We start from the raw sequence: 56,948 nt of genomic DNA, 5'->3' as shown, positions 1-56,948 counted from the left end.
GCTCGTCGGCATGGCGTTGCACGACCGGGTGTGGAGCAAACCGGCGTGACCTATTCGATCGTTTCCGCGGTCGGTTCGGGCAGCCTCGTCGGCTTCATGCTCGGGCTGCTTGGCGGAGGCGGGTCGATCCTCGCCACGCCGCTGCTTCTTTATGTCGTTGGCGTTGCCGAGCCGCATGTCGCCATCGGGACCGGAGCGCTGGCTGCTTCGGTCAATGCCTTCGCAAACTTCGGTATACACGCTGCCAGGCGCCATGTCTGGTGGCGCTGCGCCATCGTCTTCTCAGCTCTGGGCATGGTGGGCGCCCTCGCCGGATCGACGCTCGGCAAGTCCATGGACGGGGACAGACTGATGCTGCTTTTTGGCGGCGTCATGGTGGTGATCGGTGCACTGATGCTCCGGCCCAGGAAGCTGAACACGGAGACGCCGCGACCTGTCGATGCCAGGATGTGCCTGATGACGGCAGGCGTGGCCTTGGTCTCGGGACTGGCGTCCGGCTTCTTCGGGATCGGCGGTGGTTTCCTGATCGTTCCCGGGCTTATGCTCGCCACAGGCATGCCGATGATCAATGCGGTCGGATCATCGCTTCTGTCGGTAGGCGCCTTCGGACTGGCGACAGCCATCAACTACGCGGCATCCGGCTTGGTCGACTGGAGGCTTGCATCCGAATTTGTCGGCGGCGGAATAATCGGCGGCGTCTTCGGCATGCTGCTATCGACGCGGCTAAGCGTTTACAAAAGCCTGCTCAACCGTATGTTCGCTCTGCTGATCTTCGTCGTCGCCGGGTACGTGCTGTATCGGAGCATGCCGGGGCTGACGAGCCGATAGCACCGGCGGGCGCCGATATGGTACCCGATACACTGATCCCTACGTCCAGCGACGCACCACAAGACGAGCACTTGCATCAGCCACCATTCCGCAGGAAAACGGTTTGCATGAGCGTTCCGACAACTTACCCCTTCGACTTCGACCCCACCTACGGCATGCGGCTCGACGACTTGCTGGCGATCAGGCCACCGCCATCGCCGCCCGGTTTCGACGCGTTCTGGAAAGCCCGCTATCGCCGCGCCATCGCTGCCGATCCAAAGCCGATATTGCTGCGGAGCAAGGCGGCGCATCCGGACTGGCATGTCCTCGATATCACCTACACCTCGACAGGCGGCTTTCCGATCGGCGGCTGGCTGCTATTGCCTCGGACCGGACCGGTTCGCCGTGGCCTTGTCGTCGGCCATGGCTATGGCGGGCGCGACCAGCCGGACTACGACCTGCCGGTCGAGGAGACCGCCCTGTTGTTTCCCTGCTTTCGCGGCCTTTCGCGGAGTTCACGGGCTCCCATTCCGGCCGATGCTGCGGGCCATGTGCTCTACAATATCGACAGCCCCGATCACTACATCATCGGCGGCTGCGTCGACGATCTGTGGCTGGGGGTCTCGACCCTGCTGGCCCTCTACCCGTGGCTTTCGGGCCATATCGGCTATAGCGGCATCAGCCTTGGCGGCGGCGTCGGCGCGCTCGCGATCCCTTTCGACACGCGCATCGCCCGTGGTCATCTGGTGGTGCCGACATTCGGCGACAGGCGGGCATGGCTGACACTTCCGACCGTCGGCAGCGCCCATTCTGTGCAGGCTTACGCAACCAGCCATCCGCATGTGCTGGAAACGCTGACCGTCTTCGATGCAGCCGTGGCAGCCTCCAGGATCACCGTGCCGATGCTGACAGCCGTCGCGCTTTTCGACCCGGCGGTGGCTCCGCCCTGCCAGTTTGCAATCGCCAATGCGCTGCCAAAATATAATGAAACTTTCATCCTCGATGCTGGCCATTTCGACTATGATGGCAGCGAGGCTCAGGAAGCCGTCCTGCGCGATAAGGTGAGACAGTTCTTCAAGGACCTATGAACCGCGAATATTTGCGCTGGTATAGCCCGCGCCTGCATCGAGACATGGAGTTGCTGGTGTTCGGGCACGCCGGCGCCAAGGTCCTGATGTTTCCAACGCGCGACGGACGGTTCTGGGAATACGAAGCGCTTGGGCTCGTTGCCAGCCTTGCGGACAAGCTTGAGGCCGGCCAGTTGCAGCTTTACTGCATCGAGGGGCTCGCGAGCGAAAGCTTCTACAACGCCCACCGACGGCCAGCCGAGCGCATCGGCCGCCACGCCGCCTTCGAAGACTATATCCTGCATGAAGTGCTGCCACTGATGGCCGCGAAAAATCAGGATGGCTGCACGATCGTCCACGGCTGCAGCCTCGGCGCCTTCCAGGCAGCCAACCTCGTCTTCCGCCACCCGCACCTGTTCCGCAAGCTGGTCGCATTCTCGGGCCGCTACGATCTCACCATGAAAGTCGATTCTTTCGGCGATCTGCTGGACGGCTATTACGACGACCGGGTCTACTTCAACACGCCGCTGCATTTTCTTCCGGGGATGACCAACGACTGGCGCCTGGACAAGCTACGTCAGGTCGAGATCGTGCTGACCATCGGCAAGGATGATCCGTTTCTCGACAATAACCGTCTGCTCAGCCATGTCCTGGCAGACAAGCAGGTCGGCCACCAGCTTCACCTCTGGGATGGCCGCGCCCACCGGGGAAGCGCCTGGCGAAAGATGGCGGCGCTCTATATTTGAGCGACAGTCGGCGCCGCTGCAGCAGTCAAGCCACGTGAGGAAGCGCATTTCTGCGCCACCGCACCGGCAACGACATCGCCGACCTGTTCAACCTCTGGGCTATCCTCAGAGCTTGATCCAGGCGCCGTTTCGCTTCGACGAGGCAACGCAGGCATCGACGAAGGCCACGCCTTTCACGCCGTCGTCAACAGTCGGATAGACGACATTCTCGTCGACAGCCTTGCCGGCCTTGGCGGCATTGATGGCGTGGGCCGCCTCGGTGTAGATCGTCGCAAAGGCCTCGAGATAGCCCTCGGGATGGCCGGCCGGAATGCGCGAGACACGGGCGGCGGCCGGACCGGAGCCGGCACCGTTGCGGGTGATCAGCCGCTTGGGCTCGCCGAACGGCGTGAACCAGAGATAGTTCGGGTCCGCCTGCACCCATTCCAGCCCGCCCTTGGTGCCGTAGACCCGGATCTTCAGCCCATTCTCATGGCCCGGCGCCACCTGGCTGCACCACAGCATGCCCTTGGCCGGCTTTTCCGTGCCCCTGGCCTTGAAGCGCAGCATGACATGGGCGTTGTCGTCGAGCGGACGGCCGTCGACGAAGCTGTCGAGATCGGCAGCCAGGCTGTCGAGTTCCAGCCCCGAGACGAAGCAGGCGAGATTATAGGCGTGGGTGCCGATATCGCCGGTCGAGCCGCCGGCGCCGGACTGTGTCGGATCGGTGCGCCAGACGGCCTGCTTGGCTCCGGTCTGCTCGACCGCCTCGGTCAGCCAGTCCTGCGGATATTCGGCTTGCACGACGCGAATGTCGCCAAGCTCGCCATTGGCCACCATTTCCCGCGCCTGGCGGACCATCGGATAGCCGGTGTAGTTGTGGGTGAGCACGAACAGCGCACCGCTCTCATCGGCGATCTTCTTCAGTTTCCTGGCATCGGCAAGATTGGATGTCAGCGGCTTGTCGCAGATGACATGGATGCCGCGCCGCAGGAATTCCTTGGCGGCGTCGTAATGGACATGGTTCGGCGTGACGATCGACACCGCCTCGATGCCGTTCTTCAGCTTCGCCTCGCGGATCGCCATCTCGCGGTAGCTGCCATAGGTCCGGGATGGCTCGAGGCCGAGATCGAGCCCCGATGCCATCGCCTTTTCCGGTGTCGACGACAGGGCGCCGGCCACCAGTTCGAACTGGTCATCGATGCGCGCAGCGATCCGGTGAACCGCGCCGATAAACGCCCCCGCCCCGCCGCCGACCATGCCGAGCCGGATGCGCGGTGCACGGGCCTGTTGCTTTGAACCTTCGATTGCCATGGGTTTCTCCTGGAAAATATCTGTTTTCTCTTCTCCCCAGCGGGGAGAAGATGTCCGAAGGACAGATGAGGGGGTGGGCGACGCGAACGCCTCGTGCCCTCATCCGGCCCTGCGGGCCACCTTCTCCCCGCTGGGGAGAAGGGGAAATGGACTAAAGCCCCAGCATCCGCCGGTTTGCCGCATCGTCCGTGCCCCCGGCGGCAAAATCGTCAAAGGCGTGCTCGGTGACACGAATGATATGCGCCTTGACGAACTCGGCACCTTCGCGCGCGCCGTCTTCGGGGTGCTTCAGCGCGCATTCCCATTCGACGACAGCCCAGCCGTCGAAATCATTGGCGGTCATCTTGGAAAACACCGCGCCGAAATCCACCTGCCCGTCGCCCGGCGAGCGGAAGCGGCCGGCCCGGTCCACCCAGCTCTGGTAGCCGCCATAGACGCCCTGGCGGCCAGTCGGGTTGAACTCCGCATCCTTGACGTGGAACATCTTGATGCGGTCTTTGTAGATGTCGATGTTGTCGAGATAATCGAGGCACTGCAGGATATAGTGCGAGGGATCGTATAGCATGTTGGCGCGCGGATGGTTCTTCACCCGCTCCAGGAACATCTCGAAGGTGACGCCGTCATGCAGGTCTTCGCCCGGATGGATCTCGTAGCAGACATCGACGCCGTTTTCCTCGGCATGGTCTAGGATCGGCGTCCAGCGCTTGGCCAGCTCCTCGAATGCCGTCTCGACAAGACCCGCCGGCCGCTGCGGCCATGGATAAATATAGGGCCAGGCGAGCGCCCCGGAAAAGGTCGCATGCGCCGAGATGCCGAGGTGTTTCGACGCCGTCAGCGCCATCTTCACCTGCTCGACCGCCCATTCCTGCCGCGCCTTCGGATTGCCGCGCACTTCCGGCGCCGCGAATCCGTCGAAAGCCTCGTCATAGGCCGGATGCACCGCCACCAGCTGGCCCTGCAGATGCGTCGACAGCTCCGTTACCTCGACGCCATTCTGGCGCGCCACGCCGGCAAATTCGTCGCAGTAATCCTTCGAGCTGGCAGCCTTCCTGAGGTCGATCAGTTGTCCGGCCCAGGTCGGCACCTGCACACCGACATAGCCCACATCGGCCGCCCACTTGGTAATCGAATCCCACGAATTGAAAGGTGCAGCGTCGCCTGCGAACTGGCCGAGAAAGAGGCCAGGCCCCTTGATGGTCTTCATGTCAGATTCCTCCCTGAACAGATACCGTAAACGTTTCCAATGCGGTCCTGCTGCGCCCGGGGGCACGCAGAGGGCTCCTCAACCCACCGCAGAGACTCCAGCCTGATGGCCAGAAGTCAACGTGCAGCGAACTAATCACGGGCGTCCGACATGCGCAAGAGGTACGTACCGCATTTATGGATGCACGACTGTGGGTACGTGGGAATTTTGACCGTGCCGCTTACAACGTCGATCACTCTCGGGCTTCTGGCTAACCACTCAAGAACAGGAGGCAATCACGAAATCGCAAAAGCTGCATTAAATAATTTTAAAGCCTATAGATGTAATTCAGAAAACGTGTTTATATGCCTTGTCGCAACCTGAGGTAATAATCATGCAACTCAACACAACATCCGTTAACTTAATGTCTGCTTCAAAGACCCCCGAAGATGCCGCGAAATTTTTTCTTGGCGCGGTTAGTCAGGGCCTCGCCGCCGTCGTGGCGGACGCGCTTTCCAAAGCAGTGTCGAATACGGTATCGATTTCCACAAAAAACGCATCAATTGTCGGCTGGGAAAGCCTGATTGGCGGGCTCGTAATGGAATTGGCTTGGGCTACGCCACTTGTTGTCGATGCGAAACCCATGGCGAGAGTGACAGGCTATGCACCATGCGTGCCCGCAGGAACCGTGTCGTCGCTCGGCATCAGCGTCGGCATTGGGGTTAGCATCTCAGCAACATTCTAAACACAATGGTAGTGACGATACCTGTCGCCACTACCATCCTCCCAATCGCCCGCTGGGTCCCCGTTGTTCACCAGACCCATCGAGCATCGTCAGCACCTACAGGTCATCAACGCGGCTTTTCCACCAAACCTGATGGAACATGCCCGCAAAAACGGGAGCGTTGTTCACATCTGTGCCGCGTCTCATCCTCTCGCAATAGCGCCCTCCAGGCTTGGCTTCCGTCGATCTAGGTTGCTCGCGGCTATGGCTGTACGCGACTGGCCAAGGCAATTTGCACGACACTTGACAAGTCCCCTGTGCTCCTTAGGGCTACGGTCTGAATTTCGCTTTCAGGAGACCACGGAAATGGCGCACGAACTCAATATCCCGCACGGTACACCGACCATCCTGCGGAACGCGTCGCTGGACACGCCGGAAATCTGGGAGGCTCGCGTCGATCTCGCTGCTTGCCTCAGGAGCGCTGCGCGGCTGGGCCTCGAAGAGGGCATCTGCAACCATTTCTCGGCGCTCGTTCCCGGCCATTCGGACCTGTTTCTTGTCAACCGGCTGGGCTGGGCTTTCCAGGAAGCAACGGCGTCGTCGCTTCTGATCTGCGATTTCGACGGCCATGTGGTCGCAGGAGACGGTGTACCGGAGGCAACGGCTTTCTTCATTCACGCCCGCCTGCACAAGATGCTGCCGCGCGTCGGCGCTGCCTTCCACACCCATATGCCGAATGCCACTGCGCTCAGCATGGTCGAAGGCGAACCGCTGGTCTGGGCCGGCCAGACCTCGTTGAAATTCTATGGCCGAACCGGCGTCGACGAGCACTATAACGGCCTGGCGCTCGACGAGCGTGAGGGCGACCGGATCGCGGCGGCGCTCGGCGCCAACGACATCCTGTTCATGAAGAACCATGGCGTCATGGTCTGCGGCCCGAACATCGCCGAAGCCTGGGACGATCTCTATTATCTGGAGCGTGCCGCCGAAGTGCAGCTCAAAGCCATGAGCACCGGCCGCCGTCTGGTCGCCGTTCCCGCCGAAGTCGCCTCTGCCGCCGCCCGCCAGATGCGCGAGGGCGACCCCGAAAGCGCCCGGATGCATCTCGAGAGCCTGCGGCGGGTGCTGGACAGGCAGGAGCCGGAATATCGGAGTTAATAACCGCGCTGCTAGGGTGCGGCCCCCTCATCCGGCCCTTCGGGCCACCTTCTCCCCGAGGGGAGAAGGGGAGGTCTCCGCATGTTGCGTCCATTGCGGTCAACCGCCGGCTGATTAAGTAGCAACCCGGTTCCGAGAAAGAGATTGCCCTTCCCCTTCTCCCCCTCGGGGAGAAGGTGCCCGGAGGGCGGATGAGGGGGGCACCCCCCCTCAACACTCACTTGTGGACAATGACCTCAGAAAGGCGAGTCCGGGAAATAGAAGTCCTTGGCATTATCCTTGGTGACCAGCGTCGCATCGACCAGATAGGTGCCCCGCACCGGAACCTGCCCGTAGAAATTGGCGACCGTCAACTCAAGCGCCGTTCCGACCATGGCCGGCGGATAGAGCACGTCGACGGGGATCATCTTGTCGCCGTCCATGACCTTCTTGATCATGTCCTTCGAGCCGGCACCGGCGATCACGTATTTGATATCCGTGCGCTTGGCCTGATCGATGGCCTGCAGCACGCCAACGGCCATGTCGTCGTCCTGGCACCAAACGACGTCGATCTTCTTGTACTTGGTGAGGAAGTCCTGCATCACCTTGAAGGCGTCGTCGCGGTTCCAGTTGCCGTACTGGCGATCGAGCACCTTGACCTTGGAGCCGGCAATGCCCTTGTCGAAGCCATCCTGACGCTGCTGGTCGATGGGGATCGGCAGGCCCCTGATGACGACCACCTCAGCATCCGGAGTGTTGGCCTTGATATATTCGCCGGCGGTCTGGCCGAGCGCCGGATTGTTGCCGGCAACATAGAGGTCGCGGATCGTATGGTCGTTGACGCTCGGCGCGCGATCGACGATAGCGACGAACTTGCCCTTGTCCTTGACCTCCTGCATGGCGTTGACCAGCGGATCCGGATCGGATGGCAGGATGACGAGGGCGTCGATGCCCTGCGTCGACAGGTCCTGCACGGCATTGGCCTGGCTTGCCGGATCAGCCGAGGTCTTGACGATGATGTTAAGGCCCGGATGTTGGGCCATCAGCAGCTTGGCGACACGGTTGGCATGGAATACCACGCCGGACGTCCAGCCATGGTCGGCGGCCGGGATAGACACGCCGATGGTGACTTTCTTGTCTTCCGCATGGGCAGCGCCCACCAGCGCGGCAAGGGCGACAGTCGTCGCCAACAGGATTTTACGCATATCTGTTCTCCTCCCAGAGAGTATCGGGGTCGATATCGCAGAAGACCGGGCGACCCCACCACCCGGTCCTTTTTCACGACTTGCGTATCAGCGACCGCTGAACGAGCATCGCAATGATGATGATCGCGCCTTGGATGGCGCCGATCAGGTATTCGCTGACGAAATTCGACAACAGCATGATGTTGCCGACGATTTCGAGAATGAAGGCGCCGCAGACCGTGCCCCAGATGCGCCCGACCCCTCCCCGGAGCGCTGTACCGCCGACGACGACGGCCGTGATCGCCTGGAGTTCCCAGAGGATACCGGTGGTCGCCGATGTCGACCCCAGCCGAGGGACATAGAGCAGTACGGCAACGGCAACGCAGATGCCCTGAATGACATAGGCGGCGGTGCGTACCCGGTTGACCGAGATGCCGGAATAGCGCGCCACATCCTCGTTCGAACCAACGGCGGCAACATGCCGGCCATAGCGGGTGCGATAGAGGATGAAGGCGCCGATGGCAGCCATCGCAAAGATGACGATCACAGGCACGGGCACGCCGAGCAGCTGGCCGAAATAGGCCGGCCGGTACATCTTGACGATCTCCGGGCTGCGCACGGTGATGGCACCACCTTGCGACAGCCAGGTGGTCAGTCCACGAAAGATGCCCATCGTGCCAAGCGTCGCGATGAACGGCTCGATGCGGCCGACTGTCGTGATGAGGCCATTGGCCAGCCCGCAGGCACCGCCAAGAGCGATGGCGAGCAGCATGGCGACAATGAGCATGCTGGCGGGATCGGCGATAGCGCCGCTGTTGATGAACAGGATCATCAGGCTGGCAACAAACGCCACCATCGAGCCAACAGACAGATCGATCCCGCCTGCCGAAATGACGAAGGTCGCGCCGATGGCAATGATGGCGATGAATGCACTGCGTGTGATGACGTTCAGCAGATTGTCGATGCTGATGAAATTCGGATTGGCGAAGGCGCCTAGCACCAGCAACAAGGCCAGCGCCACGAACGGAGCCACGGCGCGTAGATCGATATCCTTCCACGAGCGTTTCATCTTGACGGATTCGGTTGTTGTCACATTGCTCATGGTTGCTCCGCTCAGGCGGCCTCTCCGGCACTGGCACCTGTGGCCAGCACGACGATTTCGTTTTCGGCCATCATTTCGCCCGCCACCTCGCCGACGATCCGGCCGCCGCGCATCACCAGTATCCGGTCGCAGATGCCGATGAGTTCGGGCATTTCAGACGAGACGACGATGATCGAGCGGCCCTGTTCGGCAAGGGCTGCGATGAATTTGTAGATCTGTTCCTTGGTGCCGATGTCGATGCCGCGCGTCGGCTCGTCGATGATGACGATATCGGGATCGAGCAGCATCATCTTGGCGAGCAACAGCTTCTGCTGGTTACCGCCCGATAACTGGCCGGCCAGCATGTCCTTATCTCCAACCCGGATATCGAACTCCTTGATGGCGGCGTCGAGCGCGGCACGCTCCTTCGCCCGATCCACCTGGAATCGGCGGGCAAACTGGCCGAGCGCGGCAAGCGTCAGGTTGACGCGGAGGTCCTTGGTGAGCAGCAACCCCTTGCCCTTGCGATCTTCGCTGAGATAGACGATCCCGGCCTTGAGGCTGGCATGCACGTCGGCGAAGTGCACCGACTTGCCGTTGAGCTTTACCGCTCCCTGCCCCGTGCGAAGCCCGACCACGCCCTCCATCAGCTCTGTCCGGCCGGCGCCGATCAGCCCGGCAAAACCGAGGATCTCGCCACGATGAAGGGTGAAGGACGCGCGCTCGGCATAGCCCGGAACTGAAAAATTCTCGACGTTCAGCACAGTTTCACGAACCGCCGCCGCGTGCCGGTCGGGATAGAGCTTGGCCACATCGCGACCGACCATCAACCGCGCCATATCGGCAGGCTCGAGATCGGCAGCCGGATGGGTAGCGACCAGCCGCCCGTCGCGAAGGATAGTCACCCGGTTGGCGATTTCCTTCACCTCTTGCAGCCGGTGCGAAATATAGAGGACCGCCACCCCCTTGGCGCTGATATCCCGGATGACCTTGAGAAGCGCCCTGGTCTCGGTTGGCGTCAGGGAGGCGGTCGGCTCGTCGAAGATCACCAGCCGGTGCGGCACAAGCAGCACGCGCGCGATCTGCACCAGTTGCCGTTGGGCAATCGACAGCCGCCCGACCACAACAGTGGGTTCGATATCGGCACCGAGATCGCGGATGGCGCGGCGCGCCCCGTCGTTCATGGCGCGGTCGTCGACAATGAAGCCGCGGCGCAGTTCACGGCCGAGATAGAGGTTTTGCGCCACCGTCAGATCGGGAGCGAGCAGGATTTCCTGGTGGACGAGCACGATGCCGCGCGTCTCCGCATCCACAGGTCCGGACAAGTGAGCGGGCTCGCCATCGACCCGTACCTCGCCGCGCGTTGGCTGCAGATGCCCGGAAAGGAGCCGCATCAGCGTCGACTTGCCGGCACCGTTCTCGCCGATGATCGCATGGACTTCGCCAGCCATCACGGAAAGGTCGATGTCGCGCAGGACCTCGACAGGCCCGAATGATTTCGAGAGGCCAACGGCTTGCAGAAGCGGCATGGAGACATCGATGCGCGGGTTCATTGCAGCGCGTCCTCTGCCGCCACTGCCACCCCTGCGGCGCATAAACCTTCGGCCCCGCAAAGGGCGACAAGGCTCACGCCATCGTCCTCAAGAACTCTCTCCACCCCGGCACTCCTCCAAGCAAGAGGCTAGCGTATATGATGAGGTACGTAAAGCAGTGGGCGAATGTTTTTTATGGATTACAAACAGGACGTGCATGATGAGACGGGCGATGCCGGCTTGATGACTTCTCGCGCCAACTGCTTTATACTTATCCTATGAGCGAAGGCACTCGGACAAATTTCGTACCAGATCGCAGCGATATGGCTCTCGATGCACTGGTGCTTGGGACCGTCAACGCTCCTTATCGACGCTCTGTGTCCTCCACCGAATTGGTTTCAGTTCTTGCCACCGGCAAAATAGACAGCTGGCTCGTGCACATCTCGACGTTTTTCACCGACGTTCGCCCGGATCTGGTGATCGACTTCGCTGATGCCCACGGCATCGGGCATTCCCAACTGCAATTGATGTACGCCCTCGTTAAAGGTGCGACTGGGGAAGCGAGCAAGGAGATGGAGGAAGCCCTTGTCGAACTGGCACAGCCTGCTTGATCGTGCCATCCGTGGACTTGAATCCCTACCGCAAATAACGGTTACTCAGGAGGATTGGACGCTCGGCGGAGGCACCGCCCTGATGCTTCAACTACAACACCGGCTGTCCAAAGACATCGACATCTTCTTCCACGATGCCCAGTATCTGACATTCCTTTCACCCCGCGTCGGAGGCGAAGAAATTTGGGGAGCCGATGCCTATGACGAAGCGGCGCACTATGTGAAATTGATCTACGCGGAAGGCGAGATCGACTTCATCATATCCTCAAATATTACCAACATTTTACCGCACAGGATGAGCGTGGAGGGCGACATAAACGCCGGAATTGCGGCCTACGTTATTCCCATCGAGCATCCCGTAGAGATCGCCCTCAAGAAGCTGTGGCATAGGGGACCGGAACTTAAAATCAGGGACGTTTTCGATATCGCTGTCGTCGCAGAACATCATGAGGCGCTCCTGGTTGCCAATCTTCACCATGTCAAATCGAAAAAGAATGCGATTGTCAGCCGCTTGAGCAATATCGACGGCAATTTCTTTCGCGCATCCATGGAAGAGTTGGACATTCTGCCTGCCTACGCCAGCACTGCGAAATCAGCATTGGCAACAGTGCGCACGATTTTGGATCGTATTTAACGAGCGTCTCCCCGCAACCAGCGGAGAGACGCCCCCAACCATCAAACGTAACGGTTGACGATGTTTTCCAGCAGTTCCTGCTTGCCTGAACGAGGCTGCGGGTTGATATCGTTCCCTTCCACCCATTTGGCGATGTCGTCGAGCGCGTATTCGCCGCGCAGCAGCTTCTGGGGCTCGGCGGCATTCCAGCCGGCGTAGCGGTCGTCGAGCGGCTTGGACAAAGCCTTGTCCTCGATCATCTTGGCTGCCGCCTTCAGGCCGCGCGCGCAGCAATCCATGCCGCCGATATGGCCGATCAGCAGGTCTTCCGCATCCAGCGACTGGCGACGCAGCTTGGAATCGAAGTTCGTGCCGCCCGTGGTGAAACCGCCGCCGGACAGGACCTGATAATAGGCCAGCGTCATTTCCGGCACGTTGTTCGGGAACTGGTCGGTGTCCCAGCCGGACTGGTAGTCGTTGCGGTTCATGTCGATGGAGCCGAAAACGCCGAGTGCGTTCGCAAGCGCCAGTTCGTGCTCGAAGGAATGACCGGCGAGGATGGCGTGGCCCTGCTCGATGTTGAGCTTCACCTCGTTCTCGAGGCCGTATCTCTTGAGGAAGCCATAGACCGTCGCGACGTCGTAGTCGTACTGGTGCTTGGTCGGCTCCTGCGGCTTAGGCTCGATGAGGATGGTGCCCTTGTAACCGATCTTGTGCTTGTACTCGACGACGAGGTTCAGGAAGCGGCCCATCTGATCGAGTTCGCGCTTGAGGTCGGTGTTGAGCAGCGTCTCGTAGCCCTCGCGACCGCCCCACAGGACGTAGTTCTCGCCGCCGAGCTTCTGCGTCGCGTCGAGGCAGGTCTTCACCGTGGCCGCAGCAAAAGCGAAGACGTCCGGATCGGGATTGGTTGCAGCGCCGCTCATGTAACGGCGGTGGGAGAACATGTTGGCCGTGCCCCAGAGAAGCTTGACGCCCGTATCGGCCTGCTTCTGCGCAAAGTGGTCGACGATCTCGTTGAGGTTCTTGGTGTTCTCGGCAAAGTTATTGCCTTCCGGCCGGACGTCGGCGTCGTGGAAGCAATAATAGGGAGCGCCGAGCAGGGTGAAGAATTCGAAGGCGACATCGGCCTTCAGGTTGGCAGCTTCCATGGTGTCGCTAAACCACGGGCGCAAAAACGTCTGGCCGCCGAAGGGGTCGCCGCCTGGCCAGGTGAACGTGTGCCAGTAGGCAACGGCAAAGCGGAGATGGTCCTCCATCCGCTTGCCCAGCAGCATCTCGTCCTTGTTGTAGTGCCGGAAGGCCAGCGGATTAGTGCTGTCGGGGCCCTCGTATTTTACCTTCTGGATATCTCCGAAAAATCCTGTGGTCATGGGTATTTCCTCCTTGGTTGGTCTGGTGTTGGTTCTGTGGCTCCCCCTCATCCGGCCCTTCGGGCCACCTTCTCCCCGAGGGGAGAAGGAAAGACGAGGCCTCCGCAGTTTCCCCCTCTCCCCTCGGGGAGAGGGTAGGGTGAGGGGGTTTTGTTGCTAATGCGCCAGCGACTTGATCGCCGGATAGAGCGCCCGGTAACGCCCGTAAGCCTCCTCGTAGGCACCAGCGAAGGCGGATACGGGCTCGATCGTCCCGGCCGTCGCCGGCGGCGTGCAGACGGCAACCGGATCGGCCCCCGTGGCCGCAATCAGCCCGAGCCGGGCAGCACCGAAGGCCGCGCCGAAATCGCCGTCGGCCGGCAGGTCGACGGGCACGCCGAGCGCGGTGGCGATCGAGGCCAGCCAGTAGCGAGAGCGCGAGCCGCCGCCGATAGCGGTGACGCGGGAGATTTGGGTGCCGGCAGAACGCAGCGCCTCGAGGCTGTCACGGATGGCGAAGGATACCCCTTCGAGCACGGCTTGGGTCAGCACGACGCGGCTGCTCTCGTGGCCAAGGCCGATGAAGGCGCCACGGATCGCGACATCGTTATGCGGCGTGCGCTCGCCGGAAAGATACGGGAGAAATGTTACGCCCGACGGCGCCTTCAGCGTATCGCCGAGTTCGCCGGTGAGGTCAGCCGGCGACTTACCGGTGATCTCGGAATGCCAGTTGAGCGCATCGGTGGCCGACAGGATGACGCCCATCTGGTGCCAGGTGTTGGGAAGCGCATGGCAGAAGGCATGCACGGCGCTCTCCGGCTTCGGCAGATAGGAGCCGTTGGCGGCAAACAGCACGCCGGAAGTCCCGAGCGACACAAAGGCTGCGCCATCGCTGACGGTTCCCATGCCGCAGGCCGAAGCCGCATTGTCGCCTGCCCCGCCGGCCAGGACGACGTCGCCGGACATGCCCCACTTCGCCGCCAGTTCGCCACGAAGTTTGCCGCCAACCTCGGTGCCTTCGACCAGTTGCGGCATCTGCGCTTCGGTAAGGCCGGTGGCGGCCAGCAATTCAGCCGACCACTTGCGCTTGCCAGTATCGAGCCAGGATGTGCCCGCCGAGTCCGACATTTCCGAGATGTGTTCGCCGGTCAGCCAGAGGCGGAGGTAATCCTTGGGAAGCAGCACGTGGGCCACCTTGGCGAAGATTTCCGGCTCGTGCCTGGCAACCCAGGCGAGCTTGGGCGCGGTGAAGCCCGGGAAGACGATGTTACCTGTCAGTGCGCGAAAACGCGGATCGGCGTCGAGCGCGGCCGCCTCGACATGGCTGCGCGTGTCGTTCCAGAGGATGCAGGGGCGCAGCACCTTGTCGGCAGCGTCCAGCAGCGTCGCGCCATGCATCTGACCGGAAAGGCCGATGCCGCGCACCGCAGAAAGCTCGTTCGGATGAGAAGCCTTGAGGCCCGCAATCGCCTCCTCCGTGGCACGCACCCAATGCGCCGGATCCTGCTCTGACCAGCCGGGATGCGGCCGCGAAACGTCAAGCGCGCCATTGGCGGAGCCGACGATCTTCTGATCGCCGTCGATCAGCATGGCTTTGACGCCGGAAGTGCCGAGATCGAGACCGAGATACATGTGGTTTACTCCTGTTGCCGCCCCTCAGGGCAGATTGTCTTTCAAGAAAATATCGAGCCGGATGCGCTCCTGGGCCGCGATGACAGCCAGCCCGTCGGCCTTGGCCTTGAGCACGCGGACAGCGCTGCGAACCTCATGGCCTGCATCCTGGTTAAGCACCACGTCGATCAGCCCATCCTGCAGGGCCTCGCGGGTGTAATCGGTCAACTCGTGCGCAACGACTGTCAGAGCCTTGCCTGCAGCCCGCGCCCGCAAGGCTCTGATCAGGCCGCGGTTGCCGGCGCCAATACTATAGATGCCGATCACGTCTGGATTGTCCGCCAGTGCTTTCGTGACAAGCCCGTTCACCGTCTCCGGATCGTCGAGCCCCTCCAGCACCGGCAGCAGCGTCAGGGCGGAAAACTCCTGCTCCATCATCGCCGAAAAGCCCTCGAGCCGTTCGCGATGGTCCCGTACCAGCAGCGAACCTGCGAGCACGAGGACTTCCCCCTTCCGTCCGCCGAGAAACCGGCCGAGCAAGCGCGCCGCCGTCCGCCCTGCCGCGATGTTGTCGATGCCGGCGTAATGATGACGTGCGGAACCGGTCAGGTCGGAAACCAGCGTCACCACGGGAATTTTCGCTTGTACCAGCCTTTCAACGGCATCCCGGACTTCGGGCGCATCGACGGCAACGAGCGCCACGCCGGCAATATCGGCGCCGGCAAGGCTGTCCAGCGCCGCCACCAACGCTGCGGGGTCGAAAGCCTTGACCTCGATGATGCGGATAGAGCACCGCTCCGATCCCGCGCGTGAAATTGCCTGCCGCGCCTCGGCGTGCAAGCTGTGCATGAAGGAATTATCGCTGGCCGGAAGGATGAAGACGAGCGGATAGAGGCGACCCTTGGCCAGATTGGCGGCCGCCATGTCGCGCACATAGCCGATATCGTTGATGACCGCTTCGACCCGCTGCCGAGTGACGCTGCGCACGCCGGCACGCTGGTTAAGCACCCGGTCCACGGTCGCAAGGCTAACGCCCGCTGCAGCGGCGATATCGTGAACGGTTGGCCTCATGTCTCCTCCTTCGAAGACACTTAGCGCCAAATCTGACGTACGTAAATCAGATTTTTCAAGGCGAAGGCTTTCGACGCAAGCTTGCCGCCGAAAGACCGGGCTCAGACGTTATTTTTCGCGGTCGTTGGCGATCCCCGCCTCGACCCGCCGGGCGATAGCCGAGAGATCGCGCTTCTCGCCGCCGAGGGTCTCGATAGCACCCACCGCGACGTCGCTCGCCACGTAGTCGGATTTGTGACCCATATTGTGGATTGAGATCAGTCGGGCGCCGCTTATGGCTTTTGCCAGTTGTCCTGCGTGGATTGTGGGCGAGACGACACTGTCGGTATCGCCTGTTATGATGATGGTAGGCTTTTCTATCTCGGGGTAGCGCGGCGATGTCTTGGCGGTCCAGTCCTTGAGATTGGCAACATCGACGGCGTTGTTGTGAAAAGAACCGGGACGGATCGCCATCAGCGCGTGGGTTTTCGCCACATAGTCCGCAGGCGCGACGTTCGGCGCAAAAACGCCCTTCACTGCACTGTCGATCATCACCACGCCGGCTGGCGGTGCGATTAACGTCGAAAACAGCCAGCCCGTCACGGGCGTCGAGGCCGCGCGATAATACCAGGCGATGCCGCCCGGCCAGGGATAGACGGCGGGCGAGAGAAAGACCAGGCCGATGACCTTGTCGGGGTGACGCAGCGCAAAGCTGGCAACCACGGCACCACCGAAGGAATGGCCCACGATGATCGCCTTCCTTATCCCCCGTTTATCCATGACAGCGGCTATGGCATCCGCCTGACCATCAGGATAGGCGTTTTCCGCACCGCCACGGTCCGAGCGTCCGTAGCCGGGGCGATCGACGAACAGCAGATCCGCCCGGCCCTCCAGCTTGCCACGAAACGACAGCATCGGGTCGAACAGGTTGGCGCTGGCACCATGGACGAAGACGACCGGCGGCAGGTCGGGATGACTGGCGCGCAGGTAGACGCTGTTCATCCTGTAGCCACCGACATCGATCAACTCCTGCGGCACGGAATCTGCAGTCGCCGAGGTCGCGCAGGAAGCTCCGCAAGCGAACAGTGCGAGAAGCACGAGTGCCCGCCTGATGGTGCAGAAAGTCGTTTTGAGCATGTAAACGGGGTCCGGCATGGAGGAACGAATGAAATGTCGATACGTCGCCGACGGCGCGCCGGTTCACCGGCCGGCACGAAAACGCCGCCAGACAGATACGTCGTGGCGGCGAAAAGGTTTCGGTCGAAGTTGCTAGTGGCCGCCGGCCGGCGCACCCTTGGGTGGCGGCTTCGGCTTGCTGATCATCGCAACGCCGATCAGCATGAGCGTGAACAGCACCGTCAGGATCATGAACACGTCGCTGAACGACATCACCATCGCCTGCTTGGTGGTCAGGTTGACCATCGTGCGTACGGCGACATTCGAACCGTCCATCCCGTGAGCATTGTAGTTGGCGGCCATGCTGTTCAGCTGATCGACGGCAACCGGATTACCCCAGTTGATATTTTCGCGCAGGCGCATGTAGTGCAGGTCCTGCCGGGTGGTCAGCACCGTGTTGATGATCGCAAGGCCAACGGCACCGCCGAGATTTCTCGTCAGGTTGAACAGGCCCGAAGCGCCGCGCATGCGCTCCGGAGCCATCGTCCCCAGCGCGATATTGTTGATCGGCACCATGCACAGCATCAGACCCACACCGCGCAGGATCTGCGGGATGAGCAACTCCCAGAAATCCCAGTCGGTGGTAATCGACGTCATGATCCATGTGCCGGCTGCAAAGAAGATAAACCCGGCCGCCATGATAATCCGCGGATCGAGCTTGCTCGACAGCATGCCGGCGACCGGCGCCGTACAGAACATCGCGAGGCCGGAGACAAACATGGTCTCGCCGATCATCAGCGAATCGTAGCCGCGTATGCGACCGAGATAGAGCGGATAGACGTAGGTCAGGCCATATAGCCCGATGCCCATGACGAAGGAAAATACCGAGCCGAAGGAAAAGTTCTTGTTGGCGAAAGCCTTCAGATCGACAATCGGAAAGGACGCTGTAAAGGCCCGGAAAAAGAATATTACCCCGCCTATCGCCGAAGCAATGGCGGCGATGACGATGTAGCCGTCGTTGAACCAGTCGTTGGTGTTACCTTCCTCGAGCACATACTCCAGCGCACCGAGAAAAACGGCCATGCCCAACAAGCCCCACCAGTCGAACTTCTTCATCAGCGACAGCTCAGGCTTGTCGAAGTCGATGAAATTCCATGTGACGAGCGTCACGAGAATACCGGGGCCGATGTTGATCAGAAACAGCCAGTGCCAGGAGAAGGCATCGCTGAGATAGCCGCCGACCGTCGGTCCGATGGTCGGTGCCAACGTGGCGATCAAGCCGATGATCGGCGATATGACATTGCGCTTTGATGGCGGAAAGATGGTAAAGGCGGCAGCAAACACGGACGGGATCATGCCCCCGCCGATAAAGCCCTGCATCGCCCGATAAACGATCATCTGGTCGATATTGGTCGCAGTGGCGCAGAGAGCGCTGGATGCGGTAAAGCCGGCAGCGCAGATGGCGAAGAGATAACGGGTGGAGATGATCCGTGCCAGCGTGCCCGACAACGGGATCATGATGACTTCGGCTATCAGGTAGGCAGTCTGCACCCAGGCGATTTCATCGGAACCGGCACTGAGGCCGGCCTGAATTTCAGCCAGCGATGCCGACACCACCTGGATGTCGAGGATCGACATGAACATGCCGAGCACCATCGCGATGAATGCGATCATCCGGCGCGGATCTACGCGCTCCGAATCGGGAGCGGCAGAACCGGCAGCCGGTCCTGCAGTGGGTGTTGCGGCAGCCATGGATGCTCTCCGAGCGTTACTTGTTTGACTGCGGCGCAGTGCGCGTATCGACGTCGACGACGACGCTGAGGCCGGCACGCAGGCGACCGCTGTCGAGTGCTTCCTGCGGCAGGGCGATGCGGACCGGCACGCGCTGGATCACCTTGGTAAAGTTGCCCGTCGCATTTTCAGGCGGCAGCAGCGAGAAGACCGAGCCGGATGCCGGCGCGATAGACTCGACGATACCGACAATCGGCTCGTCGCTATAGGCATCGACATGCACCTCGACCTTGGAGCCCGGAACGACGTGCTGGAGCTGGGTCTCCTTGAAGTTGGCGTCGATGTAGAGCTTGCGGGTCGGGACGATGGACATAAGGCGCGTTGTTGAAGACACGTAATCGCCTTCCTGGACCGAGCGGTTACCCACGATGCCATCATAGGGGGCCTTGAGGACCGTGAAGCTCAGGTCGCGGGCGGCCTTGTCCCGCGAGATTTCGAGTGTCCGGACCGTGCCTTCAGCCTGCCTGCGCTGCGCCTGCAGCAAGGCAATATTCGCCTGTGCCGAGGCAATATTGGCATCGCCGGCGACGAGGTTGGCGTTGGCCTGGTCGAGCGCGATATTGGCGGAGTCGACGTTGGCGGCGGTGCCAGCAGACTTCGATTCCAGCTGGGTCGCGCGGCTCTGGGTGATCTGCGCGCCACGCACCGTTGCCTGCAGCGCCACCTTCTGGGCCTGCGCCTGGGCAAGCGAGGCCTGCGCCCCTACGATTTGCGCGTCGATGGTCTGCAATGCCAGCTTCTCTGTATCAACCTGCGCCTGCGCCTGGTCGAGTGCGTTCTGGTAATCGCCGTCGTCCAGTGTCAGCAGTACATCGCCAGCCTTGACCTGCTGGTTGGCAACCACGTCGACCTTGGCGACATAGCCGGCAACCTTGGGCGAGATGACCGCCATGTCACCGCCGATATAGGCATCGTCGGTCGACACCATGAAACGTCCGGTCGTCCACCAGTTATACCCGTACCAGCCACCGCCGATCAGCGCGATCACGACGATGATCGGAAGGACGAAGCTGCGGCGCTTTTTGCCGGCTTTTGGCGGATCGACTGTCGTTGTAGCCGAGGGCTCAGCTGGCGCAGGGGTGCTGCGTGCTTCGGCCGCTGCCGGCTCCGCTTGCACAGCCGGGTCAGACTGGGCAGAATTGGCGTCTGCGGGTTCGCTTACAATGCGTGCAACATTGTTCTTCTGAATGGACGACATGTAGAGAGCACCAGATTTTTACGGAATTTGTCGAACCGAACGGTTCGGTTCAGTTGACATAGAGCGTTTAACACATCATATCAAGTCATACCGAACCAATCGGTTCGATTTGGTTAAAGAATCTTCGTTGAATGACAGTGTCTGACAATATAACGGTCAAAAACAATTTGGCGCCTGAGGATAACTCTTCTTCGGCAGGCGGTCGCTGGGCGGCTGGCGAAGATCCGACGAAGCGCGAGCAGATCCTGGATGGCGCCCATCGCGTCTTCATGCGGCTCGGCTTCGACGCCTCGAGCATGAACGATGTAACGCGCGAAGCTGGCGTTTCAAAGGGCACGCTCTACGTTTATTTTGCCAACAAGGAAGAGCTGTTCACCGCAATCATCGAGCGGCAGCGTGCTACATTCATCGCCACGATGCGCATGGCTCTGGCGGAGCATGACGATCTCGAAGGGGGCCTCTACGACTTCGGCGTCACGTTCGTGCGGCATATGACCGACGAAAAGGTCATCACGGCGATGCGCACGGTGCTGGGTGTCCGCGAAAGAATGCCTGTCCTCTGCAAGCGGTTCTTCAAGGGACCAGAAAATCTGCGCACTGTCCTGCAGGACTTTCTGCTGCGGCACATGGCGGATGGCAAGCTGGAGATAGACGATCTCGACCTCGCGGCCGGGCAGTTTCTCGATCTTTCCAGCGGCACTTTCTTCAAACTTCGCCTGTTCGGAAGCATGGATGAGCCCCCTGAACAAGCGGAAATCGAGCGTGTGATCAATGGCGCGGTGAAAACCTTCCTCGCCGCCTATGGAAAGTCTTCAAAGCCTTCGTAAACCAAGGCGCCCTCGCGGCGCTTGCGCTCGAACTTCCAGTTCCTACATTAGCCCGGGTATTTTTCGCCGGTTTAGTCAATGTGGGGAACACGATCGATGCAGACACTGATGCCATTGCTACAGGATCCAAGCGCCTGGGTGGCGCTCGTCACACTCGTAGTGATGGAGGTGGTTCTCGGCATCGACAACCTGATCTTCATCTCGATTCTCACCAACAAGCTGCCACCTGAAAACCGCGACAAGGCCCGCAAGATCGGTATCGGCCTGGCTTTGATCATGCGCCTTGCGCTGCTGGGCACGGTCGCCTGGATCGTGCGCCTGACGGAACCGGTCTTCGATATCATGGGCCATGGCTTTTCCTGGAAGGACATCATCCTGATTGCCGGTGGCCTGTTCCTCCTGTGGAAGGCCACGAAGGAAATCCATCACAGCGTTGATCCCGTCGATCAGAACGGCGATTTCATCGCAAAGTCGACCACGACGGGCTTTGCCGCTGCCATCGGCCAGATCCTTCTGCTCGACCTCGTCTTCTCCGTTGACAGCATCATCACCGCCGTCGGCATGACGCCGCACATTCCGATCATGTTCGTGGCCGTCATCACCGCGGTCCTGGTCATGCTGCTGGCTGCAGCGCCGCTTGCCAACTTCATCGAGAAGAACCCTTCGATCGTCATGCTGGCGCTCGCCTTCCTGCTGATGATCGGCACCACCCTTATCGCCGACGGCATGGGCTTCCATGTACCGAAGGGCTACATCTACACCGCGATGGCATTTTCCGCCCTGGTGGAGATTCTCAACATGATGGTGCGCAACCGCAGGGAAAAATCCAAGACCCGGCACTGAGCCTACGGACCTTCCCGCAATAGACCGGCTCGGCGCTCGAAAGACTGCCGATCCGTCAGGCCAGCATGCCGCTCTGGCGCACCGGAAATCGGCGGTTTTTCTTGACCTCGACGGTTGAATATGTCCTAAGGCCAGCCAGACGGAAAATGGCTGGCCTGGCAGTGTTTTTGGCGCTGTTTTGAGGCTGTTTCCGAAACTCCGATCCGTGGCGCCGGCCAGTGCCCCGTCTGGATCTCCCGCACGTCATTACGGATAGACATCATGACCACTTCAGGCGTCCGCGTCCGCATCGCACCCTCCCCGACCGGCGAGCCCCATGTCGGCACGGCCTACATTGCGCTGTTCAACTATCTCTTTGCCAAGAAACACGGTGGCGAGTTCATCCTGCGCATCGAGGATACCGACGCTACCCGTTCGACGCCGGAATTCGAGACTAAGGTTCTGGATGCGTTGAAGTGGTGCGGGCTGGAATGGTCGGAAGGCCCTGACGTCGGCGGACCCTATGGGCCTTACCGCCAAAGTGACCGCAAGGACATGTACCAGCCCTACGCCGAGGAGCTTTTGCGCAAGGGCCACGCATTCCGCTGCTTCTGCACGCCGGAGCGCCTGACGGCAATGCGCGAAGCCCAGCGCGCAGCCGGCAAGCCGCCGAAATATGACGGTCACTGCCTTAACCTGTCCGCCGAGGAGGTAACCTCGCGCGTTGCATCGGGCGAAGCCTCCGTGGTGCGGATGAAAATCCCGACGGAAGGCTCCTGCGACTTCCACGACGGCGTCTATGGCGATGTCAGCATTCCGTGGGACAGTGTCGACATGCAGGTGCTGATGAAGGCCGACAACATGCCGACCTATCATATGGCAAACGTCATCGACGACCATCTGATGAAGATCACCCACGTCGCGCGCGGCGAGGAATGGTTGGCGTCCGTGCCGAAACACATACTGCTCTACCGCTATTTCGAGTGGGACCAGCCGGTGTTCATGCATCTCTCCCTGATGAGGAATGCCGACAAGTCGAAGCTGTCGAAGCGCAAGAACCCCACCTCGATTTCCTACTACACGGCACTCGGCTATATCCCGGAAGCGCTGATGAACTTTCTCGGCCTGTTTTTTATGCAGATCGGCGAAGGCGAGGAACTGCTCGATATCGAACAACTGGCTGCCAACTTCGATCCAGAGAACCTGTCCAAGGCCGGCGCCATCTTCGACATCCAGAAGCTGGACTGGCTGAACGGCCGCTGGCTGCGCGAGAAAATGTCGGAAGAGGAATTCAGCCGGCGCGTGCTCACCTGGGCGATGGAAAACAACCGCCTGCAGGACGGCCTGAAGCTGTCGCAGTCGCGCATCACCAAGCTCGGCGAGCTGCCGGACCTGATGGGCTTCCTGTTGAAATCCGATCTGCACCTCGATGCATCGGCCTTCGCCAAGATCAAATCGACGCCTGAAGAGCTGCTGGAAATCTTCAACACGGTGCAGCCGGATCTCGAAAAGATCCTCGAATGGAATGTCGAGTCCATCGAGGCCGAGCTGCGTGCCATCGCCGATCGCATGGGCAAGAAGCTGAAGGTCATCCTGGCGCCGCTCTTCGTTGCCATGTCCGGCTCGTCACGCTCGCTGCCGCTGTTCGACAGCATGTCGATCCTCGGCCGCTCCGTCGTGCGCCAGCGCCTGAAGCTCGCAGCCACTGTGGTGGCGACGATGGCCGGCAGCGGGAAATGAATGTGCTGGGAGGAGACACCTGTGTGTGTCCTCCCTCATTCCTGTGCTTGTCACAGGAATCCAGCCACGGCGCGTCTGCGCTGTGAGAGAATGAACGAACCATCCCACGTCCAAGGACTTGGACGTACTGGATTCCTGTGACAAGCACAGGAATGAGGGATACCGAAAGCAAAGCGCGCCCCGGCTACAGGAAATAGAACAATGTCCGACAACAAGACCGAAACTGCCCTGTCCTCCGATGCGACCGAAGTGCGCGCCCAGAAGCTGAAGCTGCTGCGCGAACAGGTGGGCGATGTCTATCCGGCGCATTTCCACCGGACCATGACGAACACCGAGCTGGCGGAGAAGTACAAGGACCTGGAGATCGACGTCGAAACGACCGACACGGTCACGGTCGCCGGTCGCGTCTACTCCTCGCGCAATTCCGGCATGTTCATGGACATCCATGACGCCGGCGGCAAGATCCAGATTTTCAGCCACAAGGACACCACGCCGGAAGAAGCCCGCGCCCTGCTGCCGATGATCGATATCGGCGACATCATCGGCGTGACCGGCGTCGTGCGTCGTACCAAGCGCGGCGAGCTGACGATCTCGGCCCGCGAGATCACCATGCTAACCAAGTCGTTGCTGCCGATGCCGGAAAAGTGGCATGGCCTGTCCGACATCGAGACCCGCTACCGCAAGCGTCACCTCGATATCATGACTAACGAGGACAGCAAGCTGCGCTTCCAGCAGCGCTCGAAGATTGTCTCCGGCATCCGCCGTTTCATGGAAAATGACGGCTTCATGGAAGTCGAGACGCCGATGCTGCATTCGGTCTATGGCGGCGCCACGGCCGAGCCCTTCAAGACCCACCACAACACACTGAAGCTCGACATGTACCTGCGCATCGCGCCGGAACTGTTCCTGAAGCGCACGCTGGTTTCAGGCCTGACCGACAAGGTCTTCGAGATCAACCGCAACTTCCGCAACGAAGGCGTCTCCACCCGGCACAATCCGGAATTCACGATGATGGAGTGCTATTGGGCCTATGCCGACTACGAGGACATCATGGACCTCGTCGAGCGGCTGTTCGAGACACTCGCCCTGTCCATCCACGGGACGACCGAGTTTGCCTTCGGCGACAAGCAGATCTCCTTCAAGGGCCCGTTCAAGCGCGTGCCCATGCCGGACGCCGTCAAGGAGGCCACTGGCATCGACTTCCTCGCCATGAAGACCGACGAGGAAGCCCGCAGCGCCGCCAAGGTTGCCGGCTTCGCCGTCGAGAAGGACTGGACCTGGGGCGAGTGCCTGGCTTTCATCTTCGAGGAGAAGGTCGAGGGCACACTGATCCAGCCAAGCCACGTCACCCATTTCCCGAAGGACATCTCGCCCTTCGCCAAGGAAGTGCCGGGCGAGCCGCGCCTTGTCGAGCGTTTCGAGACCTATTGCAACGCCTGGGAACTGGGCAACGCCTTCTCGGAACTGAACGATCCGGAAGAGCAGCGCAAGCGCATGGTCGAGCAGCTCGAGCAGGCCCATGCCCGCGGCGAAAAGGACAAACAACTGGACGACGAGTTCCTGGACGCAATCGACCAGGGCATGCCTCCGGCCGGTGGCCTCGGCATCGGCGTCGACCGCCTGATCATGCTTTTGACCAACGCCCCGTCGATCCGCGACATCATCCTCTTCCCGGCTCGCCGCGCCAAGGCTGACTAGATAACGCATATGTCGAAGCGCAGGGGGGGGGCGACCCCTGCGCCAACAGTCTATCGGCTTGTGCCTGTCACCTGCGGATCGGCCGGCAGGGTGGCCGCAACGGCTTCGCTCGTTGCGGGCAAGGCAGCGTTTACCTGCAGCGACGTGGGTATGATCTTCGGCTCGACCTTCACACCTATGAAACTGCCGGTACTGCCATGCTCCGGCTTGACGTCGGCTGCTGCAGGCGGATGCTCGGCTGGCGGTGCAACAGCCTCCGGTGATTTTTTCTCGCTGCTCTCGCTCTTCGCAGCGCCCTCGGCTGTCGGCGGGGTCTTCGGATGCTTGCCGCCTTCTGGCACCTTGGCAGCTCCCGTGGTGACCGGGTCGGTACAGTCGCTGTGGTCTTTCAGGGAGGCCATCACGCCGTCGATATCCGTGCTCGTCATATCGACCCGGTCTCCGAAGAACAGGCCTTCGTCGCTGGCACCGCCATTGTAGTAGCGCGCTGTTATCGGCACCTCGACCGAGCCATCGGCAATCTTCTCAGGGTGGGGAATATAGACCACCGTGGCGCCAAGGGCGCGGCCGTGAATGTCGGACTGCAGTGTCGGTCCCTTCTTGTCGAGCACCACGACCTGAACCAGGTCCGGCTTCTGCGCATCATAGACGGCCTTTGCCACGCGCAATGCTGTCTTGACGCGCGTCAGACCGTCAGTCGCATCGGAGGTGATGTACTTGCGCAGCCAGACACGGTGATTCTTGCGGATCGTCACGAGATTGAGGTCGGTGCACTGCATGCCGTTGACGGATGTAGCGGAGGGGCCAAGCAGTCTGTCGCGACCGATATAGAGTGCGAATGCGCCGGAGGAGCCCATCAACAAGGCCACTCCGCCGACAATCATAACCAGCTTCCGGGGTCGCCGGAAAATGCGCAGTAAGGCCTTCAAGCCAACTGCTCCACCATAAAGCACTCCAACACCGCGATAGACACTCGCAAAGCTAGAGATATGACGTTTCAGAATACTTAAGGAGAGCGTAAAACGCCCCTCCATACAGCCACATTTCGATAAAACAGTCGCCGGAATTTCAGAAACGAAACCAATAGCTTCAAGTTTGTGCCGGATAGACGCATCCACCTGAGGCTGCTTCATTTCGAGGCGATTTACAACCTTATGATGCGTCGATGGCTTGCTTGCATTCGTTGATAGGTGACGCTGCGCCCTCCATCGCTCGTTGTACCGCGATCAGGCCGACCGACATCATCATACCGGCGCTGTTCTCAACCGCGCACGGTCCCGGCGGATAACGCGGTGCTGGTCACCTTGCTGTCGAATGTGGCATCCTAATATCTTGACCCCAGGCGACGGCCAGATCGCCGACGGCGGCAACCAATGAAAAGGGAGAACGTCATGGACACTGCAATGCTGATCGGGTCACGCTTCGAGGCCGGCACGGAAAATGAAGAACACGTTCTCAACCCGAAGACCGGCGAGACCGTGCTCGACCTCCCCGAAGCCTCGCTCAGTCAGGTCGACAAAGCCGTGGATGCTGCAGAAGCCGCCTTCAGGACATGGTCGCAGACCACGCCGGCCCAGCGTTCGGCTTACCTGCTGCGGATCGCCGACGCGATAGAGCGGGATGCCGAGGGCTTTGCAGCGCTCGAAGCGCTGAATTGCGGCAAACCGATCAACGCAGTCCTCAATGACGAGATACCGGCGATCGTCGATTGCTACCGCTTCTTTGCCGGTGCCGTGCGCAACCTGCACGGACCTGTGGCGGGTGAATATCTGCCCGGGCACACCTCGATGATCCGCCGCGACCCTGTCGGCATCGTCGGCTCCATCGCGCCCTGGAACTATCCCCTGATGATGATGGCATGGAAGCTTGCACCGGCGCTGGCCGGCGGCAACACGGTTGTGTTCAAGCCATCTGAACAGACACCGTTGTCCGCCCTGAAGATGGCGAAGCTGTTCGCCGAGATTTTGCCCGAGGGCGTGGTCAACGTCATCCTTGGACGCGGGGAGACGGTCGGCAGCGCGCTGATCAACCATCCGAAGATCGGCATGGTGTCGATCACCGGCGATATTGGCACCGGCAAGAAGGTTTTGGAGGCAGCTGCCAAGACGGTCAAGCGGACCCACCTCGAACTCGGCGGCAAGGCGCCAGTCATCATCTTCGACGATGCCGATATCGATGCAGTGGTGTCGGGCATTCGTACCTTCGGCTACTACAACGCCGGCCAAGACTGCACTGCGGCCTGCCGCATCTATGCCGACGCGAAAATATACGACAGGTTCGTCGCCGACCTGACCTCCGCCGTGTCATCCATCAAATTCAATCTTGCCGACGACACCGAGAACGAGATCGGACCTCTGATTTCGAAACGCCAGCGCGACAGGGTGGAAAGCTTCGTCGACCGTGCAGCGGAGCACAAGCACATGGAGATCACCACCGGGGGCAAGGTATCTGGCGATAGGGGCTTCTTCTACACGCCAACCGTCATCGCCGGCGCGACCCAGGCAGACGAGATCGTCCGCCGCGAGGTATTCGGGCCTGTTGTCTCCGTCACCCGCTTCACCGACGTCGACGACGCCGTCGCCTGGGCTAACGACAGCGACTATGGCCTTGCCTCATCCGTCTGGACAAAGGATATCGGTCGCGGGATGCAGACGGCGGCACGGCTGCAATACGGCTGCACCTGGATCAACACCCACTTCATGCTGACAAACGAGATGCCGCATGGCGGGATGAAGCAATCGGGCTATGGCAAGGACATGTCGATCTACGCGCTGGAAGACTACACCACGGTCCGCCACGTGATGATAAACCACGGATGAAGCGGCGATCTCGGCGCACTCCACGTCGGGTGCGCCGGTTGAATTCAGAGACAGTTGGAACTTTTCTTTCGCTGGCGCGTATCCCTGCGACAATTGGCGCAGAGGAAATTTTTCATGCTGAAATGGGCTCTTATATTCTTCGTTGTTTCGGTGATTGCCGGCTTCTTCGGTTTTTCAGGCGTATCCGCCGCGACGGCAACCATCGCACGCGTGCTGTTCGGCATCGCCCTGATCGTGTTCCTGATCTTTGTCGTTCTGGCCATCATGGCCGGCAACGCAATAGTCTAACGACCTGACTTTGCTCCGCCCCCCGGTTGGTCGGGCGGAGCATCTGACCTTCAAGGCAGGCAAGCGTCGAAGGTCAGCGTGAACCGCGTTTCTTCCGCGGAAGAGGCAACTGTCAACTCACCGCAATGAGCGCGCGCTATCTCGGATGCAATATAGAGCCCGAGACCAAGCCCCTGGTGGCTGGAATTTGCCGAAGCCCGCACAAAGGGCTTAAACAAGTGCTCGGCGATTTCGCCCGGTATGGGATCTCCGGGGTTTGCGACGGTGAGCTCGAACCGGCCATTCTCGACACGGGCGCCCACGTAAATTTCCCCATCCTCCGACCCGTGCGTCAACGCATTCGCAAGCAGGTTCGACAACAGCTGGCCTATGCGCGCCGGATCGCAGCGTACGCTGACGGCGCTTATGTCCGCCCGGATAATCCGGTCGGGATGGGTGGACGCTAGCTCGCTTATGACCTGCTCGATCATCGGCCGCACTGGCACCACCTGCATGTTTTCCACCAGCAGACCGCTGCCGAGACGTCCGCGTGCAAAGTCCAGTACGTCGTCGATCAGTCCGGACATGCGGCTGACACTCGCCTGCATCAGCTTCAGGATCGAACGCGACTTGTCATCGAGAGGCGAGCGCTGCAGGATTTTCGCACCGGCTTCGATTGAGGCCAGCGGGTTACGAAGATCGTGCCCGAGGACAGCGATGAATTCCTCTCGAAGTGCCGTATTTTCCTGCTCTGTCCGCAGCCTGTCCTCGCTGTCGAGAACGCGCTGGTTGGCATCGAGATGCAGCGCGATCAGGTCGGCGAACAGCCGGAACATGCTGATCGTCGATTGCGTGCTCAGTGTTCTCGGCACCCGGTCGATAGCGCAGAGCGTCCCAAAAAACGTGCCGTCGGGCAGGATGATCGGCATCGAGATATAGCTCTGCAGCCCGTACATCTGCGGCGTATGATGCATGGAAAACACCGGGTCTCTGGCAACGTCGTCGATAACTACCGGCTGGCGGTTCTCACGGATGTCGTGGCAGATCGTTGTCTCGACCTTCAATTCGCCGCCCGGCTCCAGGCCAAAGGCAATGTCGTCCCGCACGCCGCAGGCAATCCAGCGATCTTCTGTGACCCTGGCGACTGCCGCAAATCCCATGCCGGTGGTCTTGCAGACAACTTCGAGAATGGTGGGAACGGCATCGATCCGCGAGATGGCCCGGACTGAGGAGGTCGATAGCTCGTCTGACATTCCACGCTCACTCGCCACGCTTGAACAAGGCGCCTCCCGTTACGCTGCGGGAAGACAAACCAAATTTGACCTACACAGAACATTGGCCCTTGGATAGTAGTCAAGCCCGACAAATTGTTTGCCGGTACAGGGTCAAGCAAGTCTAGCGCTGCATTGCTGAAGTCGCTGCCCAAACAAGCCTAGATGAGGCTGGCACCGACATTGATCGCCAGTGCCAATATCGTGGTATTGAACAGGAACGACAATACGGAATGCAGCAGCGCAGTCTTGCGCATGGATGTCGTGGCAATAGCGACATCGGCAGTCTGCGATGCAACGCCGATCGTGAAGGTGAAATACAGGAAATCCCAATAATTGGGTTCCTTGATATCGTCGGGAAAGCGGATCGGCGGCTTGCCGCTGCTGTCTGCATAGAAACGGTGGGCATAGTGGGTGGTGAACAGCGTGTGCAGGAAGACCCACGAGATCAGGATCGTCAGAAACGCCGTCCCGGCATTCTCCAGGGCCTGCGCAGGAGAAGCATTCTTGACGCCGCTGAGTTCGATGCCGATACCCCCGATGCTCGCCACTGCGGCGGCTATCGACAGGCAAAGCACCAGAACGTCGGAAAAGTCGCAGTCGGCCGATCGCTGCCGGATGCGGCTGACGTTGGAGCGCAGCATGCAATACCAGGTGAAGGCGATGTAGACGACCGCGCCCCAGTTCCAGCTTGCCAGAAAGTTGCTGGCATTGAACTGCCGGGACGTCGTCAGCGCGAAGACGACCAGGCTGGTCAGGACAGCGAGTACGACGTTCAGATGCTTGCGCACCAGCATAACGACGGGCGATCGCGCCGCCCTTCGCTTTACACTCTGCTGCATGCCGGCGCTCCGTTCCTGGTCACATCGTCCTGATATACAGTGGCGGGGCAATCTGACAAGCCATCCGGCTCAAGCCACCGCACCAGCAAACATGTGCTGTCATCAGCAACTTCAGGGTCTACATCGGCCACCTACTGTCAGCCGGTCCAGCCGCCGTCCACAACCAGCGCCTGGCCCGTCGTGAAGCCCGATTCATCCCCGGCGAGATATGTCACCAAGGCAGCGATCTCTTCAGGCGTGGCGATGCGCCCCATCGGTTGGCGGGCAATGAAATCGGTCATGGCCTTGTCGTAGTCGCCGGTGGCCCGAAGGCGCTCATGAAGCGACGGGCTATCTACCGTGCCGGGGCAAATGGCGTTGGCACGAATGCCCTTGGCCACGAAATCGGCGGCAATAGACTTGGTCAGGCCGATCACGGCAGCTTTGGAGGCACAGTAGGCAAAGCGGTTCGGCACGCCCTTAACGCTTGAGGCGACCGATGCCATGTTGACGATGACACCCTTGCCCTTCTCCAGCATGCCCGGCAAGAATGTACGGCATGTTGTGTACATGGCCTTGGCATTGAGGTTGAAGGAGAAGTCCCAGTCTTTCTCCTCGCAGTCGAGGATGCTGCCCGCGTGGACGAAGCCGGCACAATTGAACAGCACGTCGATGGCGCCGATCTCGCTGGCAAATTCCTTGACGCGATCGCTGTCGAGCACATTGAGGACGTGGGTTTCGGCTTCCTCGAGGCTCGCCAGAGCCGCCTCGTTGATATCGGTCGCAATGACCCGGGCGCCAAGCCCGAGGAAGCGTTCGGCCGACGCGCGGCCGATGCCCTGCGCCGCCGCTGTGATCACGACGGTCTTGCCTTCCAGTCCGTGTCCCATATCGAATTTCCCTGTCCTAAGATCTGCCGGAACGCCTTAGCATCAAGCCGGGATCGTTTACACAATGAACGACTTGAGCCAGCCAGTTCGAACTCTATGCCCGCTGACGCGACAGCGTCCAGAGACATTCGCACGCCCGCTCAACAGCGATAATATCCACATATGCATGTTTGATTTATCTGTAAACGCCACATTGTCCAGCGTCAAGGTAGCAGCCCATCGCTTGCAAACGCCATCCATTCATATATGAAAGTTTTCAGTCAAAATTGCAGTGACAGGGATGAGATGGCCAGCGCTGACGAGGAAGGTGACCGGTACAGAGCCCCGGCACTCGACAAGGGTCTCGATATTCTGGAGCTTCTGGCACGCATCGACGGCGGCCTGACACAGGCGGAGATCGCCAAGCATCTCGGCAAGAGCCCCAACGAATTCTACCGCATGCTTGATCGACTGGTGCGGCGCGGCTATGTCCAGCGACAGGAAGGCGACCGCTTTTTACTGACGCTGAAGCTGTTCGGGCTGGCACATTTTCATGCCCCCGTGCGCCGGCTTGTGTCGTTCTCGACGCCGCTGATGCGCGAATTTGCCAACCGCGCCGAACAGGCCTGCCACCTGGCGGTCTTTGATCGCGGTTCCGTCGCCATTATCGCCCAGCAGGATTCGCCGACCTATTGGGGGATCTCGATCCGGGTCGGCGCCCAGATCAGCTTGTTCAACACCGGCTCCGGCCATGTGCTGCTCGCTTTCCGCGACGAAAAGCAGCGACAGATGATGATCGACGAGCAGCAGCGCCGCGACGATGATGTCGCCATGCCCGGCGATCTCATCGGGCGGCTGCAGGTCATCAGGGAGCGCGGCTTCGAGACCATGGACAGCCTGCAGACGACAGGCGTCCGCAACATTTCCGCGCCCATATTGGCGCGAGATGGTAACGCGCTGGCCGCTCTTACCTGTCCCTATATCCAGCCGGTCAGCGACAAGGCACCCAGCTTCGACCAGGTCATAGCGTTTGTACGCGCAGCAGCAGCGGAGATTTCCGAGACGGTTGCCGGAATGGTGGACGAGGCAGGTTGATAACTCTTATATGAATACCCTATTCTTCCGTGAAAAGCCTGACGGCACATCCGGAGGAAACCATGCTGTTCGATAGCCATCTTCATATCGTCGACCGGACAAGGCTGAACTACCCCTGGCTCGCCGGCTCAGGCGCGCTCAACCGTGACAGTCTCTACGACGATTATGCCCTCGAAGCAAAACGGTGCGGCATCACCGGCGTCCTGCACATGGAGGTCGACGTCGATCCATCCGACATTGAGCCGGAAACAGAGTATGTGCGCGAGCTCGGCGCTCGGTCGGACAGTCTCATCCGCGGCGCGATTGCAGCTTGTCGCCCGGAGGACACCGACTTTCCGGGGTACCTCGAGCGTGTGCTAGCCGATCCTTTCGTCAAAGGCCTGCGTCGCGTCCTGCATGTCGTTCCCGACGAGTTGTCCACGCGTCCGCTCTTTCGCGAAAACCTCAGCCTCATGGCGGAGACGAGGCTGACCTTCGACCTCTGCGTCCTGCCGCATCAGATCGAGCATGCGATAGCACTCGTCGACCTCAACACGGAAGTCCGCTTCATCCTTGATCATTGTGGGGTCCCAGCCATCAAGGATAGCATGAGCGAAGCCTGGCAAAACGGCATCCGGGAAATTGCACGCCGTCAGAATGTCAGCGTGAAGATTTCCGGCGTCGTCGCCTATGCCGATCCGCAAAGCTGGACGGTGGAGACTTTGAGGCCCTTCATCGAGCACTCGATTGCATGTTTCGGATGGGATCGTGTCATCTGGGGCAGCGACTGGCCAGTCTGCACCCTCGGCGGAGGGCTATCGACCTGGGTGGCTGCAACCCACGCCCTCATCGCCGGCTGCAGCGAAAGCGAGCGGGCACGGCTCTATCGGCAGAATGCCCAACGGCTCTGGAACCTGTGAACCGACCGCAAAGAAACAGGCCTGGCTGCGTGCTGCGACCAGGCCTTCGAGATCATAGTTCAGTCGTGACGCTTAAGCGGCCTTCAGTTCCTTGGAGACCATTTCACGCAGTGTCACCAGATCCTTGCCGAACTGGCGAATGCCTTCGGCAAGCTTTTCAGTGGCCATGGCGTCTTCGTTCATCATCCAGCGGAAAGTCTTTTCATCGACGTTTAGCTTCGGCGTTGCCTTCTTGACATCCGGCGAAAGCTTGCGCTCGAGCTTGCCTTCGTCCTTTGCGAGTTCGTCGAGCAGGTTCGGGCTGATCGTCAGGCGGTCGCAGCCGGCAAGTGCCGCCACTTCCTCGGCGCTGCGGAACGAAGCGCCCATGACGATCGTGTTGATGTCGTTGGCTTTGTAGTAGTTGTAGATTTCACGAACCGAGATGACGCCTGGATCTTCTTCCGAGGTGTAGTCCTTGCCGGTCGACTTCTTGTACCAGTCGAGAATACGGCCGACGAACGGCGAGATCAGGAACACCTTTGCATCGGCGCAGGCAGCAGCCTGGGCCATGCTGAACAGCAGCGTCAGATTGCAGTCGATGCCTTCCTTCTGAAGGACTTCGGCAGCCCGGATGCCTTCCCATGTGGACGCCAGCTTGATCAGGATACGATCCTTCTCGATGCCGCGCTCCTTATAGCCGGCAACGATGGCATGCGCCTTCTCGATCGAGGCCTTGGTGTCGAACGAAAGGTCGGCGTTGACTTCGGTAGAAACGCGGCCGGGTACCAGCTTCGACAGCGCGGCGCCGACGGAAACCGCCAGGCGGTCGGCAACAGCTTCTGCAACGGCCTCGGACGAACCCGACTGCTTCTTGCCCCAGGCAACGGCTTCCTTGATATCGTCGGCAAACATCGGCGTGCCGAGCGCCTTCAGGACGATCGATGGGTTTGTCGTGCAATCCACTGGCTTCAGGCGCGCGACGGCCTCGATGTCGCCGGTATCGGCGACGACGGTCGTCATTTCGCGAAGTTGGTCAAGCTTGGAAGTCATGATGAATATCCTTGTTGATTTCGAACTGAGGACCGACGCCGTCTTGCGTGGCGAACGGTAAGGTTGGCAGGCCCTCCCCGACGCAAGTAAACGAGAGGGCAGTGACGATGTTCCCGCGGACGCAAGGGTTTCGCAGATGTATGGCGCGGGCTTTAGGATATGCCGGGGGAGCCATGCGGTGCAAGCGCGGAACTATGTTCCCGGCATCGCCGCTCCAGCACGCAATCATAACATCTGCCCGCAGATTGCCCTCCTCGCTGGACAAGAGACTAGGTTTTCCAAGGTGGATATCACCGCTCCACCAATGAAAAGTCAAGGACATTTGTGCATTTCAATTGACATAAGTCTCATGTCGCCCAATATCAACCCTGAAAAGCCGGCGTAGCGGCAAACAACATGCACGCGACGTCCGCCAATGTCATCGTGGCGGCAAATTCTCGGCGGCCTTGTTGCCGGAGGACATATGGCCAAGCTCAGACGTGGAACCCACATCGCCTATTCAGAAACGGCATCGCTGCGCCTGAGGGCTGCCTGGCTCTACTACAACCAGAGCCTGACGCAGAAGGACGTAGCCGAGCAGCTCGGCATCAGCCGCACCACCGTCATCCGCCTGCTCGACGAGGCGCGACGGCGCAGCGAGGTGCAGATCTGGATCAACGACGGCATCGACGATTGCGTCGAGCTGTCCATCAAGCTGGAACGTGCTTTCGGGCTGGACGAAGCGATTGTCGTGCCGACGCCCGCAGGCGGCGGCGTCGATGCCCAGGCAAAGTGCGTCGGCCTGGCGCTCGGACAGTTCCTGACCGAAGCCATCCCCGACGATTATACCATCGGTGTCGGCTGGGGCCGGACGATGACGGCATCGCTCGGCAGTTTCCGCCCACCACGCCGCGACAATTGCAAGGTGGTCTCGCTGCTCGGCGGCATCGTTGCCGTCCAGCAGACCAATCCGATCGACTATACGTGGCGACTGGCAAGCCAGCTCGGCGCCGAATGCTACATGTTTCTAGCACCGCTGCTGGTCGACTCGATCGAGACGAAGAGAAACTTGATCGAGAAATGCGGCCTCGAAGCTATCTACCGGCTGGCGGAAAACCTAGATCTGGCCATCGTCAGCTGCGGCGATATCGGCCCGCACTCCACATCGCTCTCGGAAGGCTTCATATCCAAGGCCGAACTCGATGAGCTCATCGCTGCCGGCTGCGTCTGCGACACCATGTTCAATTTCCTCGATGCCGACGGAAACTCCGTCGACCACACCATTAACAGCCGGGTGATGTCCGTCGATCTCGATACCCTGAAGAAAGCAAAGCACATCGTTCTCGCCTGCGGCGGCGCGCACCGGGCGACGGCCATCCATGCCACGATCAGGCGTATCGGCTGCAACACGCTCATCACCGACGAAAGTGCAGCGCGAGAGCTGCTCGGCCGCATGGAGCCGGTTGCCGCCTGACCTCAGGCCTTGCCGGCTTCCCAGCCGAGCATCGCACGTTTGCGCGTCAGCCCCCAATGGTAACCGGTCAGCGCCCCGCCCTTGCCCAGCGCGCGATGGCAGGGAACGACGAACGAAATCGGATTTCGGCCGATTGCCCCACCGACTGCCCGCATCGCTGTCGGCTGGCCGATATCCCGGGCGATGTCCGAGTAGGTCATTGCCTTGCCGAAGGGAATTTTCAAAAGACTTTCCCAGACGCGCACCTGAAAATCGGACCCGATCAATACGACACGCAGCGGCTGGTACGCAGACCATTGGCTCGGCTCGAAAATACGCTTGGCAAAGGGCGCCGTTGCCTGGCTGTCCTCGACATACCGGGCGTTCGGCCAGCGGCAGGTCATGTCCTCGAGACAGGCGGCCTCGCTGCCGGTATCGCTGAACGCCAGGCCGGCCAGACCTCGATCGGTGACCATGACCAGCGCCATGCCGAACGGGCTGGCATGGAAGCCGTAGCGGATGGTTAGCCCCCCGCCCTTCGCCTTCCATTCCCCCGGCGACATCGCCTCGTGGGTGACAAACAGGTCGTGCAGCCGGCTCGGGCCGGAAAGGCCGACCTCGATCGACGCCTCGAGCAAAGGCAGCGCTTCCTGCCGCAGCAGCCGCTTGGCGTGATCCAGCGTTACCGCCTGCAGGAAGGCCTTGGGCGACAACCCGGCCCACCGGGTGAATGTCTTCTGCAACTGTGTCGGCGATTGCCCCAGCCGCGCGGAGAGATCTTCCAGGGACGGCTGGTCGCGATAATCCTCGGTGATCAGCTCGATGACGCTGCGCACGACCTCGTAGTCGGATCCTTCCGGGGTAAAGTCTTTCGTAAGCAGCGGCGCCATGTTCATCATCGGTCTCCTTGCGGCCATGATGAGGGTTCGCCACCCGTCTCGCCACCCGTTTCTTGCACCGACGCTAAATTCGACGTTTCACGGTCGCAAGTGCTGCCCGGAAGGCCTTGGCAAAGCTTTCGCGATCCTCTGGGTTAAGAAACGACCCGACATCCGCCCGCCGCCCCTCGCCCGACACATGCATGGAGCGGATACCGACGCCGGGCTCCCGCCGAACCAGGAAGCGTAGCCAGAACGGGTTGAAACGATGCTCGACGGAGCGACCGGAGGCCAGCACCTTGCGGATGGAGACATCGGTGCGGGACACCTTGACCTCTTCGCGGACACCGCCCGACCGATAGTTCAGCCAGAAGGCGCCATAGAGAAGCAGGAAATCCGCACCGAGGAAAAAACCGATCGGCCACGCGCCGCTGGCAACGAACAGGCCGCCATAAAAGAGGCTGAGAAAGCCGGCCATGGCGAGCATGACCTTGAAGCCCTTTCGGCCGAGCGAGCGATGCGGAAAAAGCTCCGCAGAAAAAACCAGCTTTTCTTCCGGCGCCCCGCCGTTGCCATCCGTCATAATCCGCGATTATAGGTCTTTGATGGCAAATCCCAAGATCAAATCCGGCCTTCCGGCCCCGAAAAAGGCCCTTGCGACAGCACGCCGCAAGCCCTCGTTCCGCAGCGTCTATCCGAAGACGGAAATCGACGAGATCTTCCGTCGCTTCTCGATCCAGCGGCCTGAGCCAAAGGGCGAACTGGAGCACGTCAATCCCTTCACCCTGCTCGTTGCCGTGGCACTGTCAGCGCAGGCGACTGATGTCGGTGTCAACAAGGCGACACACGCCCTGTTCGCCATCGCCGATACCCCCCAGAAGATGCTCGACCTCGGCGAGGATCGAATCCGCGACTATATCCGCACGATCGGCCTCTATCGCAACAAGGCGAAAAACGTCGTCGCCCTGTCTGCAAAGCTGATCAGCGATTTCGGCGGCGAGGTGCCCCAGACCCGCGAAGAGCTGGTGACACTGCCGGGCGTCGGCCGCAAGACCGCAAATGTCGTGCTATCCATGGCCTTCGGCCATTCCACCATGGCCGTCGACACGCACATCTTTCGTATCGGCAACCGCATCCGGCTCGCACCCGGCAAGACGCCGGACGAAGTCGAGCAGCGGCTGATGAAGGTTATTCCAGACCACTATCTCTACCACGCCCACCACTGGCTTATCCTGCACGGTCGCTACGTCTGCAAGGCCAGGCGGCCGGAATGCGAACATTGCATCATTGCTGACCTCTGTCGCTCGCCGGAAAAAAGCTGCGACATCCCGGCGCCGCTTGTACCCCTACCGCCGCAATTCGTCGGAGAATGAGGGGTCGCGGAGGGTCAGCCGCTTGTGCAGATGAACCATCATGGCGCCAGCAAACAGCGGCGTCAGCAGGTTGACGAACGGAATGGTCAGAAACGCTGCAATCACCAGCCCGGCCAGGAAAACCGTGGACGCATTCTTCTTTCGAAAATTCCGGGCCTGCTGCGGCGAGCGAAAGCGGCTGGCGGCGAATTCGAAAAATTCGCGGCCGAGTAAGTAGCCGTTAACCAGGAAGAAGGCGACGAGATTGACCCCCGGCACGATCAGCAGAATAAGCGCTATGCCGTTGCCGACGATGAGCACGCCGAGGAACTTGATCGAACTGACCATGGCAGGGCCGAAGGGCATCGCTTTGCCGGGGGCATCGAGCGGATAGTCCTGGCGCTCGACGACCTCGGCGACGTCATCCAGGAACAGCCCGGCGACCAGCCCCGCCACCGGCGCCAGCAGGAAGGCCGCGCCAAGGCCCACGACTGCCGCCAGCGCCACGGCCAGCCAGTCGACCCAGGCAGGCAGTCCTGAGAAAAAGTAGTGCAGTAAAGACACCCCGTAGGTGGCGACAAGCGCCTGCAAAGCTAGCCAGAAGCAGATCAGGACGGCGATGGAGAGGCCGAGTACTTTCCAGACCACCCGGCGCATGTCCGGTGCCAGCAGATTGGCAACCGCCAGGCGTGCAGATTCTATGATCATGGATGACATTCTCGCGTAAAAGGCTTTTGATCTATGTAAGGGAGGCTAGGCACTCCGACAAGAACTCGGTGTGTACAAGCAACGCCAACATTGTAATAAAGGCTGCACTAATATAAAATGAATGATATTACACGAGACAAACCTTACTTTTGACGAACCTGAAAATTAGGCATTGACGCGCGCAGATTGTTTTGTTTGGACAGTGATGGCGCAATAACATTGCGAGGCAGAATGGACGACCTCAGCCAGAAGCTAAAACAATATATCAAATCCGGCACGCCCGCCGAGAGACGGATTGCGCGGTACTTTTCAGACCATATGAGCGAACTGCCATACGAGACTGCATCGTCCGTTGCCGACAGGCTGGAATTGAGCCCGATGACCGTTGGCCGCTTTCTGCGGGCGCTGGGCTACCAGGGGCTGGATGGCTTCAAGGTTCACCTGCGCGAAACGGTTCCGCCGACCGCGCTGCAGAAGAACCCGACGACCGTGGAGCAGCTCCACCAGGACGCCGCCGCAGGCCTGCCGTTGGCAGCATTGATGGCAGAGCAACTGGACATGCTGCACCATGTCTACAATCTCTCGTCCCAGCCGCAATGGGCAGACGCGGTCTCTTCCATCCTCGGTGCAAGCGACGTCTTTGTCGCGTGCCATCTGACATGCCCGATCGGCCAGTATTTTTGCGATCGACTGAGCTTTGCCCGCGACAACGTACGGATGGCCGGCAACGGCAATGCCACCTATATGGAGCTTCTGGCACCATCCACGACGAATTCGTTGCTCATCATTATCGACTCGCACCGCTTCGCGAAGTCTCGACTGCTAGCCCGCTCGGCACGTCGCTCGGGCCTGAAAGTTCTGCTGGTCACCAGCCAGTACACTGACTGGGCCCATGAATTTTCCAACACCACGCTGTCCGTCCCGCCGCCCCGTGTCGGGCCACGCGATAATCTGACCGCGATGTCCGCACTACTGGAGTTCCTCGCAACCGCTGTAATCCACGCCGCCGGCCAGGACGCCGAAGTCCGCGCACGGCGACTGGCAGAACTCGAGAACATGTTTGCCGAAGCACCGATGCGGTAAATCCGAGAGGCGGGTGGAGCGGTTACAGCGAGGGCGCGTATCGCTTTGGCGCTAGAAGTGCATAAAAACAAAGAGATAGAACATTTTTGCATCACCATGAGATGCTGAAATGTTCTAATCCATCATTTCGAGTTCAGCCCTATGGCGGATCATCGCCAGGAACCGTCTGTACTCCCGGTCATAGCCGGCCTTTCTGCTGGCGTCGGGCACCCGCTCGTTGCCGCCCGGATACATCGCCGCCCCGGCCGTTGCCAGCGTCTCGTGCATCCCACAGGCGACCGAGGCCGCAATTGCAGTGCCAAGCAGCACGGCTTCGTTCATCTTCGGCATGATCACCGTGCAGCCGGTGACGTCGGCATAGAGTTCCATCAGCACCGCGTTCTTCACATGCCCGCCTGCGACATGCAGTGTGTCCGGAACGTGCCCGTGTTCCCGCATCTTGTCGAGGATATGGCGAATGCCAAGGGCAATGCCGAGGCTTGTCCGCCAGTAGAGCCGGCATAATCCGTCAAACGAAGTATCGAGCGTCAGGCCGCTGATGACGCCAACCGCATGCGGATCGGCAAGCGGCGAACGGTTGCCGTGGAAATCAGGCAGAACGTGAATACGGGCACCGAAATCGGCACCCTCAATATCACGCAACTCCAAGATCCTCGCGACGATCTGGGCATGCAGGGCAGCGGTCGGCGCGCCACCGGCAGCGTGCATCCGGACGATATGGTCCAGAAGCCCGCCGGTTGCCGACTGGCCTGCTTCGACCAGCCACCAGTCAGGATAGACAACATCGAAATATGGGCCCCACATGCCTGTGCTGCCCGGCATTTCGCGGGAAAAGGCAACGACGCAGCTCGACGTTCCCGCGATCAGCGCGAGTTGTCGCTCTAGTTCCTCCGGCTTGCCGACATGCGCGGCAAGCGCGCCCAATGCGCCCGCATAGGCATCGATGACCCCGGCGGATACACGGCAACTGCTGTCGAGCCCGAGGGCTTGCGCCGCCTCCACGCCCAACATGCCCATGCTCGAGCCGACCGGCGCCGTCTCCTCCGGCAGGTGTCCACGCTCGAGGAGGTCGGAGAGACCGATCTGGTCGAGAAAATCGTGCTGCCAGCCGGGGCTGCGATGCGCCAGGTAATTCCATTTCGCCGTCAACGTGCAACGCGAGCGAGCCAGCGATCCGGTCGCCTTATAGGTCATGAAATCCGCCAGATCGAAGAAGTAGCCGCTTCGTGCCCAGCTCTCCGGCAGGTTCTTCTTCAGCCACATCAGCTTCGGCATCTGCATTTCCGGCGACATTACATGGCCGGAATGGGCAATGACCCGGTGCTGCGTGGCGGTGCAGAGGTCCGCTTCCGCCAGCGCGCGGTGGTCGAGCCAGACGATGGTGTCGAAACGCGCCTCGCCCCCGGTCGATACCGTCAGCGGCTGGCCATCGCGGTCGCGCACCACCAGCGAGCAAGTGGCATCGAAGCCGATGCCGGCAATCGCGTCTGCCGCCACGCCGGAAGCGGAGCGTGCAGCCCGGACGGCAGCACAGACTGCCGACCAGATATCCTCCGAGCTATGTTCCGCATGATTTTCCTGCGGCCGGTTCATGAGGATCGGATGCTCGCCCTTGCCCAGCATCCGCCCATGCGAATCGAACACGCCGGCGCGCGCGCTGCTCGTGCCGATATCGACCGCAATCACATGATCACGCATTAAGTCCCGGTCCTGTCCGTCCTGTGTTTTTGGACAAGGTGTATCAAATCCGGCATGGCGTCAAACACCACTTCGGGTGCCAACCGCTCCAGTTCCGCCCGGTAATGGGCCGAGGTGGCATGCGCTCCGCCGGTGAAGGCAAAGACCGTCATTCCGGCGGCCCGTGCAGCGACGATGCCCGCAGGACTATCCTCGACGACGATGCAGTTTTCCGGTGGGACGCCCATCTGCTTCGCCGCATAGAGAAACAGGTCCGGCGCCGGCTTTCCGCGCTTGACCATGCTGGCGCTGAAAATATGCGGCTCGAGCCGATCGAGGAGGCCTGTCAGGCCGAGCGACAGCTTGATCCGCTCCAGCTGGCTGGACGATGCCACGCAGCGCCTGATGTCGAGCCTGTCGAGAGTTTCGCCAATACCGGTAATCGGCTGCAACTCGCTGCGAAACCGGGCGTAAAGGTCCTCACGGATACGATCGAGAAAAGCCTGGTCGGCCTGAACGTTAAATTCCGTATCCAACGTGTCGATCAGGGTTGCAAGGCTTTTGCCGAGAAAGCGCTGGTAGGCACCTTCAGCATCGATTTCGATCCCGCTGTCCCGCATCGCCTGGACGACGACGGCGATGGAGAGCGGTTCGCTGTCGACGAGAACGCCATCGCAGTCGAAGATGACAAGCCCGTTTTCCGCGTCAATCATTGCCGGTCCACCTTCATCCAAAGGGATGCCGGCGCCTCTCGGGACGCCGGCCGATGTTTAATCAGCCAGATTGTTGTCGAGGTAAAGCTGCAGCGTTTCGCGCGTACCCTTTTCCCACAGCGTCTTAAGTGCGTGCGCAAAACGCTTGCGGAAAAGCTCGGACTTGGCGACCTCGCCGAAAATGTCGTCGAAAACGAGGAAAGCCGCCGGATCTGTCTTCGCCTTCAGTGCCGCTGCGTGCAGTCGATCCGAACTGGCATCGTTGAAGACGATTTCCTTGCCGCTGTCCGTCGTGCCGGCGAAATAACGGCACCACAGCGCGGAGACCAGCGACAGGCCGACAATATCCCTGCCCTGCGCCAGATTATCGAGCGTCGATGGCAGGATGAATTTCGGCTGGCGATTGGAGCCGTCCTGCGCCAGGCGCGGAATGGTATCGGCAATCTTCGGGTTCAGCAGCCGGTGCTCGATCAGCGCGAAATAGTCCTTCAGGTCGGTGTTTGGCACAGGCGGGATGATCGGGATGATTTCCTCGTTCTCGAGCTTAGCGAGAAAAGCCCGGATCAGTGGATCTTCCATCGAATCATGGACGAAATGGATGTCCATCAGCGCCGCCGGATAGGCGATCGCTGCGTGGCCGCCATTGAGGATGCGGATCTTCATGTGCTCGTAGGGCGTGACATCGGGCACGAAGGTGACGCCGACCTTTTCGAGCGCCGGGCGGCCAGCCGTGAACTTGTCCTCGAGTACCCACTGCTTGAATTCTTCGCAATAGACTGGCCAGTTGTCCTCGATGCTGAAAACATCCTTCAGCAGGTCGATCTCGCGCTGCCCGGTCGCCGGCGTGATGCGGTCGACCATGGCATTCGGGAAGGCAACGTTGGCCTTGATCCAGTCGGCAAGGTCAGGGTCCGAAAGCCGCGCAGTGCCAACGACGGCGTTGGTCGCCACCACGCCATTGTGCGGAATGTTGTCGCAGGACATGACGGTGAACGGGACGAGGCCCTTGTCCTTGCGCGCCTTCAGCCCGGCAACGATCAGGCCGAAGACCGTCTTCGGTTCGCCAGGATTCTGGCCGTCGGCGATGATGGCCGGGTGGGCCGGATTGAACTTGCCCGAGGCATCGATGAAATAGCCGCCCTCGGTAATGGTCATGGACACGATACGGATGGCCGGGTCGGCGAGCTTTGCAATGATCGCCGCGGAATCGCCGACTGGCAGGATGTCGATCATCGGACCTGTGACGCGCGCCGACGTCGAGTTGTTGTCCTGCTCGACAACGGTCGTCAGAAAATCCTGCGCCGCAAGCTTTTCACGCATGCTGGCGTCGGACGGCAACATGCCCGCACCGACGATTGCCCAGTCATGATCATGGCCCGCAGTGAACAGGTCGTCCAGATAAACCGCCTGATGGGCACGGTGGAAATTGCCGACGCCGAAATGGACGATACCGGCCGACAGCTGAGACCGGTCATAGGCCGGGATGGCGGCCGTTTCCGAAATGGCTTTCAGGGTTGCCAGCGAGAGTTTGGTCATGATCGAAAGTCCTTCCGAAAGGTCCTGATGGTCCGTATTATCGTTGCGCCCGTCGGCCACTGCGCTTCCCCGGCTCACTCGCCGGGACGTGCGTCATCGCTCGTCGCGGGTGCGGCGTGGCCAGCCTAGGAGGCGATGGCCAGGCCCTTGTCGTCGAACTTGTGGATGCGGGTGCGGTCCGGGGTCATGTAGACGATCTCGCCTGCCTTGACCGGGAATTCACCGGTACCACGCGCCGTGATGTGGCCGATACCTTCGACATCGACGTGCAGGAACGTATCGGAGCCGAGATGCTCGGCAACCGTGACCTTGCCCTGCCAAACGCCGCTTTCGGTCGACAACACGATATGCTCGGGCCGAACGCCAACCGTCGGCGCGCCGAACGGCTCTGCATAGACGCCGGTGACAAAATTCATCCTCGGCGAACCGATGAAGCCGGCGACGAAGAGATTTGCCGGGTTCTTGTAAAGCTCCATCGGCGAGCCGACCTGCTCGATGTTGCCGCGGTTGAGGACGACGATTTTGTCTGCCATGGTCATGGCTTCGACCTGGTCGTGGGTCACGTAGACCATTGTGGTCTTCAGCTGCTGGTGCAACTCGCTGATCTCGAGACGCATGTTGACGCGCAGCGATGCATCGAGGTTTGAAAGCGGCTCGTCGAACAGGAAGGCCGATGGCTGGCGCACGATGGCACGGCCGATGGCGACGCGCTGGCGCTGGCCGCCAGACAGCATGCGCGGCTTGCGGTCCAGATAATCGGTGAGGTTCAGCACGCGGGCGGCTTCGCTCACCTTGCGGTCGATCTCGTCCTTCGACATGCCGGCCATCTTCAGCGGGAAGGCGATGTTGCTGCGCACGCTCATATGCGGATAGAGCGCATAGGACTGGAACACCATGGCAAGCCCGCGCTCGGATGGTCCGAGGCTCGTGCCGTCCTTGCCGTCGATGATGATCTTGCCGCCGGACACATCTTCCAGCCCGGCGATCAGCCGCAACAGCGTCGATTTTCCGCAACCGGACGGCCCGACGAAAACGACGAACTCGCCGTCCTTGATTTCAAGGTCGATGGAAGGGATGACCTTGGCTTCGCCAAAGACCTTCGAAACCTTCTGAAGGGTAATGCTGCCCATGTCTCTCTCCCAGATATCTTATTTGACCGCGCCAAAAGTCAGGCCGCGAACGAGTTGCTTTTGGCTGAACCAGCCGAGGATCAGGATCGGCGCAATCGCCATGGTCGAGGCGGCCGAAAGTTTTGCATAGAACAGACCTTCGGGGCTCGAGTAGGAGGCGATGAAGGCCGTCAGCGGCGCCGCCTTGGAAGCAGTGAGATTGAGCGTCCAGAACGCCTCGTTCCAGGCGAGGATGACGTTCAGCAGCAATGTCGAGGCGATGCCCGGTATTGCCATCGGCGTCAGCACGTAGATGATTTCCTTCATCAGCGAGGCACCGTCCATGCGGGCTGCTTCCAGGATCTCACCCGGAATTTCCTTGAAGTAAGTATAGAGCATCCAGACGATGATCGGCAGGTTGATGAGTGTCAGCACGCCGACGAGACCGATGCGGCTGTCCAGCAGGCCGGTGGCCTGGAAGAGCAGATAGATCGGAATGAGGGCGCCGACCGGCGGCATCATCTTGGTCGAGAGCATCCACATCAGGATGTCCTTGGTCCGCTTCGTCGGCGAAAACGCCATTGCCCAGGCGGCCGGAACCGCGATGATCAGCCCGATGATGGTCGATCCGACGGCAATGATGACCGAGTTCGAGAAGTGCAGGAAATAGTCCGAGCGAGACTGCACCTCGACATAGTTCTCGGTCGTCCAGTGGAAGAACAGGAACAGCGGCGGCGAGGCGACGGCATCGCCTTCCGACTTGAAGCTGGTGAGGAAGGTCCAGAGGATCGGGAAGAAGATCAGCAGGCCGAGCGCCCAGGCGACGACCGAGACGATGACCTTGTGGCGGGTGGAAACGCTGCGAGCCATCTCAAGCCTCCAGATTCTTGCCGACGATGCGGACGAGGAAGATAGCGACGATGTTGGCCAGCACGACGGCGACGATACCGCCCGCCGATGCACCACCGATGTCGAACTGCAGCAGCGCCTGCGAATAGACCAGATAGGTCAGGTTCGTGCTGTCCGTGCCCGGGCCGCCATTGGTGGTAACCAGGATTTCGGCAAACACCGACAGCATGAAGATGGTCTCGATGAGAATGACCACCGTGATGGCGCGCGCCATGTGCGGCAGGATGATGTAGATGAATTTCGACACCACGCCGGCACCGTCCATCTCGGCTGCTTCCTTCTGCTCTTCGTCGAGCGACTGGAGAGCTGTCAGCATGATGAGCGTCGCAAACGGCAGCCACTGCCAGGCGACGATGACGATCACCGAGGCCAGGGGGGCGTTGGCCAGAAAGTCGTAAGGCTGGAGCCCGACAGCCTTTGCCGCATAGGCAAAAAGGCCGTTCACCGGGTTCATGAACATGTTCTTCCAGATCAGCGCCGCCACCGTCGGCATGACGAAGAACGGTGCGATCACCAGGATACGGACGATCCCCTGGCCGAACATCGGCTGGTCCAGCAGCAGCGCGAAGGCAATGCCGCCGACAATGGTGATGAGTAGCGCACCGCCAACCAGCAGCAGCGTATTCATCAGCGCCTGCAGGAAGGCCGGATCGGTGAGGAAGTACTCGTAATTGCTAAAGCCGATGAATGGATGGTCGCCCGGCATCAGCAGATTATAGTTCAGCGTCGAGAAATAGATCGTCATTGCCAGCGGCACGATCATCCACGCGAACAGCAGGATCACGGAGGGCGCCATCATCAGGCGGGCAGCGGAACGGGTCTGTAAGGTCGCCATGGGAAGGACCAATCTTGTCTTGAAGCGGGGAGAGTGGCCGCAACAGCGGAATTTTTAAAAGGCCGCCAAGTGACGCTTGGGGCGATCGCCGGCGAACAGGAGGGAGGCGCGCAAGGCGCCCCCACTCCCTAGCCCAGCCGATATCTTACTTGGGATAACCGGCCTTCTTCATTTCGCGGGTCGTCAGTGCCTGCGCACTCTTGAGAGCCTGGTCGACAGTGACCTGGCCGGCAAGCGCTGCAGAGAACTGCTGGCCAACGGCAGTGCCGATACCCTGGAATTCAGGAATAGCGACGAACTGAACGCCGACATAAGGAACCGGCTTGACAGTCGGCTTCGTCGGATCGGCGGAGTTGATGCTGTCCAGCGTCATCTTCGCGAAAGGAGCAGCCTTCTGGTAATCGGCATTCGCATAGAGCGAAGCGCGGGTACCGGGAGGTGCGTTCAGCCAGCCGTCTTTCTGAGCAACAAGGTTGGTGTATTCCTTGCTGGTTGCCCAGGCGACGAACTTCTCGGCAGCTTCGATCTTCTTGGAACCGGCCGGGATGGCGAGATTCCAGGCCCAGAGCCAGTTGCCGCGCTTGCCGAGACCGTTGTCAGGAGCAAGTGCGAAACCGACCTTGTCGGCAACCTTGGACTGCTTCGGATCGGAAACGAAGGAAGCAGCAACCGTGGCGTCGATCCACATACCGCATTTGCCGGTCTGGAACAGGGCGAGGTTTTCGTTGAAGCCATTCGAAGAAGCACCTGGAGGTCCGTCTTCCTTCAGCATCTTCACGTAGAAGTCGAGGGTCTTCTTCCACTCAGGCTGATCGAACTGTGCAGTCCACTTTTCGTCGAACCAGCGTGCGCCGAAGGAGTTGGACATGGCTGTCAGGAAAGCCATGTTCTCGCCCCAGCCGGCCTTGCCGCGAAGGCAAATGCCGTAGACTTCGTCTTTCTTGTCGGTGATCTTCTTGGCTGCGTCTGCGATGAAGTCCCAGGTCGGGGCATCAGGCATCTTCAGGCCGGCCTTGTCGAAAAGGTCCTTGCGATACATGACCATCGAGCTTTCGCCATAGAATGGCGCAGCATAGAGCTTTCCATCCGTGGTCAGGCCGCTGCGGATGGCCGGAAGAAGGTCATTCACATCATAGCTGGCGCCGAGATTGTCGAGCGGCTGCAGCCAGCCTTGCTTGGCCCAGATCGGAACTTCATAGGTACCGATCGTCAGAACGTCGTACTGACCGCCTTTGGTGGCAATGTCGGTCGTGACCTTCTGGCGGAGGATGTTTTCTTCGAGCGTCACCCACTGCAGGTCGATGCCCGGGTTCTTGGTCTTGAAATCATCGGTAAGTTTCTGCATGCGGACCATGTCGCCGTTGTTGACGGTAGCAATGGTTAGCGTCTCTGCAGACGCCATTCCGGCAAGCATCATCACTGAGCAGGCGCTCAGGAGTAGAGTCTTCAATTTCATAATCTTCCTCCCAGAAGAGAAAATATGAGCATTCGCTTAGCTCGAGGGCAATTACTCATAACATGCGACAAGTTGTCAATGCTTAATCGTTGCTGCGACGCCGAACGAAAAAATAAGTCGTTGAAGAAAATGGGTTAAATTTGCCTCAGTCGTCGATCAAGAATGCGGCAGTCGCCTCATCCGTAATCAGGCCGTTGATCAGCCGGCCTGTCAGCGCCGCTCTGATAGCCTCAAGTTTGCGTTGCCCCTTGGCAATTCCGATCACGGTCGATGTTTCGCGGCTGGGTATCGGCGCGCTGGCGACACGCTCGTTGACGGCGTTTTCGAGCAATTTGCCCTCCCCGTCGAAGATCCAGCCGCAGATCTCCCCGGTCGCGCCTTTGGCGACAAGCCCGACCATTTCGTCCCGGCCGAGAAAGCCGTCGACGCAGAGTGGCGCGTCGACGCCCATCTCGCCGATCCCGACAAAGGTCACATCGGCAACGGCGCTGATATCGAGCGTCGAGCGCACCAGCGCCTGCGCGTGCAACAACTCACGCTCAGAAGCAGCCGATACGAGAACCGGCAACGGCATGGGATAGTGACGGGCCTTGATCGCGTCCGCCATGCTGAAGATGACGTTGTAATAGGCAGCGGAGCCGTCCGGACCGATGTTGCCGGTGAGCGAAACGATCCGATGCTGCGTGCAATCGATGGAGGGCAACTGGTCGACGGCAGCCTTCAGCGTGCGCCCGGTGCCGATGGCAAGCACGATGGGCTCCGGTCGCTTGAGCCAGCGTTCGATCTCGGCGGCGGCGGCCTCCGCGATGCCGACAGTCGTCGACGTCGATCCGGGATCGCTCGGCACCACCTCGACATGGGAGAGGCTGAATTTCCGGCGCAGATCCTCGGCCAGCTGCAGGCAGGCGGCGATTGGATGGTCGAGGCGGACCTTGATCAGCCTTTCGGCAACCGCGAGCGACACAAGCCTCTGTGCCGATTGCCGCGAAATCCCCATGGCCCCGGCGATCTCGTCCTGGGTCCGGCCGGCGACATAGTACAACCACCCGGCTCTTGCCGCGTCATCGAGCCTGCCCTGGGTTTCCGACTTCCTGGCCATCCTGTCCCTTCTGTGGCGCTGGCCGCAACATCCCCGACATCGGGTCGAACATCGCTGCAGCCAGAGGCACGATTGTGACGACGCGAACCTTACGCTGCGTCGGGCGGAATGACGCCCTTGGTCAGGGTGAAGCAGCCGTAAAACCGGCGCTCGCCTGTCTGGATGACGCAATAGGCGCTCTTCGCACGCTCATAGAACGCGAAACGCTCGACCGGCACAAGCGGCCAGTGCTTGCCTTCGGCGCGATCGATCTCTGCCTGCATCTCGACCTGAACGGCCGGCAGTTCATCCGGGGAGCCGACCACTTCCATGCGGGTGGCTGCGTCGTCGATGAACGTATCGAGCGGCATCAGCGACAGGATGGCGGCAGCAGCCTGTGGAGAGGTGACGTTATCAATCCGCAGCAGATGGCCAAGGCTCGTTTCGAGCGCCACCGACTCAGCCGGGAAGTTGGTATCGACGATGACAAGCATGTCGCCATGGCCCATGGAGGCCAGCGCGTGCAACACGTCGGCATTGAGAGCAGGTGAAATTCCCTTGAGCATGATAAAGCCTCCTCCAGGCACTTCTTTCAGAATTCGCATTGGTGGCGGGAGACCCCGCACTTTGCGCAGCAGACAAGTAAACGCGACGCCGCAGTCTGTCCAGAGACGCCGTGGATGCGCGTCCGCAAGCGAAGCGCCGACGCCAGCTTGATACACGGCTTATTTAAGCCCCGATTGACCGCATAGCTCCCGCCATATTAGGACAGACATCCCCGAGCGTTGCGAGGCAATTGTGAGAATTCTCCTGGTCGAAGACGACGATACCCTCGGCAGCGCTGTACGCGACCACATTGCCGCGAGCGTCCATGCCGTCGACTGGGTGAGAAACCTCGGAGATGCCGAAAGCGCGGCGAACTCGGTTCACTACGGCCTCATACTTCTCGATCTGCAATTGCCGGATGGCACTGGTATCGATTTTCTGAAGACACTCCGCAAGAATGCCAAGGAGACACCGGTCATCATCCTGACGGCACGTGACCAGATTTCAGACCGGATAGAGGGTCTGAACAGCGGCGCCGACGACTATCTGGTCAAGCCCTTCAATCTGGGCGAACTCTCCGCGCGCATCATGGCGGTTGCCCGGCGTTACTCAGGCAGTCCGCAGCCGATGCTCAAGATCGGCGACCTCGAAGTTGACCAGACGCAGCGCCGCCTTATCGTATCGGGCAAGGACGTCGTGCTGACCGGCCGCGAATGGGCGGTTCTCGACCTGCTGGTCGCCCGCCCCGGCGCCATGGTCTCCAAGGACCAGGTCGAGGAGGCGCTCTATGCCTTCGGCTCCGAAATCGAGAGCAACACTGTCGAGGTCTATGTCAGCCGGCTGCGCAAGAAGATCGGCCGGGACCGCATCCGCACGGCGCGCGGCGTCGGCTACTCGCTCGGAGAACGATAATGCCGGAGACACTCGGCCGCCTCAGCCGCATCAGCATCACCCGTCGGCTGATCACCACGCTCACAGGGCTCGTCGTGCTCTTCTGGCTGATCGCGGTGGGCCTGGGCGCCTATGTGATGAACCGGGAATTTGCCGAAATCTTCGACGGAACGCTGCAGGAAACAGCGGAAAGACTGATGCCGCTCGTGCTCGACGACCTCGCCCAGCGCGACGGCGCCACCGATCCCCAGGCTTTGCAGGCCGTGCAGCAGGGCCTGAACAAGGAATATCTCACCTATCAGGTCATCGATTCCAGTGGCAAGGTCATCATCCACTCACAGGAAGCGCCGGCCACGCCCTATGACGTACCCCTGAAGGTCGGTTTTCACGACACGCCGAAGCACAAGATCTACACAGAATCGGCGCTCAACGGCACCTTGTTCCTGCATGTAGCCGATGCCTTCCGAAACCGTCGCGAGGCCCTGCGCGAAGGCACCGTGGCGCTGCTCTGGCCGCTGCTGCTGCTGATACCGACGAGCATACTGCTGATCCAGTTCATCGTCAGCCGCTCGCTGGCGCCCATCGACCGCCTGCGCGACGAGATTGGCACCAAGGACAGCGGCAATATGGCGGCAGTCGAAGGCGATACACTCCCCCGCGAACTGCGGCCGATTGCCCGTTCCGTCAACCTGCTGCTCGGAAGGCTGCGGTCGGCACTGGAAGCCGAGCGGGAATTTACCGCGAACAGCGCCCACGAGCTGCGCACGCCGATAGCCGGTGCGCTGGCGCAGACACAACGATTGATCGCCGAACTGCCCGAGGGTCCCTTGACCGTCAGGGCCGGACGCATCGAGACGGCGCTCGCCAATCTCGGACGCCTTGCAGAAAAGCTGCTGCAGCTGGCGCGTGCCGAAGCCGGGATCGGCGCATCCGACAAGCCGCTGGATCTGACGCGCATCGTTGACGCTGTCGTCGGCGACTACGACCGGGACAGTCACACCGCCGGTCGCGTCACGCGAGACTATGCAGCCGGGGTGACCCTCGCGCGCTGCGTCGACATCGACGCCTTTGCCATCGTCGTCCGCAACCTGATCGAAAACGCACTCGTCCACGGACCGCACGATGGGGTCGTCACCATCTCTGTCACCGGAGATGCCGTCAGCGTCGTCAACGGCGGCAATGTCGTCGCGGCCGAGGAGCTCGCCGGCCTCAAGCGCCGGTTCCGTCGCGGGGAAACGAGCGCCGCCGGCTCAGGCCTCGGCCTCGCGATTGCCGACAAGATCGTCACACAGATGGGCGGCCGACTGGACCTGCTGTCGCCGGCCTCGGGTCAGCCAGATGGCTTCGAGGCCCGCATCGTCCTGACACCGCCGGCCGGAAGCTGATCTCTTGCAATGGCTGGAAAAGGATGCGAGCAACGTCGTCTCAGTGCCATAGCGAGTGACGGATGATCGTTTCTTTTGACATCGGCGGGTCCGCCATCAAGGGCGGTTTTGCCCGCTCCCAATCCGACATTACGACGCTGCCGCGCCGGGTTACGCCCGGCCATGATTTCGAGGCCTTCGTCACGGTGCTCCGCGAGATTATTGCCGAGGCCCCGGAAAAGCCTGATGGCATCGCCGTCTCCATCGCCGGCGTCGTCGATCCGGACACGCAGACGCTGACCTGCGCCAACATTCCCTGCCTCCACGGTCGCAAACTTGGTAGCGATCTGGAGACGGCACTCGGCTATCCCGTGCTGATCGCCAACGATGCCGATTGCTTTGCCATGGCAGAGGCCTTTTCCGGCGCGGGTCGCGGTCACCGCATCGTCTTCGGCGCCATCCTCGGCACCGGGGTCGGCGGTGGACTGGTTGCCGACGGGCGGCTGGTTAATGCATCCGGCGGCTTTGCCGGCGAATGGGGCCACGGACCGATCGTCGCGGCCTTTGCCGGCACACCGCCTGTGGCCATTCCCGCCTACCCTTGCGGCTGCGGCCAAACCGGATGCGTCGACACTATCGGTGGCGCGCGGGGCATGGAACGCCTGCACGCGCTGCTCCACGGCACCAGTCTTTCCAGCGAGGAAATCATCGGCTTTTGGCTCGGCGGCGACGATAAGGCGAGTGCAACGCTCGACGTCTACATCGATCTCGTCGCGCCGCCCCTGGCCCTGACAGTCAACATTACAGGCGCCACCATCGTGCCCGTGGCAGGCGGTTTGTCGAATGTCGAGCCGCTGCTGGAGCGCCTGGATATAGCCGTGCGCCAGCGTATCCTGCGGAAATTCGACCGCCCCCTCGTCGTCCGCAGCCAGTGCCGCATCGAGCCCGGCCTGATCGGCGCCGCCATTCTCGGGCTGCGCGATGTCGAGGAGCGCCGCCATGTTGCTTGAGGTCTGCATCGAGGACAGCGCCGGCCTTGCCGCCGCCATCGACGGCGGCGCGGATCGCATCGAACTGTGCAGCGCGCTTGCCATCGGCGGCCTGACGCCGAGCGCCGGCCTGATGCGCGAAGCCGGCCAGCGTCAACTGCCTTGTTATGCCATGATACGACCACGTCCCGGCAACTTCGTCTGGTCCGCGGAGGACATGGAGGTGATGTACGGCGATATCGACATCGCACGCAGCGCTGGATTGGCCGGCGTGGTACTAGGTGCCTCCCTGCCCGATGGCCGGCTGGATCGCGAAAGCCTCGACAAACTCGTCCGCCACGCCGAAGGTCTCGGCCTGACGCTGCATCGTGCCTTCGACCTCGTGCCCGACTGGCGCGACGCCGTCGAAATCGCAATCGATCTCGGTTTCGAGCGGATTTTGACCTCGGGCGGAAAAGTGGCGGCTCCGGATGGGGTCGAGGCGTTGGAAACGCTGGTAGCACTTGCATCCGGCCGGATATCCATCATGCCTGGCTCCGGCATCAATCCGCAAACCGTGAGCACCTTGATCCCGAGATTGAAGATCACCGACATCCACGCCTCCTGTTCTTCCAGCGCAGCATCCAGCGACCCGCGGCTTGTCTCCCTCGGCTTTGCGCCTGCGCTCGAGCGACGTACGGACGGCGCGGTGGTTCGCGCCCTGAAGGCGCTAGTCGCCTAAGACGGGCTGCGTTGCCGACATGGCAAGCCCGATTGCCACTGGGCGACAAAGAGGGCATGAATGCATCTGTTGCGTAAAAGCGTCCCTTCCGGAAAGTCGGGAACTGCGGCTGCGCGAAAACGATGCTTTCACGGCTTGAGTCTCGACAGTGATTTCGCAGAGAGCATGAAATGACGGTTTCACCCCCGCGACGGAAAAGCCGCATCGTTTTCTGGCTGGCCGCGATCCTCATCCTGACGGGCATCGTCGCCACCGCGCTGCTTGCCAACGACCGGCGGAACTTGCGGTTTCTGGCTGACCGCTACCATATCGGCTGGCTCGGATATGAAACCGTCATGCCGCCGAAGAAGCTACCGCAAGCCAAACAAGGCCCGCGGCCGTTTGCGCCACCGCCAAGCCCGCCTGCAGTGGTAAAACCGGTCGCGACGCGGCTTTTTACCAACCTGAATTCCGCGCCCAGCTTTTTCCTACGCCGCTGGAAAATCGCCGGCGAGAAGGCCTGCAACGCAATCTCACGAGCCGGCTTCCCCGTCAGCCCTTGGCATCAGGGCGTCATCGACAATTCGACATTCGAATGCAGCTACCAGACGCCGGTGTCGGAGACAGCAGAAGAAGAACAACCTTCGCTCTTCGTCATCGTCCGCGGCACGCCGAAAGGCGAGGTCAGCAGTATCCGGGTCAAGGCGATCCTGCCCGAGACTGCCGCCGGGCGGGAGCTGCAGGCAAAATTCCAGGGCTTGGTCCACGCCATCGTCCAGGCTGTCGGCTGGGGCGACCTCAGCGATGCCACGGACCGCATTGGAAGGCTCGAGAACGTCACACAGTCGAGCTTCGGCGCAAGGATTGTATTCTCGCATGAGTTCGCCGATCCGCGCCGTTTCAACCTCATCCTCGACATCGACAGACCCACCGGCGACCGCATCCTCGCGGCCAATTTTTTCGACACGTCCAAGTGGTTGCCGCTGCCCGAAATTATCGCGCGCAAGTGATCCGAATTGGTACAGCAGCGGAGTGCAAACAAGGACAACGCAATTGCTGCGTTGCAACATACTGCCATTGCACTAAGATGGCCTCGTTCTACATGTTCGTTTCACCGTTCATTCCGTAGGGGATTTCGATGAGGTAGCAGGCGTGAAGCCAGCCGGTAAAGCTCTGGCATCATTCATGAAACTGATGACATATCAGTTTATCTGTTTCTTGAGCGATTACGCAGGAGCCGGAAATCTGGCCACGTCAGCAACTTCAAATCGACCAACAGAACGCGTTTGCGTTGTCTGAAAAAGAGGAAAATCGATGCGTATCACGATGATCGGGTCTGGTTATGTGGGTTTGGTGTCAGGCGTCTGCTTTGCGGATTTCGGCCATGACATCATCTGCGTCGACAAGGACGAGAAGAAGATTGCAGCCTTGCGGGCCGGCGAGATCCCGATCTTCGAGCCGGGGCTCGAAAGTCTCGTGGCGGAAAATGTCCGCTCCGGCCGCCTGTCGTTTTCGACGGAAGTGGCAGAAAGCGTCGCCGCCAGCGATGTCGTCTTCATCGCCGTCGGCACCCCGTCGCGCCGTGGCGATGGCCATGCCGACCTGTCCTATGTCTATGCTGCTGCCCGCGAGATCGCCACCCACGTCAAGGGCTTCACCGTCATCGTCACCAAGTCGACTGTCCCTGTCGGCACCGGCGATGAAGTCGAGCGGATCATGCGCGACACCAACCCGGACGCTGACATCGCCGTCGTGTCCAACCCCGAATTCCTGCGCGAAGGCGCCGCCATCGAGGACTTCAAGCGTCCGGACCGCATCGTCATCGGCCTCGACGACGATCGTGCCCGCGCCGTGATGACCGAAGTCTACCGGCCGCTCTACCTCAACCAGGCGCCGCTGCTGTTTACCTCGCGCCGCACGTCCGAACTGATCAAGTACGCCGCCAACGCTTTCCTCGCCATGAAGATCACCTTCATCAACGAGATGGCCGATCTCTGCGAAAAAGTCGGCGCCAATGTCCAGGAAGTCTCCCGCGGCATCGGTCTCGATGGCCGCATCGGCGCCAAATTCCTGCATGCAGGCCCAGGCTATGGCGGCTCCTGCTTTCCGAAGGACACGCTGGCTCTGGCAAAGACCGCACAGGACCATGACAGCCCGGTGCGGCTGATCGAAACGACCATCTCGATCAACGACAACCGCAAGCGGGCCATGGGTCGCAAGGTGATCGCGGCTGTTGGTGGCGACGTTCGCGGCAAGAGCGTCGCAGTTCTCGGCCTGACCTTCAAGCCCAACACCGACGACATGCGCGACAGCCCTGCGATCTCGATCATCCAGACCTTGCAGGATGCCGGCGCCAAGGTGGTCGGTTACGATCCGGAGGGCATGGACAACGCACGCGGTCTGATCGAGGGCATGACGTTCGCAGCCGATGCGTACACCGCCGCCGAGGGCGCAGACGCTCTCGTCATCGTCACCGAATGGAACCAGTTCCGCGCGCTCGATTTTGCCCGCCTGAAGCGGGTCATGGCCGCACCTGTGCTCGTCGACCTCAGAAATATCTACCGCCGCGACGAGATCACAAAGCACGGCTTCGAATATTCGAGCATCGGACGGCCGAACCAGACCAACGATCAGCACTGAACGTTGTCAGCAATCAAAAAAAGGGGCATAGCTTGGCGCTATGCCCCCTATTTTATGCGTTACCCAAGCAGCATTGGAAACAACGCCAGCAGGTCTACTGCTTATCTCACACTCACATAAGGTTTGGATTCGCGTATGTGGTGGCGATAGTAGGAGCCCGGAGAATCGGCCGAGATCAGATTGCGGTAAATCTGTTCCGGCACGTTGCTGTAGGGCTCAACTTTGCCATTGTGAAACTCGATTTCCATGCGCGACGATTTCAGATCGTACGCAACAGCCGTAATGAGGCGCGATTTTATTTGAATGCGTTCCATTCCAAAATTCCCTTAGTTGCAAGAAATCAAAAACCAGAGCATGGGCACTGCTTCTACATCCCGGTCAGACGAACTTAGTATCTTTTACCGCTTATATTAAGTATTTAATAATAATAGCAATTCACAAATAATCAACGATGTTTACAGTTGCACTTCGCGGATAACGATTAACAACCTTGAGATGCGAAATGTCTCCGACTATCGAGATGAGTGCTCAGGCTACAGGAAGCAGATCCTGCAATCAGCCTCTCCAACTCGCTTATGAAGAGCCCGACAGACCGTATTTCTCGCTATGCTGGGGCAATTTTACGGCAAACGAAGTGCTCGCCAAGAGTTGATCGGTCGCGCCCCTGCGTTGCAGCGTTTTTCTTGCGCCGCGTGCGCGCGGTGGTGATATTCACCCTTCCTCCTTGTGCATCATCGCCGACGCCGAAAATGCGGAGCCAAGCCGCGACGGAAAGCCTGAATCAACAGCATGACAC

The 56,948-nt window shown here is 60.6% G+C and carries 55 protein-coding genes (2 of these 55 cut by a window edge); 26 read left to right on the top strand and 29 right to left on the bottom strand.

Annotated features, from left to right (window positions below; all coding sequences use genetic code 11):
* The 4 genes from EQW76_RS29835 to EQW76_RS18960 form a co-directional block, all read left to right on the top strand.
* Positions 1–49: the final stretch of a DUF6691 family protein gene (locus tag EQW76_RS29835; protein WP_142830448.1), read on the top strand. Its footprint begins 383 nt before the window's first position; only the last 49 of its 432 coding nucleotides appear in the window; its start codon lies beyond the left edge, outside the window; it ends in the stop codon at positions 47–49.
* On the top strand, positions 46–828 hold the full coding sequence (locus tag EQW76_RS29830) for a sulfite exporter TauE/SafE family protein (RefSeq protein WP_244616981.1): 783 nt from the start codon (positions 46–48) through the stop codon (positions 826–828). Before EQW76_RS29835 ends, EQW76_RS29830 begins: the two co-directional genes overlap by 4 nt.
* Before the next feature lie 107 nt (positions 829–935).
* Positions 936–1,895 carry an acetylxylan esterase gene (locus EQW76_RS18965; protein ID WP_142830444.1) on the top strand — a complete coding sequence of 320 codons (960 nt, stop codon included), beginning with the start codon at positions 936–938 and terminating at the stop codon, positions 1,893–1,895.
* Positions 1,892–2,620, top strand: a complete 729-nt coding sequence (locus tag EQW76_RS18960; protein ID WP_142830442.1) for an alpha/beta hydrolase-fold protein — start codon at positions 1,892–1,894, stop codon at positions 2,618–2,620. The genes EQW76_RS18965 and EQW76_RS18960 overlap by 4 nt, the downstream gene beginning before the upstream one ends.
* A gap of 105 nt (positions 2,621–2,725) precedes the next feature.
* Here the strand turns inward: EQW76_RS18960 and EQW76_RS18955 are convergent, their stop codons facing one another.
* On the bottom strand, positions 2,726–3,913 hold the full coding sequence (locus tag EQW76_RS18955) for a Gfo/Idh/MocA family oxidoreductase (RefSeq protein ID WP_143123062.1): 1,188 nt from the start codon (positions 3,911–3,913) through the stop codon (positions 2,726–2,728).
* A 151-nt stretch (positions 3,914–4,064) separates the two neighbouring features.
* Complete coding sequence (locus EQW76_RS18945) at positions 4,065–5,117, bottom strand: sugar phosphate isomerase/epimerase (protein WP_142830438.1); 1,053 nt, start codon at positions 5,115–5,117, stop codon at positions 4,065–4,067.
* A 373-nt stretch (positions 5,118–5,490) separates the two neighbouring features.
* Between EQW76_RS18945 and EQW76_RS18940 the strand changes: the two genes are divergently transcribed.
* The gene (locus EQW76_RS18940) at positions 5,491–5,841 is read left to right on the top strand and encodes a hypothetical protein (RefSeq protein WP_244615377.1); all 351 of its coding nucleotides are present in this window, start codon (positions 5,491–5,493) and stop codon (positions 5,839–5,841) included.
* Positions 5,842–6,186: 345 nt separating this feature from the next.
* Positions 6,187–6,978 (top strand): aldolase, encoded by a 792-nt coding sequence (locus tag EQW76_RS18935; RefSeq protein ID WP_142830436.1) that lies wholly within the window; start codon positions 6,187–6,189, stop codon positions 6,976–6,978.
* Between the two features lie 236 nt (positions 6,979–7,214).
* Here EQW76_RS18935 and EQW76_RS18930 read toward each other — a convergent pair whose 3' ends face one another.
* The 3 genes from EQW76_RS18930 to EQW76_RS18920 all read right to left on the bottom strand — a co-directional run bounded on the left by EQW76_RS18930 (position 7,215) and on the right by EQW76_RS18920 (position 10,775).
* The gene (locus EQW76_RS18930) at positions 7,215–8,162 is read right to left on the bottom strand and encodes a substrate-binding domain-containing protein (RefSeq protein WP_142830434.1); all 948 of its coding nucleotides are present in this window, start codon (positions 8,160–8,162) and stop codon (positions 7,215–7,217) included.
* A gap of 73 nt (positions 8,163–8,235) precedes the next feature.
* The gene (locus tag EQW76_RS18925) at positions 8,236–9,243 is read right to left on the bottom strand and encodes an ABC transporter permease (protein ID WP_142830432.1); all 1,008 of its coding nucleotides are present in this window, start codon (positions 9,241–9,243) and stop codon (positions 8,236–8,238) included.
* Positions 9,244–9,254: 11 nt separating this feature from the next.
* Positions 9,255–10,775 (bottom strand): sugar ABC transporter ATP-binding protein, encoded by a 1,521-nt coding sequence (locus tag EQW76_RS18920; RefSeq protein WP_143123061.1) that lies wholly within the window; start codon positions 10,773–10,775, stop codon positions 9,255–9,257.
* 302 nt (positions 10,776–11,077) lie between these two features.
* On the opposite strand from EQW76_RS18920, the gene EQW76_RS18915 reads away from it, so the two are divergent.
* Positions 11,078–11,365, top strand: coding sequence for a hypothetical protein (locus tag EQW76_RS18915; RefSeq protein WP_142830428.1), 288 nt, complete (start codon positions 11,078–11,080; stop codon positions 11,363–11,365).
* A complete protein-coding gene (locus EQW76_RS18910; protein ID WP_142830427.1) occupies positions 11,340–11,999 on the top strand; it encodes a nucleotidyl transferase AbiEii/AbiGii toxin family protein in 660 nt (219 codons plus the stop codon). The genes EQW76_RS18915 and EQW76_RS18910 overlap by 26 nt, the downstream gene beginning before the upstream one ends.
* Before the next feature lie 41 nt (positions 12,000–12,040).
* Here the strand turns inward: EQW76_RS18910 and xylA are convergent, their stop codons facing one another.
* The 6 genes from xylA to EQW76_RS18880 form a co-directional block, all read right to left on the bottom strand.
* Positions 12,041–13,351 (bottom strand): xylose isomerase, encoded by a 1,311-nt coding sequence (xylA, locus tag EQW76_RS18905; protein ID WP_143123060.1) that lies wholly within the window; start codon positions 13,349–13,351, stop codon positions 12,041–12,043.
* Between the two features lie 156 nt (positions 13,352–13,507).
* Entirely contained in the window at positions 13,508–14,962 is a 1,455-nt protein-coding gene (xylB, locus tag EQW76_RS18900; RefSeq protein ID WP_143123059.1) for a xylulokinase, read from the bottom strand.
* Positions 14,963–14,986: 24 nt separating this feature from the next.
* Complete coding sequence (locus EQW76_RS18895) at positions 14,987–16,012, bottom strand: LacI family DNA-binding transcriptional regulator (protein WP_142830421.1); 1,026 nt, start codon at positions 16,010–16,012, stop codon at positions 14,987–14,989.
* Between the two features lie 108 nt (positions 16,013–16,120).
* Positions 16,121–17,128, bottom strand: coding sequence for an alpha/beta hydrolase (locus EQW76_RS18890; protein WP_142830419.1), 1,008 nt, complete (start codon positions 17,126–17,128; stop codon positions 16,121–16,123).
* A 132-nt stretch (positions 17,129–17,260) separates the two neighbouring features.
* Positions 17,261–18,859, bottom strand: coding sequence for a DHA2 family efflux MFS transporter permease subunit (locus tag EQW76_RS18885; protein ID WP_142830417.1), 1,599 nt, complete (start codon positions 18,857–18,859; stop codon positions 17,261–17,263).
* A 16-nt stretch (positions 18,860–18,875) separates the two neighbouring features.
* Entirely contained in the window at positions 18,876–20,096 is a 1,221-nt protein-coding gene (locus tag EQW76_RS18880) for an HlyD family secretion protein (RefSeq protein WP_142830415.1), read from the bottom strand.
* Between the two features lie 131 nt (positions 20,097–20,227).
* On the opposite strand from EQW76_RS18880, the gene EQW76_RS18875 reads away from it, so the two are divergent.
* The 4 genes from EQW76_RS18875 (at position 20,228) to lysS (ending at position 25,183) form a co-directional block, all read left to right on the top strand.
* Positions 20,228–20,923 carry a TetR/AcrR family transcriptional regulator gene (locus EQW76_RS18875; RefSeq protein ID WP_142830413.1) on the top strand — a complete coding sequence of 232 codons (696 nt, stop codon included), beginning with the start codon at positions 20,228–20,230 and terminating at the stop codon, positions 20,921–20,923.
* Positions 20,924–21,019: 96 nt separating this feature from the next.
* Positions 21,020–21,766: a TerC family protein gene (locus EQW76_RS18870; RefSeq protein WP_142830411.1), complete on the top strand. Its 747-nt coding sequence runs from the start codon at positions 21,020–21,022 to the stop codon at positions 21,764–21,766.
* A gap of 261 nt (positions 21,767–22,027) precedes the next feature.
* Positions 22,028–23,485 (top strand): glutamate--tRNA ligase, encoded by a 1,458-nt coding sequence (gene gltX / locus EQW76_RS18865; RefSeq protein ID WP_142830409.1) that lies wholly within the window; start codon positions 22,028–22,030, stop codon positions 23,483–23,485.
* Positions 23,486–23,686: 201 nt separating this feature from the next.
* Positions 23,687–25,183: a lysine--tRNA ligase gene (gene lysS / locus EQW76_RS18855; RefSeq protein ID WP_142830405.1), complete on the top strand. Its 1,497-nt coding sequence runs from the start codon at positions 23,687–23,689 to the stop codon at positions 25,181–25,183.
* 50 nt (positions 25,184–25,233) lie between these two features.
* Here lysS and EQW76_RS18850 read toward each other — a convergent pair whose 3' ends face one another.
* On the bottom strand, positions 25,234–26,112 hold the full coding sequence (locus EQW76_RS18850) for a hypothetical protein (protein WP_244615375.1): 879 nt from the start codon (positions 26,110–26,112) through the stop codon (positions 25,234–25,236).
* Positions 26,113–26,574: 462 nt separating this feature from the next.
* Between EQW76_RS18850 and EQW76_RS18845 the strand changes: the two genes are divergently transcribed.
* Together EQW76_RS18845 and EQW76_RS18840 are read left to right on the top strand one after the other, a co-directional pair.
* Positions 26,575–28,002, top strand: coding sequence for a gamma-aminobutyraldehyde dehydrogenase (locus EQW76_RS18845; RefSeq protein WP_142830403.1), 1,428 nt, complete (start codon positions 26,575–26,577; stop codon positions 28,000–28,002).
* A 114-nt stretch (positions 28,003–28,116) separates the two neighbouring features.
* The gene (locus tag EQW76_RS18840) at positions 28,117–28,290 is read left to right on the top strand and encodes a DUF1328 domain-containing protein (RefSeq protein WP_111218870.1); all 174 of its coding nucleotides are present in this window, start codon (positions 28,117–28,119) and stop codon (positions 28,288–28,290) included.
* Positions 28,291–28,340: 50 nt separating this feature from the next.
* Here the strand turns inward: EQW76_RS18840 and EQW76_RS18835 are convergent, their stop codons facing one another.
* The 3 genes from EQW76_RS18835 to EQW76_RS18825 all read right to left on the bottom strand — a co-directional run bounded on the left by EQW76_RS18835 (position 28,341) and on the right by EQW76_RS18825 (position 31,251).
* A complete protein-coding gene (locus tag EQW76_RS18835) occupies positions 28,341–29,522 on the bottom strand; it encodes a HAMP domain-containing sensor histidine kinase (RefSeq protein WP_142830402.1) in 1,182 nt (393 codons plus the stop codon).
* Positions 29,523–29,701: 179 nt separating this feature from the next.
* The gene (locus EQW76_RS18830; protein WP_142830400.1) at positions 29,702–30,382 is read right to left on the bottom strand and encodes a DUF1345 domain-containing protein; all 681 of its coding nucleotides are present in this window, start codon (positions 30,380–30,382) and stop codon (positions 29,702–29,704) included.
* Positions 30,383–30,519: 137 nt separating this feature from the next.
* Positions 30,520–31,251, bottom strand: coding sequence for an SDR family oxidoreductase (locus EQW76_RS18825; RefSeq protein ID WP_142830398.1), 732 nt, complete (start codon positions 31,249–31,251; stop codon positions 30,520–30,522).
* A 285-nt stretch (positions 31,252–31,536) separates the two neighbouring features.
* Here EQW76_RS18825 and EQW76_RS18820 point away from each other — a divergent pair, with 285 nt between their 5' ends.
* Both EQW76_RS18820 and EQW76_RS18815 read left to right on the top strand, forming a co-directional pair.
* The gene (locus EQW76_RS18820; RefSeq protein ID WP_142830396.1) at positions 31,537–32,325 is read left to right on the top strand and encodes an IclR family transcriptional regulator; all 789 of its coding nucleotides are present in this window, start codon (positions 31,537–31,539) and stop codon (positions 32,323–32,325) included.
* A gap of 62 nt (positions 32,326–32,387) precedes the next feature.
* Positions 32,388–33,224, top strand: a complete 837-nt coding sequence (locus EQW76_RS18815) for an amidohydrolase (RefSeq protein WP_142830394.1) — start codon at positions 32,388–32,390, stop codon at positions 33,222–33,224.
* A gap of 72 nt (positions 33,225–33,296) precedes the next feature.
* Here the strand turns inward: EQW76_RS18815 and tal are convergent, their stop codons facing one another.
* Complete coding sequence (tal, locus tag EQW76_RS18810) at positions 33,297–34,256, bottom strand: transaldolase (RefSeq protein WP_142830392.1); 960 nt, start codon at positions 34,254–34,256, stop codon at positions 33,297–33,299.
* Between the two features lie 463 nt (positions 34,257–34,719).
* Here tal and EQW76_RS18805 point away from each other — a divergent pair, with 463 nt between their 5' ends.
* On the top strand, positions 34,720–35,709 hold the full coding sequence (locus EQW76_RS18805) for a sugar-binding transcriptional regulator (protein ID WP_142830390.1): 990 nt from the start codon (positions 34,720–34,722) through the stop codon (positions 35,707–35,709).
* Between the two features lie 2 nt (positions 35,710–35,711).
* Here the strand turns inward: EQW76_RS18805 and EQW76_RS18800 are convergent, their stop codons facing one another.
* Both EQW76_RS18800 and EQW76_RS18795 read right to left on the bottom strand, forming a co-directional pair.
* Positions 35,712–36,584 (bottom strand): bifunctional helix-turn-helix domain-containing protein/methylated-DNA--[protein]-cysteine S-methyltransferase, encoded by an 873-nt coding sequence (locus tag EQW76_RS18800; protein ID WP_143123058.1) that lies wholly within the window; start codon positions 36,582–36,584, stop codon positions 35,712–35,714.
* Between the two features lie 67 nt (positions 36,585–36,651).
* Positions 36,652–37,149 (bottom strand): DUF2244 domain-containing protein, encoded by a 498-nt coding sequence (locus EQW76_RS18795; RefSeq protein ID WP_142830387.1) that lies wholly within the window; start codon positions 37,147–37,149, stop codon positions 36,652–36,654.
* A gap of 22 nt (positions 37,150–37,171) precedes the next feature.
* Between EQW76_RS18795 and nth the strand changes: the two genes are divergently transcribed.
* Positions 37,172–37,939: an endonuclease III gene (nth, locus tag EQW76_RS18790; RefSeq protein ID WP_142830385.1), complete on the top strand. Its 768-nt coding sequence runs from the start codon at positions 37,172–37,174 to the stop codon at positions 37,937–37,939.
* On the opposite strand, the gene EQW76_RS18785 is transcribed toward nth, so the two are convergent.
* Positions 37,913–38,626, bottom strand: coding sequence for a sulfate transporter family protein (locus EQW76_RS18785; protein WP_142830383.1), 714 nt, complete (start codon positions 38,624–38,626; stop codon positions 37,913–37,915). The two genes, nth and EQW76_RS18785, sit on opposite strands and share 27 nt — an antisense overlap.
* A 231-nt stretch (positions 38,627–38,857) precedes the next feature.
* Here EQW76_RS18785 and EQW76_RS18780 point away from each other — a divergent pair, with 231 nt between their 5' ends.
* Complete coding sequence (locus EQW76_RS18780) at positions 38,858–39,709, top strand: MurR/RpiR family transcriptional regulator (RefSeq protein WP_142830381.1); 852 nt, start codon at positions 38,858–38,860, stop codon at positions 39,707–39,709.
* A 114-nt stretch (positions 39,710–39,823) separates the two neighbouring features.
* Here the strand turns inward: EQW76_RS18780 and EQW76_RS18775 are convergent, their stop codons facing one another.
* The 9 genes from EQW76_RS18775 to EQW76_RS18735 all read right to left on the bottom strand — a co-directional run bounded on the left by EQW76_RS18775 (position 39,824) and on the right by EQW76_RS18735 (position 49,588).
* A complete protein-coding gene (locus EQW76_RS18775; RefSeq protein ID WP_142830379.1) occupies positions 39,824–41,407 on the bottom strand; it encodes an FGGY-family carbohydrate kinase in 1,584 nt (527 codons plus the stop codon).
* Positions 41,407–42,099: an HAD family hydrolase gene (locus EQW76_RS18770; protein ID WP_142830377.1), complete on the bottom strand. Its 693-nt coding sequence runs from the start codon at positions 42,097–42,099 to the stop codon at positions 41,407–41,409. The genes EQW76_RS18775 and EQW76_RS18770 overlap by 1 nt, the downstream gene beginning before the upstream one ends.
* A gap of 57 nt (positions 42,100–42,156) precedes the next feature.
* The gene (locus tag EQW76_RS18765) at positions 42,157–43,638 is read right to left on the bottom strand and encodes a mannitol dehydrogenase family protein (RefSeq protein WP_142830557.1); all 1,482 of its coding nucleotides are present in this window, start codon (positions 43,636–43,638) and stop codon (positions 42,157–42,159) included.
* A gap of 122 nt (positions 43,639–43,760) precedes the next feature.
* Positions 43,761–44,765 (bottom strand): ABC transporter ATP-binding protein, encoded by a 1,005-nt coding sequence (locus EQW76_RS18760; RefSeq protein ID WP_142830375.1) that lies wholly within the window; start codon positions 44,763–44,765, stop codon positions 43,761–43,763.
* Between the two features lie 18 nt (positions 44,766–44,783).
* Positions 44,784–45,614, bottom strand: coding sequence for a carbohydrate ABC transporter permease (locus EQW76_RS18755; RefSeq protein WP_142830374.1), 831 nt, complete (start codon positions 45,612–45,614; stop codon positions 44,784–44,786).
* 1 nt (position 45,615) lies between these two features.
* The gene (locus EQW76_RS18750; RefSeq protein ID WP_142830372.1) at positions 45,616–46,488 is read right to left on the bottom strand and encodes a sugar ABC transporter permease; all 873 of its coding nucleotides are present in this window, start codon (positions 46,486–46,488) and stop codon (positions 45,616–45,618) included.
* A gap of 145 nt (positions 46,489–46,633) precedes the next feature.
* Positions 46,634–47,944, bottom strand: coding sequence for a sugar ABC transporter substrate-binding protein (locus tag EQW76_RS18745; protein WP_142830370.1), 1,311 nt, complete (start codon positions 47,942–47,944; stop codon positions 46,634–46,636).
* A gap of 145 nt (positions 47,945–48,089) precedes the next feature.
* On the bottom strand, positions 48,090–49,043 hold the full coding sequence (locus tag EQW76_RS18740; protein WP_142830368.1) for a sugar-binding transcriptional regulator: 954 nt from the start codon (positions 49,041–49,043) through the stop codon (positions 48,090–48,092).
* A gap of 89 nt (positions 49,044–49,132) precedes the next feature.
* The gene (locus EQW76_RS18735) at positions 49,133–49,588 is read right to left on the bottom strand and encodes an RbsD/FucU family protein (RefSeq protein ID WP_142830366.1); all 456 of its coding nucleotides are present in this window, start codon (positions 49,586–49,588) and stop codon (positions 49,133–49,135) included.
* 232 nt (positions 49,589–49,820) lie between these two features.
* Between EQW76_RS18735 and EQW76_RS18730 the strand changes: the two genes are divergently transcribed.
* The 6 genes from EQW76_RS18730 (at position 49,821) to EQW76_RS18705 (ending at position 56,152) form a co-directional block, all read left to right on the top strand.
* On the top strand, positions 49,821–50,480 hold the full coding sequence (locus EQW76_RS18730) for a response regulator (protein ID WP_142830364.1): 660 nt from the start codon (positions 49,821–49,823) through the stop codon (positions 50,478–50,480).
* Positions 50,480–51,844 carry an ATP-binding protein gene (locus EQW76_RS18725; RefSeq protein WP_142830362.1) on the top strand — a complete coding sequence of 455 codons (1,365 nt, stop codon included), beginning with the start codon at positions 50,480–50,482 and terminating at the stop codon, positions 51,842–51,844. Before EQW76_RS18730 ends, EQW76_RS18725 begins: the two co-directional genes overlap by 1 nt.
* A gap of 62 nt (positions 51,845–51,906) precedes the next feature.
* The gene (locus EQW76_RS18720; protein WP_142830360.1) at positions 51,907–52,833 is read left to right on the top strand and encodes an ROK family protein; all 927 of its coding nucleotides are present in this window, start codon (positions 51,907–51,909) and stop codon (positions 52,831–52,833) included.
* Positions 52,805–53,533, top strand: a complete 729-nt coding sequence (locus tag EQW76_RS18715) for a copper homeostasis protein CutC (protein WP_142830358.1) — start codon at positions 52,805–52,807, stop codon at positions 53,531–53,533. Before EQW76_RS18720 ends, EQW76_RS18715 begins: the two co-directional genes overlap by 29 nt.
* Positions 53,534–53,703: 170 nt before the next feature.
* The gene (locus EQW76_RS18710) at positions 53,704–54,522 is read left to right on the top strand and encodes a DUF6030 family protein (protein WP_142830356.1); all 819 of its coding nucleotides are present in this window, start codon (positions 53,704–53,706) and stop codon (positions 54,520–54,522) included.
* Positions 54,523–54,826: 304 nt separating this feature from the next.
* Complete coding sequence (locus EQW76_RS18705; protein ID WP_111218918.1) at positions 54,827–56,152, top strand: UDP-glucose/GDP-mannose dehydrogenase family protein; 1,326 nt, start codon at positions 54,827–54,829, stop codon at positions 56,150–56,152.
* A gap of 101 nt (positions 56,153–56,253) precedes the next feature.
* Here EQW76_RS18705 and EQW76_RS18700 read toward each other — a convergent pair whose 3' ends face one another.
* On the bottom strand, positions 56,254–56,466 hold the full coding sequence (locus EQW76_RS18700; protein WP_111218920.1) for a KTSC domain-containing protein: 213 nt from the start codon (positions 56,464–56,466) through the stop codon (positions 56,254–56,256).
* 475 nt (positions 56,467–56,941) lie between these two features.
* Between EQW76_RS18700 and EQW76_RS18695 the strand changes: the two genes are divergently transcribed.
* On the top strand, positions 56,942–56,948 hold the 5' end (the start) of the coding sequence (locus EQW76_RS18695) for a DHA2 family efflux MFS transporter permease subunit (protein WP_143123057.1). Its footprint extends 1,442 nt past the window's final position; the window shows 7 of its 1,449 coding nt (coding positions 1–7); its start codon is at positions 56,942–56,944; its stop codon lies beyond the right edge, outside the window.

Origin of the sequence: Rhizobium sp. rho-13.1, from assembly GCF_007000305.1 — a bacterium.
Taxonomy (GTDB): domain Bacteria; phylum Pseudomonadota; class Alphaproteobacteria; order Rhizobiales; family Rhizobiaceae; genus Rhizobium; species Rhizobium rhododendri.
Note: the sequence above shows the minus strand (reverse complement) of the source record. Positions and strands in the feature narration are given on the sequence as shown.

Coding starts and splice junctions, on each gene's coding strand:
- EQW76_RS18875 (WP_142830413.1), top strand. CDS start 20,228: ATGACAGTGTCTGACAATATAACGGTCAAAAACAATTTGGCGCCTGAG.
- EQW76_RS18885 (WP_142830417.1), bottom strand. CDS start 18,859: ATGGCTGCCGCAACACCCACTGCAGGACCGGCTGCCGGTTCTGCCGCT.
- nth (WP_142830385.1), top strand. CDS start 37,172: ATGGCAAATCCCAAGATCAAATCCGGCCTTCCGGCCCCGAAAAAGGCC.
- tal (WP_142830392.1), bottom strand. CDS start 34,256: ATGACTTCCAAGCTTGACCAACTTCGCGAAATGACGACCGTCGTCGCC.
- EQW76_RS18705 (WP_111218918.1), top strand. CDS start 54,827: ATGCGTATCACGATGATCGGGTCTGGTTATGTGGGTTTGGTGTCAGGC.
- EQW76_RS18890 (WP_142830419.1), bottom strand. CDS start 17,128: ATGCTCAAAACGACTTTCTGCACCATCAGGCGGGCACTCGTGCTTCTC.
- EQW76_RS18895 (WP_142830421.1), bottom strand. CDS start 16,012: ATGAGGCCAACCGTTCACGATATCGCCGCTGCAGCGGGCGTTAGCCTT.
- EQW76_RS18920 (WP_143123061.1), bottom strand. CDS start 10,775: ATGAACCCGCGCATCGATGTCTCCATGCCGCTTCTGCAAGCCGTTGGC.
- EQW76_RS18755 (WP_142830374.1), bottom strand. CDS start 45,614: ATGGCTCGCAGCGTTTCCACCCGCCACAAGGTCATCGTCTCGGTCGTC.
- EQW76_RS18785 (WP_142830383.1), bottom strand. CDS start 38,626: ATGATCATAGAATCTGCACGCCTGGCGGTTGCCAATCTGCTGGCACCG.
- EQW76_RS18835 (WP_142830402.1), bottom strand. CDS start 29,522: ATGTCAGACGAGCTATCGACCTCCTCAGTCCGGGCCATCTCGCGGATC.
- EQW76_RS18805 (WP_142830390.1), top strand. CDS start 34,720: ATGGCCAAGCTCAGACGTGGAACCCACATCGCCTATTCAGAAACGGCA.
- EQW76_RS18965 (WP_142830444.1), top strand. CDS start 936: ATGAGCGTTCCGACAACTTACCCCTTCGACTTCGACCCCACCTACGGC.
- xylA (WP_143123060.1), bottom strand. CDS start 13,351: ATGACCACAGGATTTTTCGGAGATATCCAGAAGGTAAAATACGAGGGC.
- EQW76_RS18700 (WP_111218920.1), bottom strand. CDS start 56,466: ATGGAACGCATTCAAATAAAATCGCGCCTCATTACGGCTGTTGCGTAC.
- EQW76_RS18745 (WP_142830370.1), bottom strand. CDS start 47,944: ATGAAATTGAAGACTCTACTCCTGAGCGCCTGCTCAGTGATGATGCTT.
- EQW76_RS18940 (WP_244615377.1), top strand. CDS start 5,491: ATGCAACTCAACACAACATCCGTTAACTTAATGTCTGCTTCAAAGACC.
- EQW76_RS18715 (WP_142830358.1), top strand. CDS start 52,805: ATGTCGAGGAGCGCCGCCATGTTGCTTGAGGTCTGCATCGAGGACAGC.
- EQW76_RS18780 (WP_142830381.1), top strand. CDS start 38,858: ATGGACGACCTCAGCCAGAAGCTAAAACAATATATCAAATCCGGCACG.
- EQW76_RS18935 (WP_142830436.1), top strand. CDS start 6,187: ATGGCGCACGAACTCAATATCCCGCACGGTACACCGACCATCCTGCGG.
- EQW76_RS18945 (WP_142830438.1), bottom strand. CDS start 5,117: ATGAAGACCATCAAGGGGCCTGGCCTCTTTCTCGGCCAGTTCGCAGGC.
- EQW76_RS18720 (WP_142830360.1), top strand. CDS start 51,907: ATGATCGTTTCTTTTGACATCGGCGGGTCCGCCATCAAGGGCGGTTTT.
- EQW76_RS18725 (WP_142830362.1), top strand. CDS start 50,480: ATGCCGGAGACACTCGGCCGCCTCAGCCGCATCAGCATCACCCGTCGG.
- EQW76_RS18820 (WP_142830396.1), top strand. CDS start 31,537: ATGGCCAGCGCTGACGAGGAAGGTGACCGGTACAGAGCCCCGGCACTC.
- EQW76_RS18915 (WP_142830428.1), top strand. CDS start 11,078: ATGGCTCTCGATGCACTGGTGCTTGGGACCGTCAACGCTCCTTATCGA.
- EQW76_RS18735 (WP_142830366.1), bottom strand. CDS start 49,588: ATGCTCAAGGGAATTTCACCTGCTCTCAATGCCGACGTGTTGCACGCG.
- EQW76_RS18870 (WP_142830411.1), top strand. CDS start 21,020: ATGCAGACACTGATGCCATTGCTACAGGATCCAAGCGCCTGGGTGGCG.
- EQW76_RS18955 (WP_143123062.1), bottom strand. CDS start 3,913: ATGGCAATCGAAGGTTCAAAGCAACAGGCCCGTGCACCGCGCATCCGG.
- EQW76_RS18795 (WP_142830387.1), bottom strand. CDS start 37,149: ATGACGGATGGCAACGGCGGGGCGCCGGAAGAAAAGCTGGTTTTTTCT.
- EQW76_RS18840 (WP_111218870.1), top strand. CDS start 28,117: ATGCTGAAATGGGCTCTTATATTCTTCGTTGTTTCGGTGATTGCCGGC.
- EQW76_RS18880 (WP_142830415.1), bottom strand. CDS start 20,096: ATGTCGTCCATTCAGAAGAACAATGTTGCACGCATTGTAAGCGAACCC.
- EQW76_RS18825 (WP_142830398.1), bottom strand. CDS start 31,251: ATGGGACACGGACTGGAAGGCAAGACCGTCGTGATCACAGCGGCGGCG.
- EQW76_RS18845 (WP_142830403.1), top strand. CDS start 26,575: ATGGACACTGCAATGCTGATCGGGTCACGCTTCGAGGCCGGCACGGAA.
- EQW76_RS18760 (WP_142830375.1), bottom strand. CDS start 44,765: ATGGGCAGCATTACCCTTCAGAAGGTTTCGAAGGTCTTTGGCGAAGCC.
- EQW76_RS18925 (WP_142830432.1), bottom strand. CDS start 9,243: ATGAGCAATGTGACAACAACCGAATCCGTCAAGATGAAACGCTCGTGG.
- EQW76_RS18960 (WP_142830442.1), top strand. CDS start 1,892: ATGAACCGCGAATATTTGCGCTGGTATAGCCCGCGCCTGCATCGAGAC.
- EQW76_RS18930 (WP_142830434.1), bottom strand. CDS start 8,162: ATGCGTAAAATCCTGTTGGCGACGACTGTCGCCCTTGCCGCGCTGGTG.
- EQW76_RS18830 (WP_142830400.1), bottom strand. CDS start 30,382: ATGCAGCAGAGTGTAAAGCGAAGGGCGGCGCGATCGCCCGTCGTTATG.
- EQW76_RS18750 (WP_142830372.1), bottom strand. CDS start 46,488: ATGGCGACCTTACAGACCCGTTCCGCTGCCCGCCTGATGATGGCGCCC.
- EQW76_RS18800 (WP_143123058.1), bottom strand. CDS start 36,584: ATGAACATGGCGCCGCTGCTTACGAAAGACTTTACCCCGGAAGGATCC.
- gltX (WP_142830409.1), top strand. CDS start 22,028: ATGACCACTTCAGGCGTCCGCGTCCGCATCGCACCCTCCCCGACCGGC.
- lysS (WP_142830405.1), top strand. CDS start 23,687: ATGTCCGACAACAAGACCGAAACTGCCCTGTCCTCCGATGCGACCGAA.
- EQW76_RS18775 (WP_142830379.1), bottom strand. CDS start 41,407: ATGCGTGATCATGTGATTGCGGTCGATATCGGCACGAGCAGCGCGCGC.
- EQW76_RS18710 (WP_142830356.1), top strand. CDS start 53,704: ATGACGGTTTCACCCCCGCGACGGAAAAGCCGCATCGTTTTCTGGCTG.
- xylB (WP_143123059.1), bottom strand. CDS start 14,962: ATGTATCTCGGTCTCGATCTCGGCACTTCCGGCGTCAAAGCCATGCTG.
- EQW76_RS18740 (WP_142830368.1), bottom strand. CDS start 49,043: ATGGCCAGGAAGTCGGAAACCCAGGGCAGGCTCGATGACGCGGCAAGA.
- EQW76_RS18815 (WP_142830394.1), top strand. CDS start 32,388: ATGCTGTTCGATAGCCATCTTCATATCGTCGACCGGACAAGGCTGAAC.
- EQW76_RS18770 (WP_142830377.1), bottom strand. CDS start 42,099: ATGATTGACGCGGAAAACGGGCTTGTCATCTTCGACTGCGATGGCGTT.